The following is a 55,565-nucleotide window of genomic DNA, read 5'->3' as shown; positions in this document are numbered from 1 at the left end:
GATCTCGGGCCCGATGGGACGACCCGTGCTGCTGCCCGGCGGGGGAGGGTTGGCCGGCAGCGTGCGAAGTGGAGGCAGCGAGCGGGGTCGCTGCAGCCAGCGGGGTGACGCCCATGCTCAGGGCGACGATGGCGGTGACGGCGAGCGCCAATGCCTGACGCGCAACGGTTTTCATGGCGGAAGGGTAGCTGTGCTTGCTAACCACCGCCGGGCGAACGTGACCGACAGGGGCGGTCGGTCAGGCCTCGCCCATCACCAGACCCTCGATCGTGTGCTTCTGGGTGATCGGTGTCAGCGTGTCGACGATCGGGCAGTGCAGGTGATCCCTGACCGCCGGCGGCAGCGTGTCCCAGAACCCCCGGGTCACCGCCGGGTCGTGGTGCTCGGCGTTCCCCGCGCCGGGCGCGTCCACGCCGATGACGAGGACCGGACGGCTGAGCTGGGAGTGGTTGACCGTGCCCCGATGGATGGTCAGGGCGGACCGAACCGAGATGTCTCCCATCTTCGGATACTTCCTGACCGCCCGTTCCTGGAACCTCGGGTACTCGGACTTGGGCGGGAACATGCCGTGATCGAACTTCTCGCCGGGATCCCACTGCGTCCCGGGCGCGATCTCGAAGGGCCCCATCTCCTCGACGGTGTCGACGCCGGTGAGATTGAAGGCCAGTGAGGTCAGCCGGTGGTCCTGCGCGGTTTCCCTCGGCATCGGGAAATCGCGGTGCCAGGGCTGGTTCATCGCGCCGGGTCCGGGCACGTCGAACCCGACCTCGACGATCTCGTAGTCGGGCCCGAGGATGGTCTCGCTCACCGCCATGAACCACGGGTGGGTGGCGATGTCCACGAATCCGCGCAGTGCTTCAGGATGGATTTCGACGTACCACCTGTTCGGGCCGCGGCCGACCGCGCCGCCTTCCCGCCCGAGGGCCTCCTGCAGCGCGGCGTCCATGTCCTCGCGCATCTGCTGCGCCCATTCGCGACTGAAGGCACCCTTCAATGCGGTGATGCCGTCGCCGTACAGCGCGTCGTGGATCGCGGACGCGTCGTAGTCGGTGGTCGGGTTCGTCTGCACGCTCATGGTCACGCACCAGTCCTCTCGGGGTCAGCGACGGTATCGACCGCGGAGATCGTCCACTCCGCGACATGGCTGTCGTTCGGTTGCAGCACCACCAGGTCCTGGGTGCTGTTGAAAGCGTCGGGTGGGCACGACATCGGTTCAACCGCAAGGCCCGCACGGTTGTACTCGGGTTCGGGGCGGTCGGCGGTGTGCACCTGCACCCAGGGCGCCCACGGTCCGAAGGTCATCTGTACGCCGCTACCGCCGGGGGCGCGCACCCGCACCGTCGCCCGTCCGCCGGCGTCGCGGTCGAGCGCGGTGAAGGCGTGGTCGATCTGCCGCTCGCCGATGACGTCCGCGACCCTGAAGTCGCTGTCCGCGAAGTCCACCGGGACGGTGCCCCGCGGCGCGAGCCGGTCGTCGGTGTCCAGGCGCAGTGCGGCCGGCAGTTCCAGCGACCAGCCGTCCACCGTCCCCGGCCCGGCGACGAGGTAGGGATGCGGGCAGTACCCGTACGGAGCGGCGCCCGATCCGGTGTTGACGGCGGTCGTGGTCGCCTCCAGGCCGTCGGACGTCAACCGGTAGTGGACGGTCAGGTGCAGCGGGAAGGGATAGCCCTGCTGCGGCACCAGATGATGCTCCAGAACGACGTGGCCGACACCGACATCGGTGACGTCCCAACGGATCCAGTGCACGAGACCGTGCAGCGCGTGGTGCCTGTCCACCTCGTTGACGGGCAGCTGCAGGTCCTCCCCGTCGAAGGAGTACCGACCGTCGACGATGCGATTCGGCCACGGTGCGATCGTCGCTCCGCGGTAGAGCGGGCGCATCGTGCCGGCCGGGAACGAGGCCACCAGGTCGTCGTCCCCGTGACGGAGCAACCGCAGGGTCGCGCCGATCTCGTCGATCGCCGCGGTGTACGGCCCGGCGGACAGCACATGCTCACCCGCCGCCGCGGGCCGAACGCCGGTCGTGCTGTCGGACAGCTCCGCCATGTCAGTTCCTCACAGTTTCAGTTTCTTGTGGTGTCGACGACGCCGTCCCGGCTGCCGTTGACCCCCACAATGGCGGCGTCGTAGCGACCCTGCGACTCGGCCATCGCCCGCTCCAGGTCGACGCGCTCAGCCGGCAGGCTCTTCGCCGGTGCGGCGATCACCCGGCGAAGGACGGCCGGGTCGAGTTTGGGTCGCCGGTCGGCGGTGAGCAGCCCGTTCGATTCCTGCTCGGTGTCAGCGAGCTGGGTGTAGCAGAAGCCCGCAACCTCGGAACTGTCCAGCAGGGCGCCGATCATCCCGGCGAGCCGGCTGACGAGTTCCGGTTGATCGGCGACAGCGGCGTAGCCGAACCACTTCTCACCCTCGTCGGGCACGTAGCTGAGGCCGCCGAACTCGGTGATCATGACGGGTCGGTCGCCACGCACGACCTCGCCCAGCAGGAGCCGGCGACGGGTCGCGCCCATGCTGCGCAACTCACCATCGACCGCAGCGGCCGTGCCGTACCGCTCGGCGAGTTCGTCACCGGTCGCGGCGTAGTCGTGGATCGACAGGATGTCGCTCTCGGTGTGCTGCCACCCGTCGTTGGAGATGACCGGCCGGCTGCCGTCCAGGGCGTGGGTGAGGTGGTAGAGCGCGGTCGCGTAGTGCTGCTGCCGCGCGTCGACCCCGATGTCCTGCACCCCCCAGCTCTCGTTCAGCGGCACCCAGGTCACCACGCAAGGATGGCTGCGGTCGCGTCGGACCGCTTCCGTCCACTCCTGCACCAGGCGCTGCACCGCGACTGTCCCGAACTCGTAGGCGTTGGCCATCTCGCCCCACACGAGCAGGCCGAGCACGTCGCACCAGTACAGGAAACGCGGGTCCTCCAGCTTCTGGTGGACCCGGACGCCGTTGAAGCCGAAGTCCTTGATCAGCTCCACTTCCCGCCGCAGTGCGTCGTCGCCGGGTGCGGCGAGGTGCGATTCCGGCCAGTAGCCCTGGCTCAGGACCATGCGCGGGAAATACGGCTCGCCGTTCAGCAGGAAATGGCCCATCTGGACTCCTGCGGATCGCAGACCGAGGTAGCTCTGCACGGTGTCCGCGGCCGAGCGGTCCGCGTCAACGACCGTGACGACGGCTTGAACGAGGTTCGGTTGTTCGGGTGTCCACAGCAGGCGTTGCCGGTCCTGCCCCTGGAGCAGCGCCGGGACGCCGATGTCGAGCGCTGCGCGGTCACCCGCGACCCGCCAGCTCTGCTCGGCCAGCACCTCCCCGTTCAGCGACAGCGTGACCTGCACCGAGGCGGCCCTGACCGGGTACCTGTTGAGCTCGACATCGAGCCGCACCATGCCGGTCGCCGGATCGGGCGTCCATGCCAGATCGGCGAGGTGCAGATCGGGCACCGGTTCCAGCCAGACAGGCTGCCAGATCCCGGTGGTGCGGTGGTACCAGATGCTGTGTGGCTCGACGCGCCAGTCCTGTTTGCCCCGGGGCTGTGTCGCGTCGGTCGGGCGATCCTCCGCCCGGACGACGACGGTGTGCAGGGCGGCCTCGCGCGCGTCCGCCGTGCCGGTCCCGCGGCGCTGCCGCAGGACGTCGGTGATGTCCGCGGAGAAAGGCGTGTGGCCGCCCTCATGGGTGACGGCGAGTGCGCCGTCAACCCACACCGATGCGCGGTAGTCCACCGCTCCGAAGTGCAGCAGCGTCCGCTCGCCGGTAGGGGCGGTGAAGGTTCTGCGGTACCAGACGACGGGGTGGTGGGTGGTGTCCCCGATCCCGGACAGCGCCGACTCAGGAGGGAACGGTACGACGATCACCCGGTCGAACGGTTGGCTTCCGCTGGGCCAGTGTTCGGTCAGGCCGACGTCGTCGTCGTCGTAGCGGAACTCCCACTCGCCGCAGAGGTCGACCCACTCCTCGCGAACCAGCTGTGGTCGGGGATAGGAACTGTCATAACCGTCTTCGGTGGAGTGCACGAGCGCCTCTCGTCGTCATGGACACCGTCCTGACCGAGTCGCCGGCGCGCGCCCGACCGCATGGGAGCGGGCTGCCACGGCGCTTCCTGCATGGGGCGGCGAAGGCTTTACAACGTTGTTCCAACGATGTATACACTCCCTAGTCGTTCGTAGCAACCGTCCTACGGCAGCGGAGAAACTTGATGAATCGTGCGGCGTTCCTGCTGCTCAGGGTGGCTCGTAACGATTGCGTCGACCTGCGATTCAAGAGGTTCACCAGGGGTTACTCGCACTCCGTCGACCCGCAGTCCGTCGACAACTGTCGAACGTCGCGCCACTGACCTTCGAGTTTGACCACCGCGCTACCCGCCGCACCACCCACCGCGCCACCCGCACCGGATCCATGGAGGCTCCACATGCCAGCGTCACCACTCACCTCCCGCACGTTGTCACGCCGGACCTTCTTCGGCACGGTCGGCGCGGCCGGCGCCTACGCCGCCCTGGTCGCCTGCGGTGGCACCAGCGCTCCACCCGGCGCCGGTGGTGGAGTCACCAGCGGCGCATTCGGAACCGCAACGGTCTACGATGGCCCGCCGGTCACCCTGGGCTTCTGGAACGGCTTCACCGGGGGTGACGGTCCCTTCATGAAGAAGCTGGTCGAGCAGTTCAATTCGGAGAATCCCAACATCAAGGTGGAGATGAACACCTTGCAGTGGACCGATTTCTATTCGAAGGTGCCGAACGCGGTTTCCGCGGGCGCCGGGCCGGACCTGGCTGCCATGCACATCGACCAATTGGCGACGAACGCGGCCCGCAACGTCATCATCCCATTGGACGAGGTCGCGTCCGCGTTGGAATACACCGAGGACGACTTCGACCAGACGGTGTGGACCGCGGGTATTTATAAGGACAAGCGCTACGGCATCCCGCTCGACGTGCATCCACTGGGCGAATACGCCAACATGGGCCAGTTGAAGAAGGCGGGCATCAATGAGATGCCCACCGACGAAGCGTCTGTGAACGCTGCGGTCGACGCCTTGAAGAGCAAGGGCGGCGTACCGCAGCCGTTCTGGATGAGCGCGACCTTTCCGGCGCACCTGATCTTCGTCTCATTGACCAGCCAGTTCGGCGGCAGCATCTACAACCCCGAGGGGACAACGGCCACGTTCAACTCTGACGCCGGGGTGGAATCACTGAACTGGATGACATCCTTGGTCAAGTCAGGTGCCAGCCCGGCCAACGTCGCCAGCGATGCGGAGGCCCAGGCGTTCCGGCAGCAGCGGAACTCCCTGACGTGGAACGGCATCTGGATGATGAACGAGTGGGACAAGGTCAACGGTCTCGAGTGGGCGGCCGCACCGTTGCCGACGATCGGGGACAAGCCGGCCGTCTGGGCAAGCTCGCACAACCTGACGGTCACCAGCCAGGCAGCGAAGGATCCCAACAAGCTCGAGGCCGCGCGGCTGTTCATCGCCTTCATCTCCGAGAAGTCCATCGAGTGGGCCAAGTCGGGCCAGGTGCCGGCCCGCAACAGCGTTCGCGAATCACCCGAATTCACCGAGCTCGAGGTGCAGAACACACTCGCCCAGCAACTGCCGAACGCGGTCTTCCCGCCCACCGTTCCCGGGATCGGTGACGTCACCGCGCCGACCTACGAGCTGGCGGTGAACCAGGTGATGCTGGGTAAGGCACAACCGAAGGAGGCACTGGACTCCGCGGCGTCGAAGGCTAACCAGATGCTCGAGGACAACCGCGCGAAGTACGGCTCCTGAGATGGTCACCACCGCCGAGGCTCCGGCGCGGCCGGGCGAAATCAGGAGAAGCAAAATCGGCGCGCCCAGCCCGGCGCAACGTACAGGACTGGGCACCAGCCTGATCTTCATCCTCCCGTACCTGATCCTGTTCGGTGCGTTCGTGCTGTACCCGATCGTCTACGGGTTGTGGATCAGCCTGCACGAATGGGATTTCCTGCTGCCCGGGAAACCGTTCGTCGGACTGCGCAACTACACCGACCTGTTCACTTCGGGCACTGTCAACTCGGAGCGTTTCTGGCAGGCAATGCTCGCTACGGGCATCTTCATCGTGTTGTCCGTGCCGTTGTTGATCGTGATTCCTTTGGCGCTCGCGATCGCGCTGAACAAGAAGTTCAGGGGCCGCAACGCCCTGCGGGCGCTGTTCTTCGCTCCTTACGTGCTCGGTGTTGCCGTCATCGGCCTGCTGTGGCGCTACCTGCTGGATCCGAATGTCGGCGTTGTCAACTATTACCTCGACGCGCTCGGCCTCGACCGGATTCCGTTCACCACAGCGACTCCGTATGTGTGGATCGCGCTGGTCGTGCCCACCATCTGGTGGACCGCCGGCTACAACATGGTCATCTTCCTGGCGGGCCTGCAGGACATACCGAAGGAGCTGTACGAGGCGGCGTCCCTTGACCGCGCAACCGCCTGGCAGCAGTTCCGGAACGTCACCCTCCCCGGCCTGCGCCCGGTGATGGTGTTCGTCCTGACCATCACGATCCTGGCGTCTGCCAATGTCTTCGGGCAGCCCTACCTGATCACCCAGGGCCAACCCGGTCGTGAGACACGAACGATCATCATGCTCATCGGCGAAGAGGGACTCCGACAATTCAACATGGGCAGCGCATCGGCGATGAGCACCGTGCTCACAGTCGCGCTGCTCGGCATCAGCCTGTTGCTGTTGACATTCATGCGGGAGCGCAAGGTGAAGAAATCATGAGCACAGCCACCCCGAGCGCACCGCCGGTCGCCCCGAAATCCGCACCGCGCCGCAGGGGCCTCTCCGCGAAGGTGATCTGGCGAATCCTGCTGCTGGGCCTAGTTGCGCTGTTCTTCCTGGCTCCACTGCTGTTCATGGTCAGCACGGCTTTCAAGCCGAGCTCAGAGGTTGTCGACCCCAATCTCAGCGTGTTTCCGCGCGATCCGTCCACGGAGAACTTCAGCACCATTCTCGGCGCCCCGCAAACGCCGGTCCTCCAGTGGTTTCTGAACTCGCTGATCGCGGCGACAGCGCAGACAGTCCTGGTGGTGGTGGTCGCATCCATGGCCGCATACGCCTTGGCGCGTCTCGCATTCCCGGGGAAGAAACTGCTGACCGCTCTCGTCCTGGCAACGCTGTTCGTTCCACCCATCTCGCTGCTGGTGCCCAATTACGTCCTGGTGTCCCAGCTCGGCTGGTTGGACTCGCTGACCGCGGTGATCGTTCCGGGTGCCGCGGGCGCATTCGGCGTCTTCTTCCTCAGGCAGTTCTTCTTGGCGCTGCCTGTGGAGTTGGAAGAGGCAGCAATGATCGACGGTGCGGGGAAATGGCGCACTTTCCTGACGGTCATCATCCCGTTGTCGAAGCCGGCACTCGCCACGCTGGCGCTGCTCACCTTCCTGGCGAACTGGAACGACTTCCTGTGGCCGTTGTACGTGTTGTTCAGCCCGGAACGGCTGACCATCCAGCCAGGCCTGTCAACGCTTCAAAGCGCCTACACGACCGATTATTCGATCATCATGGCCGGTGGCGTCATTGCCAGCCTTCCGGTGCTGATCCTGTTCCTGATCAGTCAGCGATTCGTTATCGAAGGTGTCTCCCGCAGCGGCATCAAGTGAAGTCCCGACGGCGGATGCTCCGGCCGGGTGCGGCAACGCGGCTGGCCGGAGTGCTGCTCTCGTGCGCGGTCATCGCCGGCTGCGCGGGTGCTGACGGCGGCTCCCCATCGACACCGTCCGCGTCGCCGTCGTCCTCTGGCTCCGATGAAAGTCGCAGTGCCGCAGCACAATCCGTGGGCGGGGACGAGTTCGTCAACCCCGTGGTCGACACCAACTTCCCGGATCCCGCCCTGCTCGAGTCGGATGGAACGTTCTATCTCTATGCGACCGAGGGTGAGGGCCGGAACATCCAGACGATGACCTCGTCCGACCTGGTGTCGTGGGAGCCGGGGGAGGACGCGCTGCCGCAGTTGGGTGGTTGGGCGTTGCCGGGCAAGACCTGGGCGCCGGAGGTCATCGAGGTGGGCGACGGGTTCGTGATGTTCTACACGGCCGCCGATGAGACCTCGGGCCGGCAATGCATCGGCCGGGCGGTCGCCAAGGAGCCGGCCGGGCCATTCGTCGACGACGCCGATGGTCCGTTCGTGTGTCAGGCGGAACTCGGCGGGTCCATCGACCCCAACCCGATTCGGACGCAGGACGACTCGCTCTATCTGTACTGGAAGAACGACGGGAATTGCTGCGGCGAGCCGGTCGATATCTGGGGCCAGGAACTGGACGCGGACGCCGCGGCGCTGGTCGGGCGGCCGGTGGCTCTGCTGAGCAATACGCAGGCATGGGAAGGCGACCTTGTCGAGGCGCCGCAGATGATCGTCAACGGCACGGATCATGTTCTCTTCTACGCGGCGAATGCGTACAACACCGACCAGTACGCGCAGGGTTACGCATCCTGCGAAGGGCCGCTCGGGCCGTGCGTGGCGGCCCCGGAGCCGCTGCTGCAGTCCAATGCGGCGGCGGCCGGCCCGGGTCACGGCTATGTGTTCCAGCGCGACGACCAGACGTGGATCATCTATCACGCGTGGCCGCCGAACGCGGTCGGATTCGTCACTCCCGGCCGTCAGCTGTGGCTCGATCCGGTGCAGTGGACAGCCGGCAAACCCGCTGTCGACGGCCCGAATCCGGACCCGCAACCCCGTCCGGTTCAATGAGCCTGCTGGTTGGCCGGTGGGGTGGTCCACGAAACGGCCCAGTGCGGAAGACTGAGGGGTAAATCGGCCTGTTCGCCCGATTGTGTCGATGCGGAGGACCCGTGGCGGAATCTCGGTTGAAGGACGTCGCGCAGGCGGCCGGGGTGTCGGTGAAGACCGTGTCGAACGTGGTCAACGGGTACCCGGGGGTGACGCCCGCCATGCGGGCGCGAGTGGAATCGGTGCTCAAGGAACTGAACTACCGGCCCAATCTGCATGCCCGGAGCCTGCGCACCGGCCGGACCGGGCTGATCGCGATGGTGGTGCCACGGCTGGACGAACCGTACTTCGCCGAACTGGCGCGCTGGGTGGTGACGGCCGCCGAGGTCGAGGGATGGACGGTGCTGGTCGACCAGACGGCGGGCGACCCGGACCGCGAGGCCTTCGTCGTGGGCACCAACCGTCCGCGGCTGCTCGACGGGGTCATCCTGAGCCCGCTCGCACTGGATGACGAGGCGCTGAAGCAGCGCGACCACAACGTGCCGCTGGTGTTGCTCGGTGAGCGGGTCACCCCGGCGGCCGGCGCCGATCACGTCGCCATCGACAACGAGGCGGCCTCCCGGCTGGCCACCGATCACCTGCTGACGTCCGGACGCCGGCGGATCGGGGTGATCGGGAACCAGCAGGATCGACGTCGGGCGACCCCTCAGCTCAGGCTTCGCGGTTTCCGGGCGGCGATGGCCGGTGCCGGCGTGAAGGTCGATGAGTCGCTCATCGGCGAGGTCGGGGAGTTCCACCGCCGTGACGGGGCGGAGGCAGTGCGCGCGATGTTCCGCGCCGGTCACCGGCCGGATGCGCTGTTCTGCCTGAACGACCTGCTGGCACATGGGGCGATGCGGGCGCTGGCGGACCTCGGCGTGACGATCCCGGACGACGTGGCCGTGGTCGGGTTCGACGATGACGAGCAGAGCTCGTTCTCGGTGCCGACGTTGACCTCCATCGCGCCCGACAAGCAACAACTCGCCCAGCTGGCGGTGGCGGCGTTGGCGAAGCGGCTGAACGCGCAGGGTCCGCTGCCGGCCAGGGAGATCATCGCGCCGTTCCAGCTGATGGTGCGGGAGAGCTCCACAGCACGGCACCCGGCGACCGCCGGCTGACGCCTGCGCGAAGGCGCGAGTGGCCGGGATCGCCGTACCTTCGGGACCTTCGGCAGTACCCGCCGGGGGGAGTCCGGCGCACGCTGACGGGTGGTGGGAAAGCACCGCGCGTCGGGTGAATGCCGGAGTAGATCATGAGAACCGCAGTTCGTTGGATCTTTGCTGTTGTCGTCATTCTTCATGGTCTGATCCATCTGCTGGGCGCGGTCAAGGGTTTCGGGTGGGCGCAGGTCGAGACGCTCACGGCGACCCCCTCCGTGGCGGCTGCCGCGGCCTGGTTGGTCGCATCCGTCCTCCTGATCGCCACCGGCGTCGCGCTGCTGATGGGCACCCGCTGGTGGTGGATCCTCGGTGCGGTCGCGCTGATCCCGTCCCAGGTGCTGGTCACCTCCAGCTGGGTGGATGCGAAGGCAGGGCTCGGCGCGAATCTCCTGCTGCTGATGGGCGTCATCTATGGATTCGCCTGTGAAGGGCCGGTCGGGTACCGCGCGAAATACCGCCGCCTCCGCGCGGCAGCGCTGGCACGTCCGGGCATCGACGGAACGGTGACCGACGCCGACCTGGCCGCGCTGCCGGATCCGATCGCCGCCCATATCCGGCTGAGCGGCGCCGTGGGACAACCGCGGGTGGGTAACTTCCGGGCGCGGATCCACGGCCGCATCAGGGGCGGCCCCGACAAGCCGTGGATGAGCTTCACCGGTGAGCAGGTGAACACCTACGGGTCGGTGCCGGGCCGGGTACTGCTGATGGACGCCACCATGTTCGGGTTGCCGGTCGACGTGCTGCACGCGTTCACCGGACCGCACGCCACCATGCAGGTGAAGCTGTGCTCGCTGCTGCGGATGGTCGACGCGAGCGGCACCGAAATGGACCGGGCGGAAACGGTCACGATGTTCAACGACCTCTGCGTCCTGTCGCCGGCCGCCCTGGTCGACGCCCCCGTGCGCTGGCAGCCGATCGACCGGTGCCGGGTACGCGGCGAATTCACCAACGGCGCACACACGGTCGCGGCGGAACTGACGTTCGACACCGACGGCCGTCTGGTCGATTTCGTGTCCGACGACCGCCTCCGGGCGGCACCCGACGGCAAGAGCTTTGTCCGGCAACGCTGGTCGACGCCGATCGGGGACTACCGGCGGCTGGGAACCCGGACGCTCGGCACACGAGGCGAAGCCCGATGGCACGCTCCGGAACCGGAAGGAGAATTCGCCTATCTCGAGTTCGTGGTCGACGCCATCGCCTACAACGCCGGACCCGACACCTCGGGGACCTACGACGAATTGCCGGTCAGCACCGTCGAATCGTCGATCTTGAGCGAATCGCCGTCCCGGACGACGACGTAGGCGGTTCGTTCGGTCGACACCCGGCCGTCGGTGAAGTAGTAGGTGATGGTGGCCTCGGCGGAGTTCGGTGGCGTGCCGCTGATGTCGGTGGCGGTCACCCGGGAGACACCGTCCCAGAAGGACTGGTAGTACTCGCGGTCCTGGGCGATCCCGTTCTGGAACGTGGGAGTCAGCCGCTCCCAACCGGCGTCGGTATCACCGGGCATGATCGCGTAATAGTCGGCGATCGCGGCCGCGAGTTGTGCGGCCGTCGGTGCACTGTCGGCGGGGGCCGGCGCCGGCCGCTCCGCCGCCGAGGTCCGGCTCGTCGAGGTAGGCGCGGTCGTCCTTGATTCCGCAGTCCTCGATTCCGCAGTCCTCGAATCCGCGGTCGTGGCTTCGTCGGATGTGGTTGTGGCCGAGGCTGTTTCAGCGGCGCTCGTCGCGGGCGGAGTGCTGTCGACCGCGGGCGCAGGTGCGGCGCTCGCCGCGGCCTGCGCCGAGGACGGAGTGCCGGGTGACGAGGAAGACGCCGAGGCCGCCGCGGACGTCGACGGCCCGGTCGCGCCGCCCGGGTCGGTTCCGGCCACCTCGTCGTCGCCGGACTGCAGCGCTCGCACGCCGATCACGATGGAGGCAACCAACACCAGTGCGATCACCGTCGCGATCGCGGCGGTGACCGGCCGGCGGCGCTGTGCCTCGGAGTCGGTTGTGCTCGCCGCGGCGACCGGCCGGCGGCGCTGTGCCTCGGGATCGGTTGTGCTCGCCGCGGCACGGCCGGCGGCGCTGTGCCTCGGGCTCGGTTGTGCTCGCGGCGACGGCCGGCAGCCCCAGGGTCGGGGTGGCCGGAGGCGGCGGTCGCTCAGGTGCGCGCTCGGCAACCGTTCGGCGGAATGTGGCCTGTTCGGCACTCTGACGGTCCGCGGGCGCGGAACCGCCCTGGCCGGCCGCGGCGGAGCTGGTCAGCGAGGCGAGAACCTCGGCCATCGACGGCCGATCGGTCGGTTGGGTCGACAGCATCCGCAGCAGCAGCGGGGTGAGCGGCCCACTCTGCTGGGGCGGCAGCATCCGCCCGGACGCCACCCTGTGCAGCAGCGCCATCGGGTTGGGATCGGACCCGAACGGCGGAAACCCCTCCAGCGCCGCGTACATCGTGGCGGCCAGCGAGAAGACGTCGGCGGGAAAACCGGACGGCTCACCGCGCGCGACCTCGGGTGCCAGGTAGGCAGGTGTCCCGGTGACGATGCCCGTCGAGGTGAGACTGACGTCGCCGACCGCATGGGAGATCCCGAAGTCGGTCAGCTTGGCGCTGCCGTCCTCGCTGATGAGCACGTTGCCGGGCTTCACGTCCCGATGGACGATCCCCACCCGGTGCGCGGCGGTGAGTGCCGACGCGAGATCCGCCCCGATCCTGGTCACCACACCGATGTCCAGCGTGCCGGTCTCGCGCAGCACGGTGCTCAGACTCTTCGACGGGACGAACTGCATGATCAGGCACGGGTGGCCGTCCTGCTCGACCACGTCATACAGGGTGACGGCATGCGGATGGTGCAGGCGTGCGGTGATCCTGGCCTCGCGGATCACCCTCAGGCGGGCCGTGTCGTCGGGGCAGGAGCCTGGCTGGGTGAGCAGCTGCTTGACGGCGACCGGTCGCTGCAGCAGCTCGTCCCACGCTTCCCAGACCGACCCCATGCCGCCGACAGCGAGCTGTTGGACCAGCCGGTACCGGCCCGTGATCATCGTCCCCGCCGCAGTCATCAACACCTCCCTCTCGACAGCCTCTCGACAGCCTCTCGACAGTCGGGCCACCGTGGCCAGTTCTCCTTTACCCGCGACCGCCGCAGCTGACGCACCCCCGAGTCCGCCATAGGGCATTTCCGGGACAGGGCAACCTGAATCGGGCACCGCAGGTATCGGCACGCCGCGCGTTTCGCTGTCGCAGGGGCACGTGTCTTAGCCTGGTTCATGCTCCGATACCGCCGCAACCGACCCTCCGACACCCGGGCCGCGGGTCCCCGAGCCCTCCGCAGGCTGACTGTCGGCTGTCTCGCGCCGGCGTTGTTGGTGCTCGGCGCCTGCTCCTCCGACTCGTCCTCGGACGCCTCGGCCGGCGGCACGACCTCCTCCGCGGAGGGTCCGGCGGAGCCGGTGAAGGTGGCGGGCAGTGTGGTGAGCACCGCGGGATCCGCCGACGAGATGAACGTCGTCGTTCCCGCGCCGATCGCCCAGGCCTGGGGCGAATTGGGGCAGTCCGGCTCCGGTCTCGAGTGGGTGTCGGTGGCCGGCGACGGCACGACGAGCACCGAACCGGTCGACCTGACAGGAGACGCCGGCGCGGCCACGACCGAGCTCACCGACAAGATCAACCAGGTGCAGGCGAAGTCGCCCGGCCGTTCGGCGCTGGCCGGCCTCGAGGCCGTCGATTCCCCGAAAGGCAGCCCGGTGTGGGTGTTCTCGCCGCTGCTGGACACCGACGGCGCGCTGGACTTCAACCAGTTGGCGTTCGACGAGTCGCCTCCGAACGCCATCAAGGCCGCCAAGGCGGCCAAGGCCATCCCCGATCTCAGCGGGCGCGACGTGACGTTCGTGGTGACCCCGGTGGCGGGCAAGCAGGACGCGTTGTCGAAGCTCCAGGTGGGCTACCAGCGCGCGATCTGGGAAGGCCTCGCGACCACGGCCGGAGCGGCCTCGGTGACATTCTTCGACGGGACCGGCACCACCCCGGGAACCGGGACCATCCCGCCCGTGCCCGTCCCGGACCCGAACGACAAGATCGACTCGGAGCAGCAGGGCGCCACGCGGACCTGCACCCTGCCGTCGCCGGCGCTTTTCGTACCCGATGAGCCCGCCCTGATCGACAAGGCCGCGACGCTCAAGGCTCTCGACGAGTGTGTGGGAACGCTCGACGCGACTACCCGGATCACCGTTGCCGGGCACACCGCCGGCACCCCGGGCGGTGACGAGGCGTTCGCCAAGGACCTGTCGACCAGGCGGGCGACCGAGGTGGCCGCGCTGCTCCGGGAGCTCGACGTGCCGGCGAAGAACATCGCCGAGGTCGTCGGCTACGGCAGCTCCCGGCCGCTGGTGGAACCCTCGTCCGATCCGGGAAACCGTGCCGTGGTGGTGACGTTCAGCTCGACCGGCTGAGCCATCCGGGCCTGTTGCCCTCTTGCGCCGGACGAAAAGCGCGTCGGGTTCGTCGCTCCTGCACAATGTGGTGTCGATGTCGCGCATGGTGACATCGCATCAACTGCTGATGCCGGAACGGATCCGGTCCGCGACCCCGGGTGGTGAAGCTATCTCGTCCACGGACGCTGACGTTCCGGCGCTCTTCGAGGGTCCGGGCGAGATGAAGGCGCGATACCGGTCGCACGACTGGTCCCGTACGGCGCTCGGCCCGGTGGCGGAATGGTCACCTGATCTGCGGCTGATGGTCCGGGTGTGCCTGAACTCCGGGTTCCCGATGTCATTGCACTGGGGCGAGCAACTGGCGGTGCTGTACAACGACGCCTTCATCCCTGCCCTCGGGTCGGAGAAACACACCCGCGCGCTGGGGATGCCCAGTGCCGAGGTCTGGCCCGAGCAGTGGGACGTGATCGGTGAGCTCATGCGGCAGGTCCTGTCGCGGAGAGAGCCGGTCGCCCGCGACGACCTTCCGCTGATCCTCGAGCGCAACGGTTTCCCTGAGGAGTGCTACTTCACGTTCTCCTACAACCCGGTGCTCGACGACCACGGCACGGCGGTCGGCTTCACCAACATCGTCAGCGAGACCACCCGTCAGGTGCTGAGCGAGCGGCGCCTGCGGCTGATGCAGAACCTGGGCACCGTGTCGGCGACCCGGGCCGGCAGCACGATCGATACCTGCCGCGCTCTGTTGGGCGTGCTGGCCGGCACGCGGCAGAGTGTCCCGTTCGCCGCCATCCTGCTGGCCGACGAGGAGGGGGAGCGAACCCGGCTGGTCGGTTCCTACGGGGTCGACCTCGGCTGGTCGGACGGGACCGTGGTCCCCGTCGGCTCCATCGAGGCCGAGACGATCGCCCGGGTCATGCAGAACGGACACCCCGAGCTGCTCACCGACCTGCGGCGGCGGATGAACGGCTCCATCTCGCCCGGGCCGATCGGCCCGCTGATCGCCGACGAGGCGATGGTCCTGCCGTTGACCGTGGCGCTCGGTACCCGGCCGATCGGGGTGATGGTGCTCGGGGTGAATCCCTACCGCCCGCTCGACGAGGAGTTCCGCTCGTTCCTGGTTCTCATCGGCCTGCAGATCGGCAGTGCGCTGCATGATGCCAAGGCCTACGAGATCGAGCGCCGTCAGGTTCAGCTGCTCACCGATCTGGACCTGGTCAAGATGGAGTTCTTCCAGAACGTCAGCCACGAGTTGCGGACGCCGCTGACCCTCCTGCTCGCGCCGCTGCAGGACCTGCTGACCCCGGTCGATGCGCTCGATTCGGGCCAGCGCGAGCACGTGGAGGCTGCGTTGCGGGCCGCCCGGCGGTTGCGCCGCATCGTCGACGCGTTGCTGGACTTCGCGCAGGCCGAGGCCGGATCGCTGGCGCCGCAACGGCAGTCGGTCGACCTGGCAAAGGTGACCACGGAAACGGCCAGCATGTTCCGCTCCGCCACCGAGCATGCCGGTCTGCACCTGGATGTCGAGGTGCCGGGACCGACGATGGCGCTGGTCGACGTCGGCATGTGGTCGACGATCGTCACGAACCTGGTCTCCAACGCGGTCAAATTCACCGCCTCGGGCGGGGTGCACGTACGGATCACGGCGACCGACAGCGCAGTGGTGCTGACCGTGGCGGACACCGGGATGGGCATCGCCCCCGATGAGCAGAGCAGGGTCTTCGACCGCTTCTACCGCTCACCTGCCGGCGGCGCCCTTGGCGGGGCGGGGATCGGGCTGGCGCTGGTGTCGGACCTCGTCCATGCCCACGAGGGCCACGTGCAGGTCAGCAGCAAACCCGGACAGGGCACGACGTTCACCGTCACCGTGCCGCGGGGGGCCCCGATCGACGAGCTGTCACCGGCACCGTCGATGCGCGGGGCCGATGATGCCGATTCGTCGGCCGCCGAGCTGCGGGACGCCGCGGGGGAGACCGCCGGCCCGGGCAGTGCCGCTGTCGTCGCCGATCCGCCGGCCGAGGTGCCGCACCTACTGCTGATCGAGGACGACGAAGACCTGCGCAGCTACCTGACCGGACTGATCGCGAACGACGGCTGGCGGGTGACAGCGGTCGGCGACGCCGAGTCGGCGACTGCGCTGATCGGCGAGAGCGGAACGGTCGCAGCGGACCTCGTCGTCACCGACGTGATGCTGCCCGGCAGCAGCGGGCTCGAGCTGGTGGCCGCGCTGCGGGCCGACGCCGCGACCGCGCGGTTGCCGATCATCGTGTTGACCGCGCGCGGCGGCCCGGAGGCCGCGACCGACGGCCTGAGCGCCGGCGCCGACGACTACATCGTCAAGCCGTTCGCATCGAACGAGTTGCTGGCGCGGGTCCGCAGCACCTACGAACTCAACCGCGTCCGTCAGGCGGAGGTCGAGCGGGCCCTGTCGAGGGCGGGCCAATTGCGCTCCGCGCTGGACAGCAACAGGACCATCGGAACCGCCACCGGGATCCTCATGACGACCTACCGGCTGGCCGCCACGCAGGCGTTCCAGCTGCTGACCCGGGCGAGCCAGGACAACAACCGCAAGTTGCGTGACCTGGCCGCACAGGTCGTCGAGGACGGCAAGCTGCCGTTCCGGCCGACCGATGTCGACCACCTGCTGTCCCGCATCAAGCACTGACGGTGGCCGTGCCGAGCGTCAGTTCGGTGGCCACCAGTCGCGATCCCCGAGTTCGAGATCGTCGTCGTCGACGATGGTGTCGACCAGATGCGCGGCGATGGCGTCCAAGGTGATCAGACCGACCAGCAAGCCGTCCTTGACCACCGGCAGCATGGGGACCGGCTGGCCGAGGATCAGATCGAGAACGGTGGAACCGGCGTCGTCGTCAGGGTGAACGGTCGGACCGGGGGCGGTGATCAGCTCGCCCGCTGCCATCGTCCGGGGATCCCGGCCGTCGGCGACGCACCGGTCGATGATGTCCTTCGAGGTCAGCATCCCCACGTACTCGCCGTTGTCACCGCACACCGGCACCGCGACCGCCGCGTGGGCCCGCAACCGGCGGGCGGCCGTGACCACCGATTCCGCGCGGTGCACCGATGGCGCCGGAGGGCCCATCAGTTCCCGCACGGACGTGGTCATCAGGGCCCTTCTGAACGGCAGGTGTGCTGCACCCATCATCTCTGCTGTCAGTCGTTTCCCCACTGTGCGTCACGAAACGCGGCTGCGCCAGCTACATAGGGTGCGGATTCCGGCGTTCCTCATCCCGGGGGTACGGCCGAGTCCGCGAGCAGCAGCGTCACCAGGCGATCGATCAGTTCGTAGGGCATCGGCGAGCTGTAGGGGAACTTCACCGTGCTCTTGCCCGATCGGTAGGGGGCGATGTCACGCTCGAACCGCGGATCACCGTCCGGCACGGGATACAGGGCGACATGATGTTTCCAGCCGGCAAAGTGGACGAGCGAGTGACCGTTCAGGGTGATCGTGGGCATGTTGTATTTGATCGCCTCACCGGTACCGGGGGTGATCGCCCCGAGCCGCCGGCGCAGTTCCTGCAGGATCGCCCGGACATCGTCGGGGAACTGGCGAAGGTAGTCGTCGACCGTGGCCACCTGATCCGGCATGTGTCCGCTCCCTGCGCGAGGTCGGTCCGAAAGTATGAGCACTGACCTTATTCCGTCGAGAGCTCCGGTGGACCGGGCTCGGCGCGGATCTTTCAGCCCGGGTAGTCCCAGAATTGCAGCCAGGTCACCGAGGCGAAGAGCGTGAGGGTGGCGGCATAGACCACGGCGACGATGGTCGCCCCGCGGACACTGACCGCCAGGTTTGCTCCGTCGACGGGATCGAGCCACCGGCGGAACCATCCGGTGACCACGGGCATCAGGAACCAGGTCATCAGGCCCACGCTCACGATCTGGCTCAACCACATCCCCAGCCACTCAGGAGTTCCCAGGTCGGTCAGCACCGGCCCGAGGAATCGGGACAGCGTCATCACCGTGGGGTAGAGGACCATCAGGACGAGCATGGCCGTTTTCCAGTTCGGCGTCACCGTCGTGGTGCCGCCCTGGACGCGCAGGATCGAGCCGAACGGTGTGCTGTGGGTGACGACCGCGAAGTCCTCGGTGAGTTGCGAGCGCAGCTCCGGCAGCGCGCTGCGCCGTTGTTCGGAGCTCAGCCACGACTGGAGCTGATGATCGGTCCGGAAACGGAGGATCGAGATCCATTGTCCTGCAATAGCGTCGGACTCCAGCACCGCGCCGCCCTCGAACCCGGAGAAGGCCGCGCTGAGCCGGACGAGTTGCTGCTGCGTGGCGAGGAAATCGGCCGTCCGCTCGGGGCTGACGGCGTGCCGGAACAGGCCCACCCCGGTCGGCGGGGCACTGCCGTCGACGATGACGATGTCGGCGCAGCACCGCGGGAAACCGGACGATGTCGCCGTCGAGAGCACGGCGCGCCGCTCGTCGGAGTCGAGCCAGCGGTGCAATGCTTCCTCGGAGTCGAAACTCACCGCTGTCGCCCAGTCCAGGCCGGGCGAATCCCCGTCATCGCCGCTGCTGTCGCGGAAACCGGGACAGCGGGCTGCGGCCTCGAAAAGGCATCGGCTCCAGCGGAGAAAGGCTTCACGGTCGCCGATGCGGTGATACACCGTGACGGCGGTGGCCTGCGGACTCATGCCGTCCCCCTCGAATCGCCGCGCAGGATCAGGACCCCTCGATGCGTCGACCCTGGACGTAGACCTCGGTGATGGCGGGCTCCCGCATGCTCATCAGCAATCCGAACAACGTCTGGTCCCTGGCCAGTTCCGGGTCGTCCGTGCGGGCACCGTGGTTGATCGCCCCGTCGAGCGGCGGCCACGCGCGGGGGTCGACGACGAGGAAGTCGGCCTCCCGGCCCGCATCCAGATTCCCGATGCGGTCTTCCATGTCCAGGGCGCGGGCACCGCCGACCGTTCCGAGGAAGAGCAATTGGGCCGGATGCAGGGAGATCCCGGCATCACCGGGCTCGGAAATGTGCACCTTGAAAGCGTCGGCCAGCACCTGCGGTATCAGCCATTCGTCGCCGCCACCGAAATCGGTCCCGACGGAGATCGTGACGCCGGACGCGACCGTCTTCTTCCACGGCATCGTTCCCGACCCGAGGAATTGCTGGGAAACCGGGCAATGCGAGATGGAACTGGCGGTCTCCGCCATTCTTCCGAGTTCGCCGTCCTGGCAGTGCACGCTGTGCGCGAGAATGCTCCGCCTGCCCAGCAGGGTCGACCCGCCCACCGTCGAGCCCGGCAGGAATTTGCCGTCGTAGGTGTCCAGGTAGGAATCGACCTGGTAGACGCTCATGGTGGTTGCCACCTCACCCGTCCCGGGCCGGTTGTTCTCGTTGAGGTGACTGTGGAAATAGACGCCCCTGTCGCGCACCTTGTCGTACAGCTCGCCGAGGTTCCGCAGCGTCTCTGTGGTCACCGACAACGAGAACCTGGGAACGATGGCGACCTGGAGCAATGCCGTTGCCGGATCACCGGTGTCGGCCGCGTGCCAGCGGTCGATCTCGTCGGCGGTGAGCCGGATGGCGTCCTGCTCGCTCGTCATCAGGGCCCGCGCGGAATCCGGCCCGACCGTCTGGATGCCACGCCCGCTGACGATCCGCAATCCTCGGCGATGGGTTTCGGCGAACAATGCATCCTGCGCATGGGGGAACGCCGACCCGAACACCACAGCCGAGGTCGTTCCGGCCGCGACTCGTCGATCACAGAAATCAGCAGCGGCCCGGGCGGCGAACGCGGCGTCGGCGAAACGGGATTCCGCGGGGAACATGCACAGGTTCAGCCATTCCAGCAGCTGGCCGCCGCCGTACGCGTCACCGCTGTAGGTCTGCGGGAAATGCACATGGGTGTCGACGAAACCGGGCAGCAGGAATCCGGGCCGATGGTCGAGAACCGTCCAGCCCGCGAAGTCCGCCGGTAGGTCGTCATAGCGGCCGGAATAGACGATCCGGCCGGCCGCATCGACGGCCAGGGCGCCATCGGGGACGGACACCAGCGCATCTGCACTGTCAGTGACGGACGGCCGTCCGGTCAGATGGAACAGATGACCCCGGTGAACTCGCATGGGCCGACCCAAGCACAGCCGACACCCGGAACAGCGCGCAACTGACAGCGAATCCAGAGTCGAACCGATCGGGCGAAGGCCGATGGCTGTCCGTCACGGCCGCCCGCCGTCGCCCATCCCCGATGTGTGGATCGCCGTCCACTATCAGGGGTGACCGCAGGTCACGGGCCAGATCAGCGACATGAAACCGTCTGCGGTCCGTCCCACCTCCGACGGAGCCGGCTCGGTCGACCGGTCAGCTGTACCCGCTCTGCCCGACGCCCGAGGACGAATCACAGAGGAAGCGTGATGTACAGCGATCAGCTCGGAACCGCTCCGACCCTGGACGAGCGGCGCCGTGAATCCCGGCCTCCGCCGGTCGCGCACCGATCCCATCGCCGCCGCCGACTGATCGTCGCGTGCTCGGCCGGGCTGTTGTTGTTCATCGCCGGGATCGCGGTGGGCGCCGGCGCCGGCCGGAGCGGCACCGGCGCCGTTGCCGTGGTCCCGCCCACCGTCACCATGACCGTCGCTCCTCAGACAGGCGACCCCGCGGACAGCGCCACCGATCCCGCCGCGGTGAACGGGCAGATCGCAGCCGGGCAGATCGGCGAAGGGGCGGTCGCCGGCGCCGCCGACCCGACCCTCACCGCCGTCGACCCGACCCTTTCCGACGTGACCATCGCCGACGGCGACTGGTTCATCGGCGCCCAGGTGCGTGCCGGCAGCTACCGCAACACGAGCCCGGACTGCTACTGGGCCAGGCTGTCCGGCACGTCGGGAACGCTGGCGGAGATCATCGCGAACGGAATCGGCCCGGGAGTGGTCTCCATCGCACCCGACGACTACGCGTTCACCTCGAACCGGTGCAACTGGGCGTTCCTGGGCTGACCCGCCGGCGGCCACGCCGATGCCCGCGGCCGCACTCGCATCGCATCGAGTTGTTCACTGCTGCGGCGGGTCCTCTCCCACCAGACCGTCGATGGCCTCACGGAACAGGTCGGCGTGGCCGACGTGCCGGGCGTATTCGTCATGCAGGTCGGTCAGCACCCGCCGGGCGTTGGGCTGGAAGTCCGGGTTGAAGGTGAACTTGACCAACCGGTCCAGGCCCCCGTCGGCGGAAACCTCGTCGACCGCCGCACGGCACCGCGCCGCGGCCTCGCTCCACAACCGGTACAGCTCCTCCGGGGAGTCGGCGGCGGCCGAGTGCCACGGGTACTCCGGATCGGCATCCCAGTCGACGGACCGCCAGGGCGCCGGCATGTCCTGCACCCGGCCGGTCAGCCGGACGACGGTCCAGTCGTCCACGAAGGCCAGGTGCTTGACCAGCCCGCCGAGCGTCATCCTGGACGGCGGATGCGGCCTGTTCAGCGCCTCCGCATCGAGACCACCGACCTTCCAGGCGAATTGGGCCCGACAGCGGTCGAGGTCGAAGCGGAGCATCTCGATCTCGCCGGCCGTCATCGACGGCTCGGCAATGGAGGTGGCAAGAGTGGTGTCGTTGGTCATTCCGGGGACGCTAGGGTCGGTTCCGGCCGTTTCGCTTCCGGATTGCGGAGGAACTTGTGGTCAAGCTCGACGCGAGTCCGACGGCACGCGCCCTGCTCACCCTGGAAATGATCCAGAGCAGCCCCGGCATCACCGCCGAACGATTGGCTGACCGGCTCGGCATCTCCGAGCGGGCCGCCCGCCGGTACATCGGGATCCTCCGGGAGGCCGGTATTCCCGTCGAGTCGGTCCGCGGCCGCTACGGCGGCTACCGGCTCGGCCGGGGCGTCCGGCTGCCGCCGCTGATGTTCAGCGCAGCCGAGGCTCTCGGCCTCGTGATGGCCGTCCTGGACGGTCACCACGATGCGGCGGATCCCACCGGTCCGGTCGGCGGAGCCCTCGGCAAGATCGTCCGCGCGCTGCCCGAGTCGGTGGCGGCACAGGTCGAGGCGGTCCGCCGGACCACCTCACCGGCCCCCGACCGGGCTGCCGCCCGCCCCGATCCCGGAATCACCACCGGCCTGGTGCAGGCGTGTGCGAGCCGCCGACCCGTCCGGTTGGACTACCGCTCCGAGGCCGGGTCCGAATGGACGGCGGAGGTCGACCCCTGGGCCGTCGTCGTTCGTCACGGCCGCTGGTACCTGCTCTGCCGATCGCGCACGGCGGACGCCCGGCGCGCCTACCGGATCGACCGGGTGCGCTCCGTCGAGATGCTGGACGGGACAGTCACCCCGCCGCCCGACCTGGAGCCGGTGACGATGCTCGAGGAGCACCTGGCGGTCGGCTGGGAGTACGAGGCCGAGGTGATCATCGAGGCGCCGTTCCACCAGGTGCAGCCCCGGCTGCCGCGATCCCTGGGCCGGGCGGAACCGGCCGGCGGGTCCGCCACCCGGCTGGTCGGCAGTACCAGCAATCCGATCTGGTACGCCGAGCAACTCGCCGTCATCCCGGTGCCGTACCGGATCGTCAGCTGCGCCGAGATCCGCGCTGCCGCAGCTGCTCTGGGTCAGCGCGCACTTGCTGCGGCGCAGGCAGATCCGGTTGATCCGGCGGCGCTGCCGGCAGCAGGATCGAGACCAGCAGGCCGGGCGGGTCCGCGCCCGGATGTGCCGGCGCCAGCTGCACCGACCCGCCCTGCTGTCTGAGCAGTTCGGCGACGATCGCCAGACCCAGCCCGCTGCCGCCGGTGTCCCGGTCGCGGGCGTCGTGCAGCCGGGTGAACCGTTCGAACACCCGCGCCCGGTCGGCCTCCGGGATCCCGGGACCGTCGTCACCGACCTCGAGCCGGACGCCGTCAGGTGTGTGACCAACGGACACGGTCACCCCGGAAGACGCATAGCGGACGGCATTGTCGATGAGGTTCGCGAGCACCCTGGCCAGCGCACCAGGGTTTGCCTCGGCCGGGGCCTCGTCCGACGGGAGCCGGACGACCGGCACCCGGGCGTCCGCATACCGCCGGACCACCTCGTCGGCGAGCGCGGCGACGTCGACGACGCCGGTCTCGGGCGGGGCCGCGTCATCGGCCCGGGCGAGGATGAGCAGGTCGTCCACCAGCGAGGTCAGCCGGTCGACCTCGGCCAGCAGATCGGCGGTCTCCGGCTCGGTGCCGGTGACCAGTGCGACGTCCAGCTGGGTACGGAGGCTGGCCAACGGCGACCGCAGCTCGTGCGCCGCGTCGGCCACGAATGCGCGCTGGCGCCTCCTAGAGGATGCGAGCCGGCCCAGCATGCCGTTCAACGTGATGGCCAGCCGGCGGATCTCGTCCGCGGAGGACGGGACCGGGAGGGTGTCCGCCGAGCCGGTTCCGGTGATCTTCTCGGCACCGGATCGCAGCGCCTCGACGGGGCGCAGGGTGGCTCCGATCAACCGCCAGGTCACAGCGGCCAACGCCGCGAGCAGCACCGCGTACCCGGCGATCAGTGCCGTGCGCGCGATACGCACCGCATCGTCGATGTCACCCGACGGCACGCCCGCGATCACGAACCGCGGTGCGGTATCCGGTCCGGCCGGCCGGGCCACCACCCGCATCGGGCCGAGGACGCCGAACGACGCGCCGGAGACCGTCTGCGGCCCGTCCAGCGCCGCCGTCAGCTCCGCCGGCCGCAGCGCCGCCACCAATCGATCCGTGCCGGCGGATGCGGCGAGCACCCGCCCCTGCTCGTCGATCACCTGCACCACCGTCGTTGCCCCCGACGGGATCGGATCCGGGAGCCGGCCCTCGTCGACGAGTGCGGCGACACCGTCGGCCGCCTTCTGTGCCGCGTCGTCGGTGGCCCGGACAAGGCCGAACCGGAGCAGCGCGGTCAGCGCGAACACGCCGATGGCCAGTCCGACGGCCAGCGCGACGGTGCTCACCAGCAGCAGTCGCATCCGCAGGCTGAGCCGTCGTCGGCCGGTGTCGGTCACCGTCAGCCGCCGTCGGCTTCCAGCCGGTACCCGACGCCGCGCACCGTCGTCACCGCCGCCCGACCGAACGGCGCGTCGATCTTGCGCCGGAGGTAGCCGATGTAGACCTCGACGACATTCGCCTCCCCGGTTCCGTGCGCCTCCCAGACATGCTCGAGCAGGTCGAGCCTGCTGATCACCTCGCCGGACCGGCGCATCAGGTACTCCAGCAGCGAGAACTCCCGCGCCGTCAGCGGTATCGCGGTATCGCCGCGGGCGGCCAGCCGGGCGGCGGGGTCGAGCCGGAGGTCGCCGGCAACCAGCACGGCCGGTCTCTCCGGTGCGCCGCGGCGAAGCAGCGCGCGCAGCCTCGCGACGAGCACCACATAGCTGAACGGCTTGGTGAGGTAATCGTCGGCGCCGACGTCGAGACCGTCCGCCTCGTCGTACTCGCCGTCCTTGGCCGACAGCATCAGAACGGGTACCCAGTTCCGGTCACGCCGCAGCGCACGGACGACCTCGTAGCCCGACAACCGGGGCAACATCACGTCCAGCACGATGGCGTCATATTCCCCGTCCCGTGCCGACTCCAGCCCCGACGCGCCGTCGTGACGGAGATCGACGGCGAAACCCTCTGAGCGCAAACCCTTCTGCAAGGCGCGGGCGAGCCGTACCTCATCCTCCACCACCAGCAGGCGCACCGGCCGTCCCACCCTTCGCGCTTCTCAAGATGCTCTCAGCATGCCTGCAGCATGATGGGTTGCGCGCGGCCGTGACCGCGCGCCGAAAGATCCAGCCAGGAAATGAGTGTGTGTCGTGTCCGATCAGCAGATGTCCGAAATGAAGGCTGTCGAAACGGGTGCCCGAACGGGCTTCTTCCACCGGCCGGCGATGCGCTGGGCAGTACCGGGCGCCGTTGTCGCGATCGTGCTCGGTGCCGCGTCGATCACGGCGGTGCGGGCGGACGCCACTCCGACCCTGCCGCCGCGCACCGCATCAGAACTCCTGGTCGACATGCAGAACGCGTCGCTGACCGCTCTGTCCGGCACCGTCGTCCAGGACGCCGCGCTCGGGCTGCCCGAGCTGCCGATCCAGATGGGTGGGCAGGGCAGTTCCAGCTTCAGCTCGCTGGTCTCCGGCACCCACACCCTGCGCGTCTGGTACGGCGGGGAGGACCGGCAGCGCATCGCCCTTCTCGGCACGCTCGGCGAATCGGACCTGATCCGCAACGGACAGGACGTGTGGACGTGGGACAGCGACTCGAACGCCGCGGAACACTTCCAGCTCCCCGCCGGCCTCGCCGACGGCCGGGCCGCTGAGCATCTCCAGGCGATCGAGTCCGTGATGACACCGCAACAACTCGCGGACATGGCACTGGCCGCCGTCGAGCCGACGACAACGGTGACGGCGGACGGCACCGTCGAGGTGGCCGATCGGTCCGCGTACGAGCTCGTGCTGGCGCCCAAGGACACCGCCTCACTGGTCGGCTCGGTGCGGATCGCCGTCGACGCCGAGCAGCACATCCCGCTGCGTGTGCAGGTCTTCGCGAAGGATGCTCCGACCCCGGCGTTCCAGGTCGGCTTCAGCCAGGTCAGCTTCGAGGTGCCGGCGGCCGAGAACTTCGAGTTCACCCCGCCGCCCGGGGCGACGGTCACCGAGTCGACGCCCGACGGGACGGACAGCCCCGATACCGCCGGCCCCAACACCGCCGGTCCGGGCACCCCGGGCGACGCCGCGCGGGCCTCGACGGCCGAGCCGAAGATCGTCGGCAAGGGCTGGACCTCGGTGCTGGTGGCCGAGGTGCCGGCTCCCGATGTCCAGTCTGCTGAGGGCGCGGCCCCGGACAGTGCGGCACCTGACGGCGCGGCACCTGAGGGAGAGACCGGCCAACCGGAAACCCCAGGTGCCGCCGGCAATCTCGGCGCCATCGTTGGATCCCTGCCGGCGGTCAGCGGCGAGTGGGGGAGCGGACGGTTGCTCCAGTCCGCCCTGTTCTCCCTGTTGATCACCGACGACGGCCGCATCATCGCCGGAGCGGTCGCCCCGGAGTCGTTGTACAAGGCAGCCGCTCAGTGAGCTCGCCGGCCGGTGCGCCGGTTTCCGCTCCGTCCGCGGTGCGGCGTGCCGACCAACCGGCCGCCGCGCCGCTAGGGTCGGCATCGATGTCCGGGTCCGGCAACGACGATTTCGCGGTGACCTCCACCGGGCTGACCAAGCGGTTCCGCGGCGGCCAGGTGGCGGTCGACCACATCGATCTCGCTGTACCGCACGGCGCCGTCTACGGGTTCCTCGGACCGAACGGCTCCGGTAAGACGACCACCATCCGGATGCTGCTCGGACTGGTCCGGCCGACCGAGGGCAGCAGCACGCTGCTGGGCGGCCGGATCCCGGCGGACTCGCAGCGGGTGTTGCCGATGGTCGGCGCGCTCGTCGAAGGGCCGGCGTTCCATCCGTATCTGTCCGGCCGGGACAACCTTCGCCGGCTGGACTCCGCGGACCGCACGGCCGATCCCGCGACGTGCACCGCGCGGATCGCCACTGCACTCGACCGGGTGGGTCTGAGCGCGGCGGCCGGCAAACGGTTCCGCAACTACTCGCTCGGCATGCGCCAGCGGTTGGGCATCGCCGCGGCGTTGTTGCAGCCCCGCCGGCTGCTCATCCTCGACGAGCCCACCAACGGCCTTGACCCGCAGGGCACCCGTGAGGTACGTTCCCTGGTCACCGATCTGGCGGCCGGCGGTGTCACCGTGATGCTCTCCACGCACCTGCTGTCGGAGGTGGAGCAGATCTGCACGCATGTCGGCGTCATGCATGTCGGCCGGCTCGTCGCGCAGTCACGGCTGGACGACCTGCGCGCCCGCACGCCGCAGCGAATGAGGGTGCGAACGGATCGACCCGACCTGGCGGCGACGACGCTGGCCGGTCTGGGCTTGACCGACGTGGTCACGGCCGGGGACGAGGTCACCGCACTGCTCGGCGCCGTCCGGGCGGAGTCGATCATTCCGGCGCTGGTGCGGGACGGGGTGCCGGTGATCGCTTTCGGGCCGGTCGAGGTGAACCTGGAAGACGTGTTCGTGACCTTGACAGGGGAGGGCTTCGGTGTCAGCGGTTGAGGCGTCACGCCGGGACGGGATGGCCGCTCCGGCGCCGAGATCGAGGCGGATCTCGACCCGTTTCCTCCGGTCGGAACTGAAGTTGATCTTCGGCCGGCGCCGCACGATCGCCGGTATGGGGGTGCTGGCAGCGGTTCCTGTCATCATCGCCGTTGCGGTCTACTACAGCGGCCCGCGCCGCGGCGGCGGCGAGGGCGGGTTCATCGGCCAGGCCACCAACAACGGGTTGTTCGTCGGGCTCGCTGCCCTGACGGTCGAGATGCCGCTGTTCCTGCCGCTCGCGGTGGCCGCCATCTCCGGTGACGCGGTCGCCGGCGAGGCGAACGGCGGGACGTTGCGCTACCTGCTGGCACGACCCGTGCAACGCACCCGGCTGCTCGCTGTCAAGTACCTGGGCGTGCTCATCTTCACCGTCGCGGCGGTGCTGCTGATCGCGGTCGTCGGGGTGGGCCTCGGCCTGGCGCTGTTCGGCGCCGGCCCGGTGACATTGCTGTCCGGGACGCAGGTCTCGACCGCGGTGGGGTTGTGGCGATTGTTGCTCGTCTGCTGTTATCTGGTGGTCTGCCTTGCTGCGCTGGCCGCGATCGGCCTGTTCGTGTCGACGCTCACCGAGCAGCCCATCGGCGCCACGATCGCCGTCGTCGGCGTGGCGGTGATCAGTCAGATCCTCGGGTCGGTGTCCCAGCTGTCGGCGATCCACCCGTACCTGCCCACGCAGTACTGGCTCGCGTTCGGCGACTTCCTCCGAGACCCGATCTCGACGGGTCAGATCTCCTCCGGCTTACTGAGCGCCGGGGTGTACACGGTGATCTTCCTGGCCGCCGCATGGGCCAGGTTCGGCAGTAAGGACATCACCAGCTGATCGCACCATCCCGGTGCCGTGCCGGGCCACCCTGGGGTGACCCGGCACGGACGTCATGCGAATCAGCGGCCGCTTCCGGCCGGACTCAGTTCGAGGAGGGCTGGTCCGCGTTCTTCAGCTCGACCTCGGCGGTCGCCTGGATGAGCGCCAAGAGCTCCGGGTCCAGACCGGGGGAGAATTCCTCACGCCGCTCCGGCGCGATCTTGATGGGAACGCCCTCGGGCATGATGGCCGTGCTCAGCTCCGTGCCGTCGTTCGACGGCGAGGCACCCCGGTAGAGCTTGCCGGCCTCGCTGAGATTGTCCGCGCTGAAGGTGAACTGGATGCTCTGCAGCCCCTTGTCGAGCAGCTTCTTGACCTCGGGGAACTGCTCGGCGTTGGTCTTCGGAATCGGCAGTACCGATCCCCAGTTCACGCCCAGGCTTTCCAATGCCTTCGCGAACGCATTCTCGTGCGCCTGATCGCGAACGATCAGGTAGGCGATGGTGGAACGCGCCGACTTGTTCTCCGTCATCTCGTAGATGCGGCATTTCTGCAGGCGACCGGTGGATTCCAGCATCAGGTTGTACAGCAGGTCCAGGACGAGATTTCCGCTGTTGTAGACATACGAGCCCAACCACGGGTTGCCCGCGGCGTCCACCGGCAGGGCACCCTGCGCGGCCACCAGGTAGTGGTGGATGTTGCCGGTGTCCAGCGCGATCTTCAGCGGTGTGGCACCTTTCGCACCGGGCTGATCGACCGGATCGGTCTTCTTGCCCTGGTACTGCGGCGAGCCGTCCAGCAGTCGCGCGATGGTGGTGCCGATCAGCTCGACGTGGCTGATCTCCTCCGTGCCGACGCCCTGCAGCAGATCCTTGTACGGCTTGGAGGTGGGATCGCCCCGGAAATTCATGCTCTGGAACAGATACTGCATCATCGTCCGCATTTCGCCGAATTGACCGCCCAGACCTTCCTGCAGGGCGTTCGCGGCCGCGGGATCCGGCTCGTCGGGGAGAATGTCGTTGATGAGCAACTCGGTGTGCAGGTACATGCGCACTCCTCACTAGAGAGAAGTGGCTGCCGCTACTGAACCACCCGCCGAGTACAGCACGGCGGTTGCGGAACCTGCAACCCCCTGATGGTCAACGCCCGCGCGCCGGCCGCTGACCGCGGGCCTTGAACGGCGCATCGAACGCTTTCGGCCCCGAACCGGGCAGCGATGCGACGAGATCCTGTGCCACGTCGCGAAGTTTGACGTTCCTGGTCTGAGAAATGCTGCGCAACAGGGTGAATGCGGTGTCTGGATCGGAATCCAGTCGTTGCATGAGGATTCCGATCGCCATGTCGATCACCCGGCGGGTGGTCATCGCCGCCACTCGGTCGTCCAGCAGTTGGGCCTGCCGGGACAGGTGCCGGGCGAGGGCGACTCCACCGGCGATCTCGGGAGCGGACTCCGAGGCGCGCGCCTGCTGGTCGGCGGTCAGACCGTCGCGCTGCGCGGAGTAGACCTTCAGCACCGCGGCGGGCTGCTCGTTCACCAGGACAGGCACCGACAGGCAGCTCGCCGCGCCGCGGGCGGCCGCGCTGGGACCGTAGCTGCCCCACCGGCCGTCGGCGGCCAGGTCGGGGACATAGTGACCCACTCCGTGCTGCAACGCGTCGAGGCAGGGGCCGCGACCGATCCGGTACTGGATGAGGTCCACCTCTCGGGCGAGAGTGGAACTCGCACCGGCGGTGAACGGTGCCCCGTCGACCTTGAGGGTGATCCCGACCCCGGCGACGTCGCCCAACCGGAGTTCCATCCGCGCCGCGACGTCGTCGAGGTAGTCGGTGAGCAGCGGCAGGACGTCGGCTTCGGCGGTGTTCGGCGACTGGCCGCCCGCCGATCCGTTCGAGGCGCGATGCACCTCCGGAACGCTCGAGCCGACATCGTTCGAGGCGGACGTGGTGATTGTTGAGGTGGTTTCAGACATGCGGCACTCCCGGGTGGTCGACACTCCATTCGTGCCCCGGTCGGCGACCCGCGAAACGAGCGCCGTCAACGCTCGGCAGCGACCTGCCTCGGCGCGTGCCGCACCACCGGACGGCCGGCACCGTTCCCCGGCACTTGCGCTTGGCCCCCGGGGAGTTGGGGCGACTTGTGGCGCGGTTTGCCGCCCCGGAAGCGCTCGACAAGTCCGCGCAACTCCGAGCCGCACCGATCCGCACCCCAGAAGCGTTTCCGCGGGACCGTTTTTGGCGGCGAAACCTCGGCGTGTCCTGCAGACACGCCGGCACATGCAATATCACGCGACAGGCCGGGCCGTTCCCCGGCACCTGCGCTTGGCCACCGCGGAGTTGGGCCGACTTCTGGCGCGGTTTGCCGCCCCGGAAGCGCTCGACAAGTCCGCCCAACTCCGAGCCGCACCGATCCGAACCCCAGAAGCGTTTCCGCGGGAACGTTTTTGGCGGCGAAACCTCGGCGTGTCCTGCAGACACGCCGGCACATGCAATATCACGCGACAGGCCGGGCCGTTCCCCGGCACCTGCGCTTGGCCACCGCGGAGTTGGGCCAACTTCTGGCGCGGCTTCCGCCCCGGAAGCGCTCGACAAGTCCGCCCAACTCCGATCTGCACCGTTCTTGACCGATAATCTGCCGGTGTCCATCGAACCCCGCCGTACCTTCGCCGACGCTGCCCGGTGCTTCGCCGACCTCGTTGACCGCATCCCCGAAACCGCCTGGGACGGTCCGGGTCTGGGCGAATGGGACCTGCGCGCGCTGGTCGGCCACACCAGCCGATCGCTGACGACCCTGATCACCTATCTGCAGCGGCCGGCCCCCTCCGAGGTGGTCCTGTCCGCTGTCGCCTATTACGAGTGGGTCACCGTCCAGGTCGGCGCGGACCCGGCAGCGGTGGCCGAACGGGGACGCCAGGCGGGGGTGGCGCTGGGCGTGCACCCCGCCGACACCGTTCGACAACTGCTCGGGGACGCCGCCCGGGCGCTGGACGCGGTCGACGCGGATCCGCTGATCGAGACCCTCGCCGGCGGCATGCTGTTGACGTCCTACCTGCCCACCCGGACCTTCGAGCTCACCGTGCACACGCTGGACATCGCTGCGGCCTGCGGAGTGCGGGTGACCCCGCCCGCGGAGGCAGTCGCCGACGCGCTGCAACTGGCCACGGCGGTGGCCACGGCCAGGGGTGACGGCGAGCGGGTCCTGCTCGCGCTGACCGGACGGACGCCGCTGCCCGCGGGTTTCAGCGTGGTGTGACAGGCATTCCATTCGTTTTCATCCGGCCGGCACGGGGTATCCACCGGGCGTGGAACAGAACGAGCGGCATCTCCGGCTCCGGATTGCGACCTGATGGGCGCACGCACCGCCCGCTCGCGTTTCGTCTCCCAAGTTCTGCTGGCCTGGCTCCCACTCGCCGTGATCCTGCTGGGCTATGCAGCGGCCCAGCTGATCAACAACGGTCTCAGTGGGGAGCCGACGGAGGGTGCCACCAACGCACTCGGCTTCCCGCTGCACGTCACCGAGCCGGCCATTGTCGACCGGTGGATCTTCGGGGAGCTGCCGACCACCTGGTTGCAGGAGCGCTGGTACTCGCCGCCGCAGGTGCACTGGTATGACGGGCTCGCCGCCCTTGTCTACATCAGTCACTTCTTCGTGATCCCGCTGACTGCGGCCATTCTGTGGTTCAGGCACCGCTCGCGGTTTCGTGAGTGGATCGGGTGCGTCCTGCTGCTCGCCGGGATCGGGATCGCTGTCTACGTCGTGTATCCCATGACGCCACCGTGGCTGGCGGCTCGGCTCGGCGTGGTCGGCGAGGTACAGCGGATCTCCGGGATCGGCTGGGAGTACGTCCATCTCGACTTCGTGATGGGGCTGTTGGGCGGCAGTCAGATGGCCTCCAACCCGGTGGCCGCGATGCCGTCGCTGCACGCCGCCAGCGCCGCGCTGCTGCTGTTCTTCTGCTGGAGCCGTGCGCGGTGGTGGGCGCGCTGTCTGTTGATTCTCTATCCCTTGTCGATGGGGCTGACGCTGGTCTACACCGGTGAGCACTATGTGGTCGACGTCGTCGCGGGCTGGCTGGCGGCGGGTCTTGCCGTCGGCGTGTGGAAGGTGGCGCAGCGGTTCCGGCGGAAGACAGCCGCATCCCCGGACCGGTCGGCGACCGGTCCGGGGGCGGGTTGGATCAGCTCAGCGGCGTCAGCCGGCTCCCGGCAGGGACCAGGAACGGGAAGCCGAGAACGGCAAGTCGCCCGCTGACCTGGTTCTGCGCCTGGCAGCTCTCGGTGCACGTGGTCGGGGGATTGGCCACCTCGACGGCGTCCTCGCCGGTCACGAAGCCCATCCGCCCACCGCTGGCGACGTCCCAGATCGACACCGCGCCGCAGTGCCGGACGCTGGGTGAGACGGGCACCGCGGTGTTGCACTGCGGCTGTGGTACCCGGGTCGCCACCTGGGCGCTGTCCCTGGCCACGAAACGCGCCGACAGGCCATTCGCGATGTTGACCCTGGCGGTGACCTGCACGCAGAACCTGCTCGGTGGCCCGGTTGTCACGCTGGTGCACTCGGACCCGAGGAATTGTCCGATGCGGGACCGGAAGGCCGGATTGTCGAAGTAGAACGGCGTCAGTCCCGGGGTCGCGGACCTCGCCAGGGTGTTCGTGATCCGGGTGGTGGTTCCGTCGCTGCGCTGCGGTTCCATCTGGAAGATGCCGCCCTGCGCGCAGTCCTTGGCCTGCAGTTTCATCGACACGCCGCTGCCACTGCGGGAGATCTCCAGACCTTCCTCTTTGAGCTCCACCGAGATCGCACTGGTCAGGGCTGTGCCCCTGAGGTCGGGGACCTTGCTGGCGAAGACCGGAGTGAACCTGCCGCCGGTTATGTCCAGGGGATTCGCAGCGCCGGTGAAGGCCTGGTTGAGCACCGCGAAATCGGCGGGTCGGATGTCGAACTGGGCGTATTTGCCGCGGACTCCGATGTTCGCGCCGCCGGCCGGGGCGGCGACGCTGACCTCGACCTCGTCCTTGCCGGCCCGGGCCAGCACGGTGGCGGCGCTGTTCAGACTGACCAGGGTGAAGCCACCGCCCTCGCACCCCTTCGACGACGCGGCCTGCGCTGTGCCGGAGAACGCGACCAGGATCATCGGGGCGACGATCGCGGTGGCCAGCATCGCGGCGACACGAGTACCCAAGCTGCTCCGAGTTGGTGTGCGGACTTTCATGCGCGCCTCCAGGTGGGGTGACGCCGGCGCGACGTGCACCGGCATGGTCGTCACCCTGGGCGACCTGCCGTCGTGTGCGCCATCGGACCTTGGTGCTAGTACCTGCAGCGGGTTCGCGCCGATCTAGGAGGCCGCGCATCGATTCAGCGGGCGGGCGGGACCGCCGCCCACCTGGTCGGCGCCGGACCGTCCCCGCAGGTCAAATGGGCCGGCCGGTGGATTCGGCGACGGACGGTCCAGTGGTACTAGTACCTGTTGCCTGAGCGCCCGCTCTCAGTCGGCGAGGTGTGGATTCGCCGCTCCCGATTCGGCCGCCAGGAAGTCATCGACGAAGGACCGGAGCACCCGTGGGTCGCCGGAGTGGTCGTCGATCCACAGGGCCACGAGCAACGACGTCCTTGCCGCCCACCATTCGACGGCCCGCGGGCCGGCGTCCAGCGGGCGGTCGTATCGGGAGAGCGTCGACGCCCATTCGTCCGGCGGCAGGAACCACCACAGCAGCGGCCCGAGGTCACGCAACGGGTCGGCAATCTCGGCGCTGTCCCAGTCGATCAACCGGATGCCGTCGTGTGTCAGCAGGATGTTGTCCGGGTTCGGATCGCCGTGGGTGGGCACCCGTGGGTTCAACGGCGGATGAAGGTGGACGAACCTGCTGGCGGCCCGTTGCACGACGGGTCGGCTGAACTCCTGGGCGGATGCGGCAGCCAAGCGGATCTGAATGGCTCGCAGATCGTCGGTACGTTGCTGTGCTGCCGACCGCCGATGCACGGACTCGAGAGAATTCCGCAACACCGGGTCCCAGTGATAACGCTGCATCACCTGCACGACGTCGACCGCATGCCGCCGTAACCACGTTCGATCGACGGAACGGCCGTCGACCCACTGCTGCAGGACGAACGACAGCCCGCCGGCGTGGCCGGTCGCCACGACCGCCGGCGCGACGCCGATCTCGGCCAGACGCGAAAGGGGCCGCACCTCGGCCGGCCACTTCACGAACAAGCGCCGGTTCCCCGCGACCGCGACGAAAGCGGCTCCCGTGCCGCTCTTCTCGATCGGCTCGATCGTCCACCCATGGATCCCGGTTGCCTCCTGGATGCCCCGCAGCAGCACGGCTCGGGAGTCCGGCGTCATCTGAGCAAGGTTTGGAGGCAGGTTGCCCGCACGGCGGATGGGGATGCGGTCATCGGGCCAGTGTCCTGACGACCGAGCTGCTGGTCCAGCAGTATTCACGGGCCGAACTGTCGGCGGAGGACCTACGCCCGGCGGATGGCCCCCGCGGGGAGCAGTTCCAGAACCGCGTCGGCGCACGCTTGTGCGCTTCCTGAGTGTGTCAGTGTGCGGGGATCACCTCCCGGCTGGCTCAGGCCCACCCCGAGGCCGTGCTGGGTATCCACCTGATGGCCGTGGCTGCACCCGTCGACATGGACGACGCGACGCTGTCGGCGGCGGAACGGGAGTTCCTCGAGCGGTCGAGAACGTGGTCGGAATACGAAGGCAGCTATCAGCATCAACAACAGCGTCGGCCGCACCGCCCGGGTGACCGGAGTCGAAGTCCCCACTGCAGTAAGGCTTTTCCCGGGGGACCTCGCGCAACCGCCGCGCGAGTGGGCGGCTCGGACCTACAATGTGGTGCGGTATTGCACGATGCCGCGGGGCGGGCATTTCGCACCACACGAGGAACCTGACCTGCTCGCCACCGATATTGGGGAGTTCTTCGGCAGCCTCGGGGAGTAATTTCGTCGAAGGGTGGGATCACGGGGCGGGTCGCCATTTGGTCATCCAGATGGTGGTGCCTTCGCCGACCTCCGAATGGATGCGGAACTCATCCATGACCCGTCGTGCGCCGGGTAGGCCGATCCCCAGGCCGTCACCCGTGCTGAACCCGTCACGCAGGGCGCGATCGACATTGCCGATGCCGGGGCCTTTGTCGCGCGCGACGACCGTGATGCCATGCCGGTCGCTGCCGCTCACCGGGGTGATGGTGATCTCGCCCGGAGCGGCGAAGGCGACGATGTTCCTGGCGACCTCCGAGATGGCCGTCGCGATGAGAGTCAGGTCCGTGTCGGCGAATCCGGCTGCTGCACCGAGTTCCCGGCCCCTGCGGCGCGCGATGACGACGTCGACGGCACCGTTCACCCACACCCGGACGCGCTCCGGACCGGATACCTCGGGCAGTCTTACTTGCGCGATTCGCGGCGCACCGTCGGGAGTCTGGCTGGGCTCGGCGAGCGCCACCGCAACGCTGCTGTGCACGGGGATGCCTTCCTGTGAATCCAGCGGGATCCGGAAGGTCACCGGCGCCGGGCTCTGACAGGCAGTTGAACGCGTGTCAACAGCGATAGAAGCACCGTGCGGTGCTGCGCGTTACACCCCCAGGTGGGTTTTGGTTCTCGGCCGCGGCGCCAACGATGCCGGCGCATATTCAACGAGGCGGCGGTCAAGCCCATTCGCGTGGTGTATTGAGTTCGGTCACCGGTGATCCCTCGTCGGTCAGGCGGTGAGGGTTTCGGCTGGTCTGGTAGTGACCTCCTTCGTCGGGCTGGACGGATCGCCCGTGTTGTCGGTAGCGAGGGTGATGCGGGAGCGGGCCAGGACGTCCAGGCCGAGGTAGCGGCGGCCTTCGGTCCATTCGTCGTGTTGCTCGGCGAGCACGGCGCCGACGAGGCGGATCAGGGCGGTGCGGTCGGGGAAGATGCCGACGACGTCGGTGCGCCGGCGGATCTCCTTGTTCAGTCGTTCCTGGGGGTTGTTGGACCAGATCTGCCGCCAGATCTCCTTCGGGAATGCGGTGAACGCGAGCAGTTCGTCGCGGGCCTCGTCGAGGTGATCAGCGACCGCGGGAAGCTTCTCACCGAGCGCTTCGGTGACCCGGTCGAACTGGGCGGCAACGGCTTTGGCGTCGATCTGGTCGTATACCGAGTGCAACATGGTCTTCACCCACGGCCAGCTGGCTTTCGGGGTGATTGCCATCAGGTTGACCGCGTAATGCGTCCTGCACCGCTGCCACGACGCTCCGGGCAGGGTGGCACCGATCGCGGACACCAGCCCGCTGTGCGCATCGCTGGTGACCAGTTTGACCCCGGACAGGCCGCGGGCCACCAGGCCGCGGAAGAACGCCAACCAGCCGGCCCCGTCCTCGGCCGAGGTGACGTCCAGGCCGAGGATCTCTCGGTGCCCGTCGGCGTTCACCGCGGTCGCGAGCAGGGCGTGCACCCGGACCACCCGGCCGCCTTCCCGGACCTTGAGGACCAGCGCGTCGGCGGCGACGAACGTGTACGGGCCCTGGTCCAACGGGCGGGACCGGAACGCCTCGACCTGCTCGTCCAGGTCCCTGGCCATCACCGACACCTGCGACTTCGACAGCGATGTCACCCCAAGGGATTGCACAAGCTTCTCCATCCGGCGGGTCGACACACCCAGCAGGTAACACGTCGCGACCACCGACGTCAGCGCCCGCTCGGCCCGTTTGCGCCGCTCGAGCAACCAGTCCGGGAAGTAGGACCCGGACCGCAGTTTCGGGATCGCCACGTCCAGGGTGCCGGCGCGGGTGTCGAAGTCGCGGTGCCGGTACCCGTTGCGGGAGTTCACCCGCTCATCGCTGCGTTCGCCGTACCCGGCGCCGCAGATGGTGTCGGCCTCGGCGCCCATCAGCGCCTGGACGAACGTGGACAACATCGAGCGCAGCAGGTCCGGGCTCGCCGCGGCGAGCTGATCGGCCAGGAAGGTTTCGGGGTCGATAGGGTGAGCAGAGGTCATCGCGTGGTACTCCTTCGGCAGACTGTGAGAGGTCCTTCGAAGAATCACGCGGTGACCGTCCTCGTCCCAGCCCGACACGCCCACGATCAAGATGGGCGTGTGGCCGTACACCACTCTGCAGGACTCAACTGAGGCGCCTGCCCGGTCCAGGGTTCCTAGCGGACCGGGCAGACGTCCCCGTCGGGTGGCCGGGCTGTCGCGGGGGCCGACAGCCCTGGTGGCACCCCGCCGGCGTGGCGGTTCTCCCGGACGTTCCGGCTATGAAACCGCCGGCGTGGCGGTGACCGGAACGTCACGAGCGTCAGGAAGGGTTCTCCCGCGGAACGCAAGTGAAGACCGGGGTCGACGCGGGGTCTTCCTCGACTTCATCCCTGTGCTTCTTGCGTTCACCTGTTGTGAGTTGGCAGACCGGATCGCATGACGCGAGATCCGGAACCGAAATCAGGACCGACGGGAACGCGTGTCGGCGTCAGTCCGGTACGGATCGTCGGCAGAGGACTCGACAGTGTGCGGTACGACCGGCCCGGGGATGTCCGACGTGGTCTGGGACGGAGCGTAGGTCGGCACGTCGCGCGGGACCTCGGTGGTCCGGTCCGGCTGGTCCTTCTTGTTGCGGATTGCCGCACCGACCCCTGCGGCGGTGGCCACACCAACCGCTGCGGCGACCGCTTTACCTGAAACGCCCGCTTTGCCCTTGTCGCCACGCGAGTTCTCGGCCTGCTCGATGCCGGGTGTCCTGGGAGCGCTGCCCGGGTTGACCGCGCTGCGCCAGGCCCCGCTTGCGTAGCGCTCCGACTCGATGAAGGCCTTGAACCGGTTCAGGTCCGCCTTCGCCTGGTTCTCGACGATGTTCAGCTTGTCGCCGATCTTCTCGACGAGACCTTCGGGCTCGTACTCCAGGACGAGCCGCACGGAGGTCTGCCCGCCACCGACGTCCTCGAAGCGGACTTCGCCGGCGTTGGTGGCCCCCGATGTCGCAGCCCAGGCGATCTGCTCGTCCGGGACCTGCCGGAGGATCCTGGCCTCCCACTGGCGTTTCACTCCGGCGATTTCGGCCACCCATTCCAGGCGGTCGTCACTGAGCTGGGTGACAGAGGTGACCCCGCCCATGAACTGGGGGAAGTCCTCGAATTGTGTCCATTGGTTGTACGCCACGCTGACCGGGACGTTGACCAGGATGGACTCTTCGACCGTGGTGCTCATCGCGCCTTCTTTCATCGTTGAACGAAGGATCGGGTCAGCGTGCCCAGAGCCGTTGCGGCACTGGGGGTTGCTGGCCTCTCCATTGGCACGAACGCAGGTACCCGACGGTTCCCGAAGTCAATCAGGGAATCGGCCGGACGCGGGTCCGCGTCATGCGAACGGCTCTCGTCACTGTTGAACAGGTAGCGGGCGGCATCGTGCCGCAGAATCACCACACCGACAGTTTCCGGAAGGGTCTGAGCCATGGAGTTTCTCGCTGACGAACCTGTGCGGTCGGGCCAGCAGTACCCCGTCACGGATATCGACGGGCGGCCGCCACGGACGCTGCACAATTTCACCGGCGACGTCTGCCTGACGCTGATCCGCGACGAAACGGCCGTGCACATGCTGGGAGCCGGTTGCGCGGTCGCCGGGTCGGCGGTCCGGTTCCACCAGAAGGACCCCGGACCGGACGGAAAGGACGTGCGCGTCTGGACCATCACGGAAGGCGCTGACGGGACGTTTCTGGCGTCGCCCTTTGCTGCGTTCTGAAGCAGTGGCACGCTCAACCGGTGTCGCGCGAACCCGGGCCGAGCCCCACTGACTACGACGCCGAACTGCGGCGGCACAACGAGGTCTTGCGCCAGGTGGCGGGCGTCCGGATCGATGATGCCGTCATCGACATCGGTTGCGGCACCGGGCACACCACCAGGCAAGCGGCGCGTGCAGCGCGGTCCGGCAGTGCGCTCGGGGTCGACGTCTCCGAGTCGGCAATTCAGCGGGCACGTCACCTCGCCCTGGCGCAAGGCATCGGCAACGTCTCCTTCGACCACGCAGACGCGCAGGTGTACCAGTTTCCGCAGCAGCGTTTCGACCTGGCGATCAGCAGGTTCGGCACGATGTTCTTCGACGACCCGCCCGCCGCATTCGCCAACATCGGCGGTGCGCTGCGACCGGACGGACGCCTGGCGATGATGGTGTGGCAGGCGCGCGAACGCAACGAGTGGGCCGTCGCGATCCGGCAATCCGTCGAAGCGGCGAATCGGCCGGGCACCGCTGCGTCGGACGGGCCGGATGCGTTCTCCCTCGGCGATCCTGCGGTGGTGGAGGAGGTCCTGCGGGGTGCCGGATTCTCCGGCGTGAGCTTCAACGATGTTGACGAACCGGTGTATTACGGGCATGACGTGGCGGCTGCGTTGGACTGGGTTCGCGGCTTCTCATCGATCAGCACGATCCTGAGCCGGTTGGATCCGGCCGAGTCGGCGGGTGCCGAGGACCGTCTTCGCGAGGTGCTCGCCGCGCACCTGCACGACGACGGCGTGTGGTTGGGGTCCAGCGCGTGGATCGTCACCGCTCACCGCGCATGACCTCTCAGCTGGCCGCGGTGACCATTGATGCCAACGACACGGTGCGTGTGGGGCGTTTCTGGGCCGGCTTTCTGGGCTGGGACACCGCGGATGACCCGGCCCATGGCGTTGCCCTGCTGCCGTCCGACGACACCGGGTTCCGGGTCAGGTTCGTGTCGACCGAGGACCAGAAGACCCGGCAGAACTCGATGCACATGGACCTGACCAGCGCATCGCCGGAGGACCAGGAACACACGGTGGCGAAGGCGCTGTCGCTCGGGGCCAGGACATCGACATCGGCCAGCGTGCTGAGGAACGTCAGGGATGGCCGATCCGGATGGCAACGAGTTCTGCCTGATGACCTCCCGTGAGACGCGGCGTGGGTAGGGCAGTCCTCGGGGCGATGAATTCTGCAGGGATCTGCCGTCTGATTTCTAGTGCGGTGCAGCCCTGCACGAACACGCGAGACCCCACAGGGAGGCTTCCATGACCGCCATGCCGGACGACCCCGCGACAACGTCATCCGCACTGCCGCCGGTGGTCGACCTGGAGACCTGGCAGGCCGCCCGGGATGAACTCCTGGTGCGCGAGAAGGCCCACACCCGCGCAGGTGACGCGCTGGCGGCTGCCCGCCGTCGACTGCCGATGGTGGAGTTCGACGGGACGGTCAAGGTCGTGGGTCCCGACGGCCCGGTTCGCTTCCTCGACCTGTTCCAGGGCCGTGATGAGCTCGTTGTCTACAAGCACATGTGGTACGACGGCGCGCCGCACCAGGGTCAGTGCGAGGGCTGCACGACCACGGCCTGGCACATCAAGGATGCCGTGTACCTCAATGCCCGAGGCGTCTCGTTCGCGATCCTGACCACGGGCCGTTGGGACGAGGTCGCGTCCTTCGTCGACTTCATGGGCTACACCCAGCCCTGGTACTCGGTTCGAGACGTGGTGCCACCGGTCGGCGGCAGCATGGGCTCCGTCACCTGCTTCCTCCGGCAGGGCGACCGGGTCTTCTTCACCTATTCGACGACCGGCCGTGGCAACGAACCGGTCAACGGGACGTTCGCTCTGCTCGACATGACGCCCTTCGGTCGGGGGGAGGCATGGGAAGACAGGCCTGAGGGCCGGCCCGTGCTGGGTGATGTCCGCGAGGGGCATCCGGCCCTGGGTCGCCAGGCCTGCTGGTACTGGCGCTCGGACGCCGATGGGAATGCCAGCTGGGGGCCGACCAGTCGGCCCGTGCCGCAGTGGACGAGGCCGGGCGCAACCCCGGTGCAGACCCTCGGCAGGCACGGCGAGCACGGCTGACGAAAGCGCCCTCACCATTGCCCCGGAAGTAGCGGGCTGCTCACTATGTCGTTCCGTTCCAGGCTGCCGGGACGATCGTCCAGGTGACCTCGGCGCCGGTGTCCGGGTCCGCCCGCCAGCTGTGCAGCTCGCGTCCCGGAAAGGTCAGCGTGTCGCCCGCCTCGAGGTCGATCTCGCGATCCACGAAACGCACCGTGACGGCACCCGAGATCACATGAACCACCTCGACGTCGCTCGAGATGGTGTAGAGGTCGTCGCCGCCGGATGCGGATGGCAGCATGATCGACCGCAGGACCTGGACTCGGGGTTCGTTGCGCGGGGACACCAGTCGCTCGGTGGTTCCTGTGCCACCGAAGTTGATGCGGGGCGCATCAGCGGCCCGGATGCGCTGGATCTCCGGCTCGGCGAACAGAGCGCCCACCGGCAATGACAGAACCTGGCACACACTGACGAGAGTCGCGACGCTCGGCGATGTCTCGTCACGTTCGACGCGGCTAAGGAAACCTTTGGTCAGATTGCTCGCCTCGGCGACCTGCGCCAGAGTCATGCCCTGGGCCGTCCGTGCGCTCCGCAGGCGTGCGCCGATCCGGATCGGGCCGTCGCTGGGATCCGGAGCAACGGGTCTCATCCGAAAGCCTCCGACAATTGGCCGTTGACAGCGTCCTGCCCCGAACGTACGGTCTCGCCATAGGTTTACACCAGAGGATCAGGAGTTGTCCAGTAGACAACTTATCGGTCGGGCGACGAAAGCGCCTTTATCGCTTCGACCGGACGTCATGCCACCCAGCCCACCCGGATCCGATGATCGCGATCAGTCGCTGATCGAGCCGGACTAAGTCCCAGGAGCCTTGATGTCCTTGTACCGACGCCTCGACCAACGGCTTCAGGCCCAGTCCGAGGGCGGGGGTGCTGTCCGCGGCACGCTGACGTTGCCCCGTATCGGGATGATCTGGCTGGCCGCCAATCTCGTCGTGACGACGCTGCTGACGGGCACCCTTTTCGTACCCGGACTCGATTACGCCACCGCGCTGACCATGATCGTGCTCGGCACGCTGGGTGGCGCCGTGGTGCTGAGCCTGGTCGGAAACATCGGCACCCGGACCGGACTGGCCACCATGGCACTGACCCGCGGCGCCTTCGGCACTCGCGGCAGCCTGCTGCCGGTGGCAGCCAACGTCATCGTGCTGATGGGCTGGAGCTGGGTGCAGGCCATGCTCGCCGGCATCACCGTCAACTATGTCGTGGAGGACCTCACCGGCTTCTCCAGCCCGGTCCTGTTCTCCGTCCTGTGTCAGTTGATCGTGGTCGTTCTGGCGATCTTCGGTCACGACGGCATCGCGAAGGTGGAGCCCTGGCTCGCCGTCCTCATCCTGATCATCATCGGCTGGATCTTCGTCGTGGCCTTCGGCGCATACAGCCCGGACCAATTCCAGGCCATCCCGGTCGACGAGTCGCTCGAGCTCAGCCCCGTCATCGTGCTGGACATCGTTCTCGCGACGGCGATCTCGTGGACCGTGCTGTCCGCCGACTTCAACCGGTTCGCGCGCTCCAGTCGCGCGGGCATCCTCGGTTCGGGCATCGGGTACACGCTGTCCACCGTCATCGCGATGACGCTCGGCGCGACGGCGCTCGGCTACGTCATCCTCTCCGGTGGCGACGCCGTCGCGTTCGATCCCACCGTGCTGGTGGCCGTCTTCGGAGCGCCGCTCGCGATCGTGATCTTCCTGTCCGTCATGGCGACGAACACCATGGTCGTCTACGGAATGGTCACCTCGGTGGTGAACGCAAAGGTCGGCGGTCGAGCCCGCTTCCTGCCGACCGCCGTGGTTCTCGGGGTCATCTCCATCGCGGGTTCCACCTGGCTCGCGCTGCTCGACCAGTTCACGAGTTTCCTGTCGATCATCGGCGCCTTCTTCGTGCCGGTGTTCGCCATCATGATCGTCGACTATTACGTCGTGAAGCGCGCTGCGTACACCCGGGACCTGCTCGCGGCACACGGCGGTCGCTACTGGTATTCCGGCGGCGTGAACTGGCCGGCCGTCAGCGTGTGGGTGCTCGGTGCCGGAGCGTCCTACCTGATGACGTTCGTGTGGCCGAGTCCCATCGGTGCCACCCTTCCGGTCTTCGCGGGTTCGGCGATCCTCTATCTGGCCATCATGATGGGGGAGCGCGGACGATATCCGGCGGCGCCCGGCGTGCACCTCGCGAACACCGACGGCCGGGTCGAAACGGGCGTCGCCCGTGACACTTTCACTGTTGACCAGGACTGAACCATGCGGGATCTGAGCCATTCGGTCCGAACGGGAATGACGGTCTACCCGGGCGACCCCGGGGTCGTGATCACTCCCTCGCTGACGCTGGAGCGGGACGGTGTCGCAGTTGCTGCGCTTCGGCTCGGCTCACATTCCGGCACCCACCTCGATGCGCCCGCACACACCGTGCCCGGCGGCCGGACAACGGGATCGATCGGTCTCGACGAGCTCGCCGGCGAAGCGCTTGTCGTGCACCTGCCACCCCGGTCGCCGCGGACCACGTACGGGCTCGCCGCCCTGGACGCCGCCCTCTCGGAGGGACTGCCCGATCGGGTTCCGGCGATCGTCGTTGTCCACACCGGATGGGCGCGGCATTTCGACACCGCCGCCGCCGTCGAGCACCCCGCGCTCGAAGCTGCGGCCGCAGAGGACCTGATCCGCCGCGGTATGCATGTGCTCGCGGTCGACACCCTGAGTCCGGATCCCACGGTGACGGGTCAGGTCGACTTTCCCGTGCACACAATCGTTCTCGGACGTGATCGGCTCATCGTCGAGAACCTGACCAACCTTGATGGGCTCCCCGAGAGGGTGCACATCGGAATCTTTCCGCTGGCCATCGATGCCGACGGCTCGCCCGTTCGCGCCGTTGCCATCCCGCCGTTCGGCGGTCCCGGCGAATTCGTGTCGCCCGCCGTCGGCACGCAATGACACCGTGAACCCATGGGAGATCGCATGAACCCCGAATTGCTCGGTCCGCCCAGCGCGGTGCAGACACCTCGTTTCGCCGGTCCGGAAACGTTCGCCCGATTGCCCCGTCTCGATCAGGTCGATCATGCGGGCGTGGCCATCCTCGGCGTGCCCTTCGACTCGGGAGTGTCCTATCGCCCCGGAGCCCGGTTCGGACCTGGTGGCATCCGGGCCGGATCGAAGCTGCTCAGGCCGTACCACCCGGCGCTGGATGTGTATCCGTGGGGAGTGCACCAGGTTGCGGACGCAGGAGACGTCTCGGTCAATCCGTTCGATCTGATCGCGGCCGTCGGGCAGGTCGAAGCGGCGGCCCGGTCACTGCTGGACAGCACCGAGTCCATCGTCACCATCGGTGGCGACCACACCATCGCATTGCCCCTGCTGCGTGCGGTGGCCGCGAAGCACGGTCCGGTGTCGCTCATCCACTTCGATGCCCACCTGGACACCTGGGACACCTACTTCGGTGCGCCCTACACCCACGGCACCCCGTTCCGCCGGGCCGTCGAGGAGGGTGTCCTCGAGCTTGATACGTCGGCGCATGTCGGGATCCGCGGACCGCTGTACGCCAAGAGCGATCTCGTCGACGACAAGGTTCTCGGTTTCGCGATCGTCGAGACGGCGGAGATTGCGCGCCGCGGGGTCGACGAAGCCATCGACCGGGTGCGGTCGCGGGTGGGGAGCCGGCCGGTCTATGTCTCGATCGACATCGACGTGCTCGACCCCGCCTACGCACCCGGAACGGGCACACCGGAACCGGGCGGGCTCACCAGCCGCGAGCTGCAGATGATCCTGCGGGGTCTGTCCGGGCTCGATCTCGTCGGGGCCGATGTCGTCGAGGTGTCGCCACCCTACGACCATGCCGAGCTGACGACGATCGCGGCGGCCAATGTCGTGTACGACTTGTTGGCGCTGCTGGCGGTCAAGCAGGATCAGCAAGCCGGTTCCGCCGTCGTCGCGGAATGACCGGTCCCATCCATCGTCCGAACTCGGAGCAGACAATGAGCGAGTACGCCGTCATCGACCCGGCATCGGGTGAAACCGTCCGCCAGTACCCCACTGCCACCGACCAGCAGCTGGAAGCGGCCGTGGCGGCAGCAACGGCCGCCGCCCGCGGATGGGCCAGGACCACCACGGTTGCGGAGCGCGCGGCGCTGGTCCGCCGGGTCGGCACCCTGCACACCGAACGGCGGGACGACCCGGCAGAGATCATCGTCCGGGAGATGGGGAAGCCCACGGACGAGGCACTGGCCGAGGTGGACTTCGCGGCAGCCATTTACGGTTACTACGCCGATCATGCCGAGGAATTCCTCGCCGACGAGCCGGTTGACCTGCTCGAGGGTGACGGGACCGCGATGATCCGTCGCGCGCCGTTCGGCGTTCTGCTGGGCATCATGCCGTGGAATTTTCCGTACTATCAGGTCGCCCGTTTTGCCGGCCCGAATCTCGCCGTCGGCAATACCATTGTGCTCAAACACGCCCCGCAGTGCCCCGAATCGGCCGCCGCGATGCAACAGATCTTCCTCGACGCCGGGTTTCCGGACGGCGCCTACGTCAACGTCTACGCGACCAACGAACAGGTCGCGACGGTCATCGCGGATCCACGCATCGCCGGCGTCTCACTGACCGGGTCCGAACGCGCCGGGTCCGCCGTCGCCGAGATCGCCGGCCGCAACCTGAAGAAGGTCGTTCTCGAACTCGGCGGATCCGACCCGTTCCTGCTGTTCTCGACGACCGATCTGGACGCCACCGTCGAGGCAGCGGTGGCGGCGCGGTTCGACAACACGGGTCAGAGTTGCAACGCTGCAAAGAGGTTCATCGTCGGAGAGGACTTGTACGACGCGTTTGTCGAGCGATTCAGCGCCGCCCTGCTGGAACGGGCGGACGGTATTGCGCCGCTGTCGTCCGTCGCGGCCGCGGAACGCCTCGAGGCGCAGGTCGACAAGGCGGTCGCCCAAGGTGCAACGCTGATCGGCGGCGGCCGGCGGGCCGGTGCCCATTACCCGCCCGCCGTGCTGACCGGCGTCGGACACGACGACGATGCCTACCGCGAGGAATTCTTCGGACCCGTCGCGATGGTCTTTCCGGCGAAGTCAGAAGAAGCCGCAGTCGCGATCGCGAATGACACACCGTATGGACTCGGGTCCTACGTTTTCACCACCGATCCGGAGCAGGCCGCCCGGGTTGCCGACGCCATCGACGCCGGGATGGTGTTCGTCAACGGAGTCCTGCTCGATGGCGTGGAGCTGCCCTTCGGCGGCATCAAGCGCTCGGGATTCGGCCGCGAGATGGGTCGGTTCGGCATGGACGAGTTCGTCAACAAGAAACTCATCCGCAGCGTCACGCCGCTGCCCGCGCGCACGGCGACCGACCGGCTGACCGAGGCCGACGTGCTGGCCGCCGCCGACAGGCTGATCGCGGCGTTCGCGGCCACCGACACCACCGGGTATTTCGAAAGCTTCGCCCCTGACGCATCATTCGTGTTCTATCCAGAAGCGGTGCGATTCAACGACAGAAGCGCGTACGAACGGGTCTGGAAAACCTGGCTCGCCGACGGCTGGCGGGTCGTCTCCTGTGACAGCACCGAGCGGCTGGTCCAGATCTTCGACAGGACAGCCGTCTTCACCCACCGGGTGCGCACCGTCACCGCGGTTGGAGACGACGAATCGGTCACCGACGAGCGCGAGACCATCGTTTTCGTGTCCGACGGCCGACAATTGCGGGCGGTTCACGAGCACCTGTCACCAGTTCCACAGTGACGGGCACGGTCAGCACGGCTCGATCGACATGTCGCTTTTCTCCATCGCCCGTCGCGTCGAGATCCATGACGAGGCTCAGGCGACGGTCAACGCGGCCGGTGCGACGTTGAAGTTGTCCCGGAACACATTGTCGGGGTCGTACCGGCGCTTCAGTTGCCGCAGTCGCTGCATCGTCGACCCCGGGTAGGCATCGTCGAGCCGTTCCGGCCTGAGGTCGGTTTCGAAATTGACGTACAACCCGCTGAAATGGCCCTGCAGCTCGTCCCACCCCTGGTTCACCCGGTCCCGATCGGTGCCGAACGCGGTCACCGAGAAGTTGGCGGTCCGGTTCGCGTAGGCGGTTGCGTCCGGGTGGACGTCGGCGACAGCACCGCCCACCGAACGGATTTGGAAGAAGTACACCGCACCGCCGGCGATCAGCCGAGCCGCGGCAGCGGCGAATTCCGGGGTGATGTGCTCGATCAGGCCGGACCGCGCGACGGGGTCACCCTGACCGTTGTGAGGGCCAGGCGGCACGTGCATCATCCGCGCGTACGGCAGGATCTGGGCGGCCTGATCGAGCAGCGGCGCGATCTCCACCAGGGGTTGCAGCCGGTCGACGACGACCTCCGGATCGTCGGAGTCGACGACGGTGGACACCTGCGCGATCTGCGGCTGCCCGGGTCGTCTCCGGCCCATCAGCATGAAGCTGGTGACGTCCCGGGGCGCCGCCTCGACCGCGGCTCCCCACCGTCCCAGGAAGCCCGCGGTATCGGTGGCATCGAAAACGAACTGGCTGTAGCCGACGTCGCCGACCTCGTCGACCTCGAACTCGAACGTCGTCACGATGCCGAGATTGAATCCCGCCCCGCGGATGCCCCAGAACAGGTCCTGGTTCTCGTCCTCGCCGGCGTGCACGATCGACCCGTCGGCGAGAACGACGTCGACGGCGCGGAGATGGTCGATTGTGAGTCCGTGTTCGCGGACGAGCCAGCCGATGCCGCCGGCGGTGGCGAGACCGCCGACCCCCACCCCGCCGTAGTCACCCGAGCTGAGCGCCCACCCGTACGGCGCCAGCGCTGCGGCCACATCCGACCATCGGGCACCGGCACCGATGCGAACCCGGCGGGTCGACTCGTCCAGCACCTCGATCGAGTTGATCCCGGACAGGTCGATGACGATGCCGCCGTCATTCGTCGACCGCCCGCTGATGCCGTGACCGCCGCTGCGGATCGCCAGCGGCACGGGTTGCCGACGGGCGAAGGCCAACGCCTCGACCACCTCCGCGGCGCTGTGGGCCTGGATCACGAGGCCGGGTGACCCGCCCCGGATGTAGGTCGACCGAACGCCGGCGTACGCGGCGTCACCCGGCTCGATGGCAATGAGATGTTGTGATAGACCGTCATAGTCGATGTCGTCGCGCCGTCGCCCGCGGATCGCGGAACTCCGGACCGACCCGCCCACCGTGCCGGCCGACGCGCGCTCCGCGGCCAGCGCCTCGCGCAGCGCCGGCGCCACCTCATCGGCGAACTGCCGAAGGACCTCAGGGTCGTCGGTGCCCAGGATGAACGTTCCGACACCGTCCTCGACCGCCAGGGCGAGCAGTTCCTCGACCCACTGCTCGGCAGGTCCGTCGAGGAACCCACCACGGGTCGGGGAGAACCGTCCGCCGATGTTCAGCAGTCGGCGGATCTCGCGCGGATCCCGTCCGGAGCCCGCAGCCGCATCGTCGATCATCGCCATCCCGGCCGCGAGTTGTCCGGGTTCGAGGTAGGCCAGCGACGGCAACCAACCGTCCGCCTTCTCACCGATCAGCCGGAGCATGCGCGGCTTGTAGGCGCCGAGCCAGATCGAAATGTCGTGGGCGGGAGCCGGCCCGCGCTTCGCTCCGGTGAGCCGGTAGTGCTCGCCGTCGAGACGGAGCGGTGTGCGTTCTCCTGCCGCCCAGATCCCGCGAATGACGTCGATCGCCTCGCTGAGCGCATCGACCGACTCACCGGGGCTGAGCCGCCGGCCGCCCATCGCAGAGATGGCGTCCCAGAACCCGCCGGCGCCCAGGGCCAGATCGAATCGCCCGCCGGACAGCAGGTCGAGACTTGCTGCCGCACGGGCCATGACGGCCGGTGGGCGCAGGGGGAGATTGAGCACGTTGGCCGACACGTGAATCCGGTCGGTCCGCGCGGCGACCCAGGACATCAGCGTCCACGTGTCGAGAAACCTCGGCTGATAGGGGTGGTCCTGGAACGTGACCAGGTCGAAACCGAGTTCCTCGCTCAGTCCGGCCAGGGCGACCGGCACGTCCGGCGCGCTGTTCGCAGGGGTGATGAACGTTCCGAGATCCAGCCGATGTCCGTAGTCCATCGCTTCTCCAGTCATCGCAAATAAGTGGTTGAGAAGATGATATGTCCTACAACTCATCTAGGTGTCAACGTAGTCCCGGTTAGACTGGTCTGATGACCGCGACTTCCGATCCCTCGTTCGGCTGGTCGATCGGCGTGCTGTTCCGGAGCTGGCAGGAAGGCGCGTCACGCGCTCTGGTGGGTGTGCCGCACGGGGCCCGCGGATTTCAGATCCTGGCTACCGTTGCTCATGACGAACCCCCGACCCAGGCCTCGCTGGCCGCGCATCTGGGTATCGACCGGACGGTGCTGACGTACGTGATCGACGATCTGGTGGACGCGGGCGTCATCGAGCGCACTGTCGACCCGGCCGATCGCCGGGTGCGGCGGCTGGCAGCGACCCCGGCGGGGCGCGATCTCCTCGCGCAACTCGAACAGCGCGTCGCGGACGCCGAGCGTGAATTGCTCGACGGACTCAGCGACAGAGAGCAGGAGCAATTACGGACCGCCCTGCACCGGGCGGCCAGCCGCATCCACCGGGCAGACCCCGGCCATGACACGTGCTCGGTGGTCGCGGATGTGCTGACGGGCCGCGCCTGACGCCTCGCGAGCGGCAGGCGCGCGGCGGACCGGCGGGCTAGCCGGCTGCGCGCGCGGCGGACTCGAGCCGCTCGCGGTAACCCACCCACCACGCCGCATCCAGACCGTCCGGCAGGTTGTCGCCGCCGGCCCGGAATCCGGCGGCCCCGTCCACCAACTCGCGCACGATGTCTGCGTGGCCGGCGTGGCGGTGAGTCTCGGTGGTGACGTGCACGAGGACCAGATGCAGGGTGACGGCACGCTTCCCGGGACTCCACCACGGCACCTCTCCGGGCGCGTCCAGGGACAGGCCCGCCACCGTGGCGTCGGTGACGGCCCAGGCCCGGCGGTACAGAGCCACGACGTCTTCGCGAGACTCCTCGGCGGTCGCCCACATGTCGGCGTTGGGCTCGAGGTCGTCGGCCATCCAGGGTTCGACCTCCGGCACCGGCCGGCCGAACGTGGGACCGAAATAGCCCATCTCGACAAAGGCCAGGTGCTTGATCAGGCCGAGCAGATTGGTACCGGTCGGCGTCATCGGTCTGCGTGCCTGGTACTCGGAAAGGCCGTCGAGCTTCCAGAGCAGGGCTTCGCGCGCCACCTGCAGATACCGCTGGAGATCGGCCTTGGGCCCGTCGTCATTCATGCAGCGCACCCTGCCACGTACCCCCGACAACACGGCGAGCGGCCGCGGCATCCTTCATTCCAGTAGGCCCCGCCGCATGGCCTCCGCCACCGCGGCTGCCCGATCGGAAACACCCAACTTCTCGTACAGACGTTGGGTATGGGTCTTCACCGTGCTGGGTGCAATGAACAGCTCCGCTGCCGTCTGTGGAATGCTCAGACCGCGGGAGAATGCCACCAACACCTGTTGTTCGCGTTCGCTGAGAACCGGACCGACATTCTGTGCGCGCAGACGGATCTCGCCCGCCAAACCGGCAGCGAGTTCCGCCGGTACCACGGTCTTCCCGGCCGCCACCGATAACACGGCGTCCACAATTTCGGACCGTCGTGCGTCCTTGCCGAGGTAACCGGCGGCCCCTTCTTCCAGGGCACGGAAAACCACGGCGCTGTCGGTGACCGCCGACAACAACAGGACGCGAGTGCGATGGTTGTCGCGGACGACGGCGTGCACGACCGCCAGGCCGTCGAGCACCGGCATCTGGTAGTCCACGACGGCAACGTCGGGTTGCTCGGCTGCGATGAGTTCCAGAGCGCCGCGCCCATCCGCTGCCTCGCCCACGACGGTGATCAGGCCGCTCGCGCGGAGCCCGCGGCTCAACCCGTCCCGGAAGAACGAATGGTCGTCGACGACGACGGCGGTCACCTGTGAACCCGGGGGGCGCATAACGGCGAACAGTACGCAGTGTCGGTGGCATTGTTCTGGCATGTCCATTGCCGCACCCATCGGCCAGGTACCGGCGCCTGTGCAACAGGTTGTCGTGGCGTCCGCGCAGCGGGGGATCACCCTTCAACTCGTCGTGCGCGCGGTCCTGGTGGCCTTCGTCATCGGCACGGTGATCCTGTTGCCGCCGGCGACCGGCGCGCAGTGGTGCGTCGTGATCGCGGCGGCGTACACCGTGATGGCCCTCCTGCTGACCGGATGGCTGGCGCGGCGCGGCCGCACTGCCCTGAGATGGGGCTGGATCGGCTTGTATGTCGACCTTCTCGCACTGTCGGCGCTGTGTTGGGTGGCCGGGCAGTCTGCCGAGCAGAGCTGGACGTCACTCGTCCTGCTCGGTGGATTCTTCCTGCTGCCGGTCCTGGCGGCCACCCAACTCGGCTGGATCGTCTGCGCGAGTGTCGCCGTCCCCACCGTCGTCTTCTACCTGCTCGAGGCCATCGCCACCCGGGACGCGAACAACGAACCCTGGGCGTCGATCGTACTGCGCGTCATCGTTCTGGCCGGCGTCGGCGCTGCGGCAGTTGGCCTTTCGCGAATCCAACGGTCCCGGGTGACCGCGATCGCCGGACTCGTCTCGGACCGGGCGACGTTGCTCACCGAGTTGACGTCCATCACCGCAACGGAGCGGAGCGCGCTTGCCGAAAGGCTCCATGACGGCGCGTTGCAGTTCATCTTGGCCGCGCGGATGGACCTGGATGACCTACGGCCCGCTGCCGCAGGAGCCCAGGCTGCGCTCGACCGGCTGGACGAGGCCCTCACCCAGTCCGCGCGGCTACTGCGCACCGCCGTCTCCGAGTTGCATCCGGCGGTCCTCGAACAGGCCGGACTTCCGGTCGCCCTGACGGCGCTGGCCGAGTCGGCGGCCGAGCGGGCCGGACTGGCCCTGACGGTCGACTTCAGCCGGTGGCCCGCCGATGCACGCACAGCGCAGGATGAGCTGCTCTTCGGTGCGGCTCGCGAGCTGGTGGCAAATGTGATCAAGCATGCGCACGCACAGAATCTGGCCATCAGTCTGTCGATGTCCGCGGGGCGGATCGAGATGACGATCCACGACGACGGCGTCGGGACAGACATCCCCGGCCTTGCTGATCGTGTCAGGGAGGGGCACATCGGCCTTCACTCATGCCGGGTGAAGATCGAGGCGGCGGGTGGCCGTTTCGATCTCACGGCACCCGCCGGCGGAGGAACCACGGTGACGATCACCATTCCGACGCCAGGTGCAGGCTGACCTGCCGGCCGGGCGAATCACCCGTGCCCGGGGCGATCGGGCCGGTCAGCTGTTGACGGTGGAACGGTTCCAGGACGGATCGCGCCCGGACATGCCGACCGCGCGATCGAGCAGTGGCGCAGTGGCCGGCACCGGTACCACCGGACCGAAGATCGGCGGGCGGGTTGCAGGGTCCGCCGACGCACTCAGCAGGTCGTAGGAGACTGCGGCGCATGCCTCGCCCGGGTCGAAGTGCTGGCCCGTGGCGCGGGCCAGATCCCAGCCGTGGATGACCAACTCGTTGAGTCCGACCTGTCCGGCCGCCTCACCGGGGAGGTCGACCCCGCCTACCTGGGTCTGCCCGTCCCAGGCGTCCGGTCGGTGCCAGGCGGATACCAGTTCGTCCAGCCGCACGGGTAGCTGTGTTCGCCAGTCCGGTGGGAGTTCGGGGTTCATCGACTCAGGGGCGGTGGCGGTCAGTGGCCCGAGATCCTTCTCGGCCGCTGCCCGGAACGCTGTGCTGAGCGACAGCAGGTGGAACAGCATCCCCTTCACCGTGTAGTCAGGGCACGGCGTGGGATCGGCGAGCTGTTCGTCACTGATCCCGGGCAAGAGGTCCTCGACCGCACGGGCGGCGGGGGTCAGATCGTGCGGAACAGTCATGACTCTCCTTGTCCATTCGTCGGCTGTGTCTTTTCGTCGATGTGTCTATTCGTCGCTGTGTCTGTGGACCGGGCCGCGGCACGAATCTCATCGGTGAGATGTCAGGCACGTGTGCCGGGATGCCCATCCGCCGCGTCATGCAACGCGCCCCGGCCACTCTTCAAACGGTAGACACACGACCGACATCGGAGGCGCTGATGGATGACCGGACTGGTCGTCGGTGATCCGCGTGCTGGTCGTCGACGACCATCACCTGGTTCGGGCCGCTGTGTCCGCGCTGTTGTCCGTCGCGGAGGGCGTGACCGTTGTGGGCGAGTGCTCGGACGGGGCGCAGGTGATGGCGACAGCGGCATCGGTCCAGCCGGATGTCGTTCTCATGGACCTGAGGATGCCGGTGATGAGCGGTCTGGAAGTGACCAGGCAGCTCACCGTGACCGCACCGGACATGAAGGTGCTGATCCTGACGGCTATGGCCGACGCCGCCACCATGCGGGCCCTCGAGAAGGCCGGGGCGCGCGGGTGTCTGGCGAAGAACTGCGACGCCGGCACTCTTGTCACCGGGGTACGCAAGGTGGCCCGTGGCGAAAGCGTCTGGTCCTGCCGCTGAACGGCGTTCATCGACCCGTCCGTACAGCGATCAGTCTTTGGCAGCGACCCGGAGGATGAGGGCTTCACCCTGGCCGCCTCCGCCGCACAGTGCGGCGGCGCCCACCCCGCCACCGCGTCGGGCCAACGCCAGGGCCAGGTGCAGGCTGATGCGGGTGCCGGACATACCCAGCGGGTGCCCGAGCGCGATCGCACCGCCGTCGACGTTCACCCGGGAAGGGTCGATGCCCAATCTTCGCGTGCTGGCAATACCGACCGCCGCAAAGGCCTCGTTGATCTCCACCAGATCGAGCTCACCTGGCTGGAGACCACCTGCTTTGCAGGCGCTCTCGATGGCGTTGGCGGGTTGGTGCTGCAGCGTCGAGTCCGGTCCTGCCACGGTCGCGTGAGCAATGATCTCTGCCAGCCAGGACAGGCCGAGCCGCTCAGCCGCTCGGCGACTGGCAACGACAACCGCCGCGGCGCCGTCGGACAGCGGGGACGACGATCCCGCGGTGACCGTCCCGTCGGGCCGGAAGGCAGGGCGCAGGGCGGCGAGCGCCTCGACACTGGCGTCGACCCGGACCGCTTCGTCCCTGCTGACGACGTCCTGGCCGCCGCGGCGATGTGGCACGACGACCTGGACCACCTCATCCGCGAACACACCTCGGTCCCACGCCTCCGCGGCCCGACGGTGGCTCTCCACCGCGAACGCGTCCTGATCGGTCCGGCTCACCCGGGATTCTCCGACATTGGCCCCCTCGGTCAGCGCGCCCATGGACTGGTCCGTGAAGTGATCCCACAAACCGTCCCGCTCCAAGGAGTCGTGCACCATGACGCCCCCGTAGGTGATCGCAGACGGCAGCAGATGTGGAGCCTGGCTCATCGACTCCATGCCGCCCGCCACGACGATGTCGTAGTCACCGGAACGGATCAGCTGATCGGCCAGCACGACGGAATTCATGCCGGAGAGACAGACGTTGTTCACTGTTGCCGCGGGCACCTCCATGGCCAGTCCTGCACCGGCAGCGGCGATCCGGGCCGGGTTCTGACCGGCTCCGGCGGTGACGACGTGTCCCATCACCACATAGCCGACCTCGGCTGCCGGAATGCCCGAGCGCTCGAGAGCGGCCCTGATGGCAATTGCTCCCAGTTCGGCGGCGGACAAAGAGGAAAGGCCACCGTGAAAGCGACCGATGGGTGTTCGCGCCCCGGCCACGATCACGGTGGCGTCGTCGGCGTTTCTTGACATGAGATCTCCCAGTAGTGCTTCGTGGCTATTGGATCGGTTGAGGTCGGACATATCCGTGGAAGATCAGGCGGGACGTCACGCGCACCCTCGTCTTTGCGAAGCCGGCTGTGGTCAACCGGGCGGGCAGCGAGTCGGGTTCGACCACGGTTCGGGTATCGCCGAGGTGGATCAGACGGAAGCGAAGGCCCTTGCCGAGATTATCCGATCCGCAGAGCACACCGCCCGGCCGGAGCACCCGGCGGGCCTCCGCGAAGAGCCTGTCCTGCGCCGCGTGATCGGGGAGGTGGTGGAGCATCGTCATACAGACGACCGTACTGAACTGTCCGTCGCGGAAAGGCAGCTCTGTCGCATCACCCAGCACCACATCGACATTTCCATCGCGCCTGGTGCGCTCGGCCGCGAGGCCGGCCAGTTCCGGGTCGATCTCGATCGCGGTCAGGCGTTGCGTCAGGGGAGCCAGCGCCTGCGTTGTCAACCCTGGCCCGGGACCCAGTTCCAGGACGTTGTCACCCAACTCGACGCCGTCGAGAGCGTCCGGAAGAAGCCGCTCGCGCATCAACGCGTTCCATTTCGCGCCCGCGCAATACCGCCGGTGGAATCGGTTCACCGCAACTCGATTCCCTGGGCAACGCTCGGGCACGTCATGTGGTGGCCCCGCCGAGCCAGGCCATCAACTCCGATGCATCGGCATCCAGCACGGGCGGTGCCCGATGCGCCAGCTTGGTGGTTTCCACCTCGCCGTGCTCCGTCTGATCGAAGAACCGCAGCGGGGATCCGGGAAGGGTTGTCGTGCCGAGAGTCTCGTGTTCGACGTCGATCAGAAGGTGCTGGGACCTGGTT

52 protein-coding genes and 4 pseudogenes (1 of these 56 running past the window's edge) are annotated in these 55,565 nt (G+C 68.1%); 28 read left to right on the top strand and 28 right to left on the bottom strand.

Annotation, left to right across the window (positions count from 1 at the left end; genetic code table 11):
* The 4 genes from ACVBEQ_RS15155 to ACVBEQ_RS15140 all read right to left on the bottom strand — a co-directional run.
* On the bottom strand, positions 1-175 hold the beginning of the coding sequence (locus ACVBEQ_RS15155; protein ID WP_447154141.1) for a glycerophosphodiester phosphodiesterase. It extends 1,010 nt beyond the left edge of the window; 175 of the gene's 1,185 nt are visible here — the first part of the coding sequence; the start codon lies at positions 173-175; its stop codon lies beyond the left edge, outside the window.
* A gap of 63 nt (positions 176-238) precedes the next feature.
* A complete protein-coding gene (locus tag ACVBEQ_RS15150) occupies positions 239-1,075 on the bottom strand; it encodes a phytanoyl-CoA dioxygenase family protein (protein ID WP_447154140.1) in 837 nt (278 codons plus the stop codon).
* Positions 1,076-1,077: 2 nt separating this feature from the next.
* Positions 1,078-2,049 carry an aldose 1-epimerase family protein gene (locus tag ACVBEQ_RS15145; RefSeq protein WP_447154139.1) on the bottom strand — a complete coding sequence of 324 codons (972 nt, stop codon included), beginning with the start codon at positions 2,047-2,049 and terminating at the stop codon, positions 1,078-1,080.
* A gap of 17 nt (positions 2,050-2,066) precedes the next feature.
* Positions 2,067-4,004: a glycoside hydrolase family 2 protein gene (locus ACVBEQ_RS15140; RefSeq protein ID WP_447154138.1), complete on the bottom strand. Its 1,938-nt coding sequence runs from the start codon at positions 4,002-4,004 to the stop codon at positions 2,067-2,069.
* A gap of 395 nt (positions 4,005-4,399) precedes the next feature.
* Here ACVBEQ_RS15140 and ACVBEQ_RS15135 point away from each other — a divergent pair, with 395 nt between their 5' ends.
* The 6 genes from ACVBEQ_RS15135 (at position 4,400) to ACVBEQ_RS15110 (ending at position 11,164) form a co-directional block, all read left to right on the top strand.
* Entirely contained in the window at positions 4,400-5,755 is a 1,356-nt protein-coding gene (locus tag ACVBEQ_RS15135) for an ABC transporter substrate-binding protein (RefSeq protein ID WP_447154137.1), read from the top strand.
* Position 5,756: 1 nt separating this feature from the next.
* Complete coding sequence (locus ACVBEQ_RS15130; RefSeq protein ID WP_447154136.1) at positions 5,757-6,719, top strand: carbohydrate ABC transporter permease; 963 nt, start codon at positions 5,757-5,759, stop codon at positions 6,717-6,719.
* The gene (locus ACVBEQ_RS15125) at positions 6,716-7,597 is read left to right on the top strand and encodes a carbohydrate ABC transporter permease (protein ID WP_447154135.1); all 882 of its coding nucleotides are present in this window, start codon (positions 6,716-6,718) and stop codon (positions 7,595-7,597) included. The genes ACVBEQ_RS15130 and ACVBEQ_RS15125 overlap by 4 nt, the downstream gene beginning before the upstream one ends.
* Positions 7,598-7,770: 173 nt before the next feature.
* Entirely contained in the window at positions 7,771-8,685 is a 915-nt protein-coding gene (locus tag ACVBEQ_RS15120; protein ID WP_447154134.1) for a glycoside hydrolase family 43 protein, read from the top strand.
* Between the two features lie 101 nt (positions 8,686-8,786).
* A complete protein-coding gene (locus ACVBEQ_RS15115; RefSeq protein WP_447154133.1) occupies positions 8,787-9,821 on the top strand; it encodes a LacI family DNA-binding transcriptional regulator in 1,035 nt (344 codons plus the stop codon).
* A 134-nt stretch (positions 9,822-9,955) separates the two neighbouring features.
* The gene (locus tag ACVBEQ_RS15110) at positions 9,956-11,164 is read left to right on the top strand and encodes a DUF6544 family protein (protein ID WP_447154132.1); all 1,209 of its coding nucleotides are present in this window, start codon (positions 9,956-9,958) and stop codon (positions 11,162-11,164) included.
* Here the strand turns inward: ACVBEQ_RS15110 and ACVBEQ_RS15105 are convergent.
* The gene (locus ACVBEQ_RS15105; RefSeq protein WP_447154131.1) at positions 11,092-11,370 is read right to left on the bottom strand and encodes a hypothetical protein; all 279 of its coding nucleotides are present in this window, start codon (positions 11,368-11,370) and stop codon (positions 11,092-11,094) included. The genes ACVBEQ_RS15110 and ACVBEQ_RS15105 overlap by 73 nt on opposite strands.
* Positions 11,371-11,572: 202 nt before the next feature.
* Entirely contained in the window at positions 11,573-12,901 is a 1,329-nt protein-coding gene (locus ACVBEQ_RS15100; protein ID WP_447154130.1) for a serine/threonine-protein kinase, read from the bottom strand.
* Between the two features lie 207 nt (positions 12,902-13,108).
* Between ACVBEQ_RS15100 and ACVBEQ_RS15095 the strand changes: the two genes are divergently transcribed.
* Together ACVBEQ_RS15095 and ACVBEQ_RS15090 are read left to right on the top strand one after the other, a co-directional pair.
* A complete protein-coding gene (locus tag ACVBEQ_RS15095; protein WP_447154129.1) occupies positions 13,109-14,290 on the top strand; it encodes an OmpA family protein in 1,182 nt (393 codons plus the stop codon).
* Positions 14,291-14,375: 85 nt separating this feature from the next.
* Positions 14,376-16,937: an ATP-binding protein gene (locus ACVBEQ_RS15090; protein ID WP_447154128.1), complete on the top strand. Its 2,562-nt coding sequence runs from the start codon at positions 14,376-14,378 to the stop codon at positions 16,935-16,937.
* An 18-nt stretch (positions 16,938-16,955) separates the two neighbouring features.
* On the opposite strand, the gene ACVBEQ_RS15085 is transcribed toward ACVBEQ_RS15090, so the two are convergent.
* From ACVBEQ_RS15085 to ACVBEQ_RS15070, 4 genes are all read right to left on the bottom strand, one after another.
* On the bottom strand, positions 16,956-17,396 hold the full coding sequence (locus ACVBEQ_RS15085; protein WP_447154127.1) for a CBS domain-containing protein: 441 nt from the start codon (positions 17,394-17,396) through the stop codon (positions 16,956-16,958).
* A 119-nt stretch (positions 17,397-17,515) separates the two neighbouring features.
* Complete coding sequence (locus ACVBEQ_RS15080; protein ID WP_447154126.1) at positions 17,516-17,878, bottom strand: iron chaperone; 363 nt, start codon at positions 17,876-17,878, stop codon at positions 17,516-17,518.
* Between the two features lie 92 nt (positions 17,879-17,970).
* Positions 17,971-18,927: an antibiotic biosynthesis monooxygenase gene (locus tag ACVBEQ_RS15075; protein ID WP_447154125.1), complete on the bottom strand. Its 957-nt coding sequence runs from the start codon at positions 18,925-18,927 to the stop codon at positions 17,971-17,973.
* Positions 18,928-18,955: 28 nt separating this feature from the next.
* Entirely contained in the window at positions 18,956-20,356 is a 1,401-nt protein-coding gene (locus ACVBEQ_RS15070) for an amidohydrolase family protein (protein WP_447154124.1), read from the bottom strand.
* Positions 20,357-20,644: 288 nt separating this feature from the next.
* Between ACVBEQ_RS15070 and ACVBEQ_RS15065 the strand changes: the two genes are divergently transcribed.
* Positions 20,645-21,226 carry a hypothetical protein gene (locus ACVBEQ_RS15065; protein ID WP_447154123.1) on the top strand — a complete coding sequence of 194 codons (582 nt, stop codon included), beginning with the start codon at positions 20,645-20,647 and terminating at the stop codon, positions 21,224-21,226.
* Between the two features lie 54 nt (positions 21,227-21,280).
* On the opposite strand, the gene ACVBEQ_RS15060 is transcribed toward ACVBEQ_RS15065, so the two are convergent.
* Positions 21,281-21,844 carry a mycothiol transferase gene (locus ACVBEQ_RS15060; RefSeq protein WP_447154122.1) on the bottom strand — a complete coding sequence of 188 codons (564 nt, stop codon included), beginning with the start codon at positions 21,842-21,844 and terminating at the stop codon, positions 21,281-21,283.
* A gap of 107 nt (positions 21,845-21,951) precedes the next feature.
* On the opposite strand from ACVBEQ_RS15060, the gene ACVBEQ_RS15055 reads away from it, so the two are divergent.
* A complete protein-coding gene (locus tag ACVBEQ_RS15055; protein ID WP_447154240.1) occupies positions 21,952-22,968 on the top strand; it encodes a helix-turn-helix transcriptional regulator in 1,017 nt (338 codons plus the stop codon).
* Here the strand turns inward: ACVBEQ_RS15055 and ACVBEQ_RS15050 are convergent.
* Positions 22,943-23,851, bottom strand: a pseudogene (locus ACVBEQ_RS15050) (sensor histidine kinase); the annotation flags it as partial. The gene ACVBEQ_RS15055 and the pseudogene ACVBEQ_RS15050 sit on opposite strands and share 26 nt — an antisense overlap.
* A gap of 380 nt (positions 23,852-24,231) precedes the next feature.
* Complete coding sequence (locus tag ACVBEQ_RS15045; RefSeq protein WP_447154121.1) at positions 24,232-24,909, bottom strand: response regulator transcription factor; 678 nt, start codon at positions 24,907-24,909, stop codon at positions 24,232-24,234.
* A 130-nt stretch (positions 24,910-25,039) separates the two neighbouring features.
* Here ACVBEQ_RS15045 and ACVBEQ_RS15040 point away from each other — a divergent pair, with 130 nt between their 5' ends.
* The 3 genes from ACVBEQ_RS15040 (at position 25,040) to ACVBEQ_RS15030 (ending at position 28,183) form a co-directional block, all read left to right on the top strand.
* Entirely contained in the window at positions 25,040-26,284 is a 1,245-nt protein-coding gene (locus ACVBEQ_RS15040) for a LolA family protein (RefSeq protein WP_447154120.1), read from the top strand.
* Between the two features lie 86 nt (positions 26,285-26,370).
* Positions 26,371-27,321: an ABC transporter ATP-binding protein gene (locus tag ACVBEQ_RS15035; RefSeq protein ID WP_447154119.1), complete on the top strand. Its 951-nt coding sequence runs from the start codon at positions 26,371-26,373 to the stop codon at positions 27,319-27,321.
* Complete coding sequence (locus tag ACVBEQ_RS15030; protein ID WP_447154118.1) at positions 27,308-28,183, top strand: ABC transporter permease; 876 nt, start codon at positions 27,308-27,310, stop codon at positions 28,181-28,183. The genes ACVBEQ_RS15035 and ACVBEQ_RS15030 overlap by 14 nt, the downstream gene beginning before the upstream one ends.
* An 85-nt stretch (positions 28,184-28,268) precedes the next feature.
* Here ACVBEQ_RS15030 and ACVBEQ_RS15025 read toward each other — a convergent pair whose 3' ends face one another.
* Complete coding sequence (locus tag ACVBEQ_RS15025; protein ID WP_447154117.1) at positions 28,269-29,213, bottom strand: manganese catalase family protein; 945 nt, start codon at positions 29,211-29,213, stop codon at positions 28,269-28,271.
* Positions 29,214-29,304: 91 nt separating this feature from the next.
* Complete coding sequence (locus ACVBEQ_RS15020) at positions 29,305-30,135, bottom strand: GAF and ANTAR domain-containing protein (RefSeq protein WP_447154116.1); 831 nt, start codon at positions 30,133-30,135, stop codon at positions 29,305-29,307.
* 665 nt (positions 30,136-30,800) lie between these two features.
* Between ACVBEQ_RS15020 and ACVBEQ_RS15015 the strand changes: the two genes are divergently transcribed.
* Both ACVBEQ_RS15015 and ACVBEQ_RS15010 read left to right on the top strand, forming a co-directional pair.
* Entirely contained in the window at positions 30,801-31,415 is a 615-nt protein-coding gene (locus tag ACVBEQ_RS15015) for a maleylpyruvate isomerase N-terminal domain-containing protein (protein ID WP_447154115.1), read from the top strand.
* Positions 31,416-31,508: 93 nt separating this feature from the next.
* Positions 31,509-32,414: a phosphatase PAP2 family protein gene (locus tag ACVBEQ_RS15010; protein WP_447154114.1), complete on the top strand. Its 906-nt coding sequence runs from the start codon at positions 31,509-31,511 to the stop codon at positions 32,412-32,414.
* Here the strand turns inward: ACVBEQ_RS15010 and ACVBEQ_RS15005 are convergent.
* On the bottom strand, positions 32,341-33,345 hold the full coding sequence (locus ACVBEQ_RS15005) for a hypothetical protein (protein WP_447154113.1): 1,005 nt from the start codon (positions 33,343-33,345) through the stop codon (positions 32,341-32,343). The genes ACVBEQ_RS15010 and ACVBEQ_RS15005 overlap by 74 nt on opposite strands.
* Positions 33,346-33,648: 303 nt before the next feature.
* Positions 33,649-34,506, bottom strand: a complete 858-nt coding sequence (locus ACVBEQ_RS15000; RefSeq protein WP_447154112.1) for a phosphotransferase — start codon at positions 34,504-34,506, stop codon at positions 33,649-33,651.
* A 206-nt stretch (positions 34,507-34,712) separates the two neighbouring features.
* On the opposite strand from ACVBEQ_RS15000, the pseudogene ACVBEQ_RS14995 reads away from it, so the two are divergent.
* Positions 34,713-35,109, top strand: a pseudogene (locus ACVBEQ_RS14995) (alpha/beta fold hydrolase); the annotation flags it as partial.
* Positions 35,110-35,127: 18 nt separating this feature from the next.
* On the opposite strand, the gene ACVBEQ_RS14990 reads toward ACVBEQ_RS14995, so the two are convergent.
* The 3 genes from ACVBEQ_RS14990 to ACVBEQ_RS14980 all read right to left on the bottom strand — a co-directional run bounded on the left by ACVBEQ_RS14990 (position 35,128) and on the right by ACVBEQ_RS14980 (position 38,334).
* Entirely contained in the window at positions 35,128-35,670 is a 543-nt protein-coding gene (locus ACVBEQ_RS14990; protein WP_447154111.1) for an anti-sigma regulatory factor, read from the bottom strand.
* A 195-nt stretch (positions 35,671-35,865) separates the two neighbouring features.
* On the bottom strand, positions 35,866-37,131 hold the full coding sequence (locus ACVBEQ_RS14985; RefSeq protein WP_447154110.1) for an IS256 family transposase: 1,266 nt from the start codon (positions 37,129-37,131) through the stop codon (positions 35,866-35,868).
* 441 nt (positions 37,132-37,572) lie between these two features.
* Positions 37,573-38,334, bottom strand: coding sequence for an SRPBCC family protein (locus ACVBEQ_RS14980; protein ID WP_447154109.1), 762 nt, complete (start codon positions 38,332-38,334; stop codon positions 37,573-37,575).
* 243 nt (positions 38,335-38,577) lie between these two features.
* Between ACVBEQ_RS14980 and ACVBEQ_RS14975 the strand changes: the two genes are divergently transcribed.
* From ACVBEQ_RS14975 to ACVBEQ_RS14960, 4 genes are all read left to right on the top strand, one after another.
* Complete coding sequence (locus tag ACVBEQ_RS14975) at positions 38,578-38,865, top strand: hypothetical protein (protein WP_447154108.1); 288 nt, start codon at positions 38,578-38,580, stop codon at positions 38,863-38,865.
* 20 nt (positions 38,866-38,885) lie between these two features.
* Entirely contained in the window at positions 38,886-39,680 is a 795-nt protein-coding gene (locus tag ACVBEQ_RS14970) for a class I SAM-dependent methyltransferase (protein ID WP_447154107.1), read from the top strand.
* The gene (locus ACVBEQ_RS14965) at positions 39,677-40,030 is read left to right on the top strand and encodes a VOC family protein (RefSeq protein WP_447154106.1); all 354 of its coding nucleotides are present in this window, start codon (positions 39,677-39,679) and stop codon (positions 40,028-40,030) included. Before ACVBEQ_RS14970 ends, ACVBEQ_RS14965 begins: the two co-directional genes overlap by 4 nt.
* Positions 40,031-40,145: 115 nt before the next feature.
* Positions 40,146-40,961 carry a DUF899 family protein gene (locus ACVBEQ_RS14960; protein WP_447154105.1) on the top strand — a complete coding sequence of 272 codons (816 nt, stop codon included), beginning with the start codon at positions 40,146-40,148 and terminating at the stop codon, positions 40,959-40,961.
* 43 nt (positions 40,962-41,004) lie between these two features.
* Here ACVBEQ_RS14960 and ACVBEQ_RS14955 read toward each other — a convergent pair whose 3' ends face one another.
* Positions 41,005-41,589, bottom strand: coding sequence for a helix-turn-helix domain-containing protein (locus ACVBEQ_RS14955; protein ID WP_447154104.1), 585 nt, complete (start codon positions 41,587-41,589; stop codon positions 41,005-41,007).
* A 223-nt stretch (positions 41,590-41,812) separates the two neighbouring features.
* On the opposite strand from ACVBEQ_RS14955, the gene ACVBEQ_RS14950 reads away from it, so the two are divergent.
* The 5 genes and pseudogenes from ACVBEQ_RS14950 (at position 41,813) to ACVBEQ_RS14930 (ending at position 46,716) form a co-directional block, all read left to right on the top strand.
* Complete coding sequence (locus ACVBEQ_RS14950; protein WP_447154103.1) at positions 41,813-43,231, top strand: purine-cytosine permease family protein; 1,419 nt, start codon at positions 41,813-41,815, stop codon at positions 43,229-43,231.
* Between the two features lie 3 nt (positions 43,232-43,234).
* Positions 43,235-43,921, top strand: a complete 687-nt coding sequence (locus tag ACVBEQ_RS14945; protein ID WP_447154102.1) for a cyclase family protein — start codon at positions 43,235-43,237, stop codon at positions 43,919-43,921.
* A gap of 12 nt (positions 43,922-43,933) precedes the next feature.
* Complete coding sequence (gene speB, locus ACVBEQ_RS14940) at positions 43,934-44,923, top strand: agmatinase (RefSeq protein ID WP_447154101.1); 990 nt, start codon at positions 43,934-43,936, stop codon at positions 44,921-44,923.
* Positions 44,924-44,958: 35 nt separating this feature from the next.
* Positions 44,959-46,293, top strand: a pseudogene (locus ACVBEQ_RS14935) (NAD-dependent succinate-semialdehyde dehydrogenase); the annotation flags it as partial.
* A gap of 54 nt (positions 46,294-46,347) precedes the next feature.
* Positions 46,348-46,716 carry a nuclear transport factor 2 family protein gene (locus ACVBEQ_RS14930; protein WP_447154239.1) on the top strand — a complete coding sequence of 123 codons (369 nt, stop codon included), beginning with the start codon at positions 46,348-46,350 and terminating at the stop codon, positions 46,714-46,716.
* 75 nt (positions 46,717-46,791) lie between these two features.
* Here the strand turns inward: ACVBEQ_RS14930 and ACVBEQ_RS14925 are convergent, their stop codons facing one another.
* Positions 46,792-49,056 carry an LLM class flavin-dependent oxidoreductase gene (locus ACVBEQ_RS14925; RefSeq protein ID WP_447154100.1) on the bottom strand — a complete coding sequence of 755 codons (2,265 nt, stop codon included), beginning with the start codon at positions 49,054-49,056 and terminating at the stop codon, positions 46,792-46,794.
* Between the two features lie 92 nt (positions 49,057-49,148).
* Between ACVBEQ_RS14925 and ACVBEQ_RS14920 the strand changes: the two genes are divergently transcribed.
* The gene (locus tag ACVBEQ_RS14920) at positions 49,149-49,634 is read left to right on the top strand and encodes a MarR family winged helix-turn-helix transcriptional regulator (protein WP_447154099.1); all 486 of its coding nucleotides are present in this window, start codon (positions 49,149-49,151) and stop codon (positions 49,632-49,634) included.
* Positions 49,635-49,671: 37 nt separating this feature from the next.
* Here the strand turns inward: ACVBEQ_RS14920 and ACVBEQ_RS14915 are convergent, their stop codons facing one another.
* Entirely contained in the window at positions 49,672-50,259 is a 588-nt protein-coding gene (locus ACVBEQ_RS14915) for a DinB family protein (RefSeq protein ID WP_447154098.1), read from the bottom strand.
* 54 nt (positions 50,260-50,313) lie between these two features.
* Positions 50,314-50,961 carry a response regulator gene (locus tag ACVBEQ_RS14910; protein WP_447154097.1) on the bottom strand — a complete coding sequence of 216 codons (648 nt, stop codon included), beginning with the start codon at positions 50,959-50,961 and terminating at the stop codon, positions 50,314-50,316.
* A 40-nt stretch (positions 50,962-51,001) separates the two neighbouring features.
* Between ACVBEQ_RS14910 and ACVBEQ_RS14905 the strand changes: the two genes are divergently transcribed.
* The gene (locus ACVBEQ_RS14905) at positions 51,002-52,246 is read left to right on the top strand and encodes a sensor histidine kinase (RefSeq protein ID WP_447154096.1); all 1,245 of its coding nucleotides are present in this window, start codon (positions 51,002-51,004) and stop codon (positions 52,244-52,246) included.
* 45 nt (positions 52,247-52,291) lie between these two features.
* Here ACVBEQ_RS14905 and ACVBEQ_RS14900 read toward each other — a convergent pair whose 3' ends face one another.
* Entirely contained in the window at positions 52,292-52,888 is a 597-nt protein-coding gene (locus ACVBEQ_RS14900) for a TIGR03086 family metal-binding protein (RefSeq protein ID WP_447154095.1), read from the bottom strand.
* Between the two features lie 220 nt (positions 52,889-53,108).
* On the opposite strand from ACVBEQ_RS14900, the gene ACVBEQ_RS14895 reads away from it, so the two are divergent.
* A complete protein-coding gene (locus ACVBEQ_RS14895; protein ID WP_447154094.1) occupies positions 53,109-53,495 on the top strand; it encodes a response regulator in 387 nt (128 codons plus the stop codon).
* Between the two features lie 30 nt (positions 53,496-53,525).
* On the opposite strand, the gene ACVBEQ_RS14890 is transcribed toward ACVBEQ_RS14895, so the two are convergent.
* From ACVBEQ_RS14890 to ACVBEQ_RS14880, 3 genes and pseudogenes are all read right to left on the bottom strand, one after another.
* Positions 53,526-54,725, bottom strand: a complete 1,200-nt coding sequence (locus tag ACVBEQ_RS14890; RefSeq protein ID WP_447154093.1) for an acetyl-CoA C-acyltransferase — start codon at positions 54,723-54,725, stop codon at positions 53,526-53,528.
* Positions 54,726-54,750: 25 nt separating this feature from the next.
* Entirely contained in the window at positions 54,751-55,281 is a 531-nt protein-coding gene (locus tag ACVBEQ_RS14885) for a class I SAM-dependent methyltransferase (RefSeq protein WP_447154092.1), read from the bottom strand.
* 85 nt (positions 55,282-55,366) lie between these two features.
* Positions 55,367-55,565 (bottom strand): annotated as a pseudogene (locus tag ACVBEQ_RS14880) (CoA transferase); the annotation flags it as partial.

The organism is Nakamurella sp. GG22, from assembly GCF_052976845.2.
Note: the sequence above shows the minus strand (reverse complement) of the source record. Positions and strands in the feature narration are given on the sequence as shown.

What these genes read in the sequence shown, in the direction of transcription:
- ACVBEQ_RS15150 (WP_447154140.1), bottom strand. Translation starts at nt 1,075, where the DNA reads ATGAGCGTGCAGACGAACCCGACCACCGACTACGACGCGTCCGCGATC.
- ACVBEQ_RS15145 (WP_447154139.1), bottom strand. Translation starts at nt 2,049, where the DNA reads ATGGCGGAGCTGTCCGACAGCACGACCGGCGTTCGGCCCGCGGCGGCG.
- ACVBEQ_RS15135 (WP_447154137.1), top strand. Translation starts at nt 4,400, where the DNA reads ATGCCAGCGTCACCACTCACCTCCCGCACGTTGTCACGCCGGACCTTC.
- ACVBEQ_RS15130 (WP_447154136.1), top strand. Translation starts at nt 5,757, where the DNA reads ATGGTCACCACCGCCGAGGCTCCGGCGCGGCCGGGCGAAATCAGGAGA.
- ACVBEQ_RS15125 (WP_447154135.1), top strand. Translation starts at nt 6,716, where the DNA reads ATGAGCACAGCCACCCCGAGCGCACCGCCGGTCGCCCCGAAATCCGCA.
- ACVBEQ_RS15110 (WP_447154132.1), top strand. Translation starts at nt 9,956, where the DNA reads ATGAGAACCGCAGTTCGTTGGATCTTTGCTGTTGTCGTCATTCTTCAT.
- ACVBEQ_RS15105 (WP_447154131.1), bottom strand. Translation starts at nt 11,370, where the DNA reads ATGCCCGGTGATACCGACGCCGGTTGGGAGCGGCTGACTCCCACGTTC.
- ACVBEQ_RS15100 (WP_447154130.1), bottom strand. Translation starts at nt 12,901, where the DNA reads ATGACTGCGGCGGGGACGATGATCACGGGCCGGTACCGGCTGGTCCAA.
- ACVBEQ_RS15095 (WP_447154129.1), top strand. Translation starts at nt 13,109, where the DNA reads ATGCTCCGATACCGCCGCAACCGACCCTCCGACACCCGGGCCGCGGGT.
- ACVBEQ_RS15090 (WP_447154128.1), top strand. Translation starts at nt 14,376, where the DNA reads ATGGTGACATCGCATCAACTGCTGATGCCGGAACGGATCCGGTCCGCG.
- ACVBEQ_RS15085 (WP_447154127.1), bottom strand. Translation starts at nt 17,396, where the DNA reads ATGACCACGTCCGTGCGGGAACTGATGGGCCCTCCGGCGCCATCGGTG.
- ACVBEQ_RS15080 (WP_447154126.1), bottom strand. Translation starts at nt 17,878, where the DNA reads ATGCCGGATCAGGTGGCCACGGTCGACGACTACCTTCGCCAGTTCCCC.
- ACVBEQ_RS15075 (WP_447154125.1), bottom strand. Translation starts at nt 18,927, where the DNA reads ATGAGTCCGCAGGCCACCGCCGTCACGGTGTATCACCGCATCGGCGAC.
- ACVBEQ_RS15070 (WP_447154124.1), bottom strand. Translation starts at nt 20,356, where the DNA reads ATGCGAGTTCACCGGGGTCATCTGTTCCATCTGACCGGACGGCCGTCC.
- ACVBEQ_RS15065 (WP_447154123.1), top strand. Translation starts at nt 20,645, where the DNA reads ATGTACAGCGATCAGCTCGGAACCGCTCCGACCCTGGACGAGCGGCGC.
- ACVBEQ_RS15060 (WP_447154122.1), bottom strand. Translation starts at nt 21,844, where the DNA reads ATGACCAACGACACCACTCTTGCCACCTCCATTGCCGAGCCGTCGATG.
- ACVBEQ_RS15055 (WP_447154240.1), top strand. Translation starts at nt 21,952, where the DNA reads ATGATCCAGAGCAGCCCCGGCATCACCGCCGAACGATTGGCTGACCGG.
- ACVBEQ_RS15040 (WP_447154120.1), top strand. Translation starts at nt 25,040, where the DNA reads ATGTCCGAAATGAAGGCTGTCGAAACGGGTGCCCGAACGGGCTTCTTC.
- ACVBEQ_RS15035 (WP_447154119.1), top strand. Translation starts at nt 26,371, where the DNA reads ATGTCCGGGTCCGGCAACGACGATTTCGCGGTGACCTCCACCGGGCTG.
- ACVBEQ_RS15025 (WP_447154117.1), bottom strand. Translation starts at nt 29,213, where the DNA reads ATGTACCTGCACACCGAGTTGCTCATCAACGACATTCTCCCCGACGAG.
- ACVBEQ_RS15020 (WP_447154116.1), bottom strand. Translation starts at nt 30,135, where the DNA reads ATGTCTGAAACCACCTCAACAATCACCACGTCCGCCTCGAACGATGTC.
- ACVBEQ_RS15010 (WP_447154114.1), top strand. Translation starts at nt 31,509, where the DNA reads ATGGGCGCACGCACCGCCCGCTCGCGTTTCGTCTCCCAAGTTCTGCTG.
- ACVBEQ_RS15000 (WP_447154112.1), bottom strand. Translation starts at nt 34,506, where the DNA reads ATGACGCCGGACTCCCGAGCCGTGCTGCTGCGGGGCATCCAGGAGGCA.
- ACVBEQ_RS14985 (WP_447154110.1), bottom strand. Translation starts at nt 37,131, where the DNA reads ATGACCTCTGCTCACCCTATCGACCCCGAAACCTTCCTGGCCGATCAG.
- ACVBEQ_RS14980 (WP_447154109.1), bottom strand. Translation starts at nt 38,334, where the DNA reads ATGAGCACCACGGTCGAAGAGTCCATCCTGGTCAACGTCCCGGTCAGC.
- ACVBEQ_RS14975 (WP_447154108.1), top strand. Translation starts at nt 38,578, where the DNA reads ATGGAGTTTCTCGCTGACGAACCTGTGCGGTCGGGCCAGCAGTACCCC.
- ACVBEQ_RS14965 (WP_447154106.1), top strand. Translation starts at nt 39,677, where the DNA reads ATGACCTCTCAGCTGGCCGCGGTGACCATTGATGCCAACGACACGGTG.
- ACVBEQ_RS14960 (WP_447154105.1), top strand. Translation starts at nt 40,146, where the DNA reads ATGACCGCCATGCCGGACGACCCCGCGACAACGTCATCCGCACTGCCG.
- ACVBEQ_RS14955 (WP_447154104.1), bottom strand. Translation starts at nt 41,589, where the DNA reads ATGAGACCCGTTGCTCCGGATCCCAGCGACGGCCCGATCCGGATCGGC.
- ACVBEQ_RS14950 (WP_447154103.1), top strand. Translation starts at nt 41,813, where the DNA reads ATGTCCTTGTACCGACGCCTCGACCAACGGCTTCAGGCCCAGTCCGAG.
- ACVBEQ_RS14945 (WP_447154102.1), top strand. Translation starts at nt 43,235, where the DNA reads ATGCGGGATCTGAGCCATTCGGTCCGAACGGGAATGACGGTCTACCCG.
- speB (WP_447154101.1), top strand. Translation starts at nt 43,934, where the DNA reads ATGGGAGATCGCATGAACCCCGAATTGCTCGGTCCGCCCAGCGCGGTG.
- ACVBEQ_RS14925 (WP_447154100.1), bottom strand. Translation starts at nt 49,056, where the DNA reads ATGGACTACGGACATCGGCTGGATCTCGGAACGTTCATCACCCCTGCG.
- ACVBEQ_RS14920 (WP_447154099.1), top strand. Translation starts at nt 49,149, where the DNA reads ATGACCGCGACTTCCGATCCCTCGTTCGGCTGGTCGATCGGCGTGCTG.
- ACVBEQ_RS14915 (WP_447154098.1), bottom strand. Translation starts at nt 50,259, where the DNA reads ATGAATGACGACGGGCCCAAGGCCGATCTCCAGCGGTATCTGCAGGTG.
- ACVBEQ_RS14910 (WP_447154097.1), bottom strand. Translation starts at nt 50,961, where the DNA reads ATGCGCCCCCCGGGTTCACAGGTGACCGCCGTCGTCGTCGACGACCAT.
- ACVBEQ_RS14905 (WP_447154096.1), top strand. Translation starts at nt 51,002, where the DNA reads ATGTCCATTGCCGCACCCATCGGCCAGGTACCGGCGCCTGTGCAACAG.
- ACVBEQ_RS14900 (WP_447154095.1), bottom strand. Translation starts at nt 52,888, where the DNA reads ATGACTGTTCCGCACGATCTGACCCCCGCCGCCCGTGCGGTCGAGGAC.
- ACVBEQ_RS14890 (WP_447154093.1), bottom strand. Translation starts at nt 54,725, where the DNA reads ATGTCAAGAAACGCCGACGACGCCACCGTGATCGTGGCCGGGGCGCGA.
- ACVBEQ_RS14885 (WP_447154092.1), bottom strand. Translation starts at nt 55,281, where the DNA reads ATGCGCGAGCGGCTTCTTCCGGACGCTCTCGACGGCGTCGAGTTGGGT.